Annotated in this window: 60 protein-coding genes and 1 tRNA gene (1 of these 61 running past the window's edge); 24 read left to right on the top strand and 37 right to left on the bottom strand. The window is 42.0% G+C overall.

Annotated features, from left to right (window positions below):
* Positions 1-266 precede the first annotated feature (266 nt).
* Together pyrE and rph are read right to left on the bottom strand one after the other, a co-directional pair.
* Positions 267-911, bottom strand: coding sequence for an orotate phosphoribosyltransferase (gene pyrE, locus PASHI_RS12860; RefSeq protein WP_054554229.1), 645 nt, complete (start codon positions 909-911; stop codon positions 267-269).
* Between the two features lie 22 nt (positions 912-933).
* Positions 934-1,647 carry a ribonuclease PH gene (gene rph, locus PASHI_RS12865; protein ID WP_054554228.1) on the bottom strand — a complete coding sequence of 238 codons (714 nt, stop codon included), beginning with the start codon at positions 1,645-1,647 and terminating at the stop codon, positions 934-936.
* 181 nt (positions 1,648-1,828) lie between these two features.
* On the opposite strand from rph, the gene PASHI_RS12870 reads away from it, so the two are divergent.
* The 6 genes from PASHI_RS12870 (at position 1,829) to PASHI_RS12895 (ending at position 8,255) form a co-directional block, all read left to right on the top strand.
* The gene (locus PASHI_RS12870; protein ID WP_054563424.1) at positions 1,829-2,689 is read left to right on the top strand and encodes a YicC/YloC family endoribonuclease; all 861 of its coding nucleotides are present in this window, start codon (positions 1,829-1,831) and stop codon (positions 2,687-2,689) included.
* Between the two features lie 169 nt (positions 2,690-2,858).
* The gene (gmk, locus tag PASHI_RS12875) at positions 2,859-3,479 is read left to right on the top strand and encodes a guanylate kinase (protein ID WP_054563423.1); all 621 of its coding nucleotides are present in this window, start codon (positions 2,859-2,861) and stop codon (positions 3,477-3,479) included.
* 102 nt (positions 3,480-3,581) lie between these two features.
* Positions 3,582-3,857 carry a DNA-directed RNA polymerase subunit omega gene (rpoZ, locus tag PASHI_RS12880; protein WP_054554225.1) on the top strand — a complete coding sequence of 92 codons (276 nt, stop codon included), beginning with the start codon at positions 3,582-3,584 and terminating at the stop codon, positions 3,855-3,857.
* Between the two features lie 130 nt (positions 3,858-3,987).
* Positions 3,988-6,093, top strand: a complete 2,106-nt coding sequence (gene spoT, locus PASHI_RS12885; RefSeq protein WP_054563422.1) for a bifunctional GTP diphosphokinase/guanosine-3',5'-bis pyrophosphate 3'-pyrophosphohydrolase — start codon at positions 3,988-3,990, stop codon at positions 6,091-6,093.
* Between the two features lie 11 nt (positions 6,094-6,104).
* A complete protein-coding gene (locus tag PASHI_RS12890) occupies positions 6,105-6,497 on the top strand; it encodes a RidA family protein (protein ID WP_054554223.1) in 393 nt (130 codons plus the stop codon).
* A 153-nt stretch (positions 6,498-6,650) separates the two neighbouring features.
* Positions 6,651-8,255 carry a DUF342 domain-containing protein gene (locus PASHI_RS12895; RefSeq protein WP_058583784.1) on the top strand — a complete coding sequence of 535 codons (1,605 nt, stop codon included), beginning with the start codon at positions 6,651-6,653 and terminating at the stop codon, positions 8,253-8,255.
* 44 nt (positions 8,256-8,299) lie between these two features.
* Here the strand turns inward: PASHI_RS12895 and asnA are convergent, their stop codons facing one another.
* A complete protein-coding gene (gene asnA / locus PASHI_RS12900) occupies positions 8,300-9,295 on the bottom strand; it encodes an aspartate--ammonia ligase (RefSeq protein ID WP_054563419.1) in 996 nt (331 codons plus the stop codon).
* A 197-nt stretch (positions 9,296-9,492) separates the two neighbouring features.
* Here asnA and asnC point away from each other — a divergent pair, with 197 nt between their 5' ends.
* The 3 genes from asnC to recG are packed head-to-tail and all read left to right on the top strand — an operon-like array spanning position 9,493 to position 12,833.
* The gene (gene asnC, locus PASHI_RS12905; RefSeq protein WP_054554220.1) at positions 9,493-9,951 is read left to right on the top strand and encodes a transcriptional regulator AsnC; all 459 of its coding nucleotides are present in this window, start codon (positions 9,493-9,495) and stop codon (positions 9,949-9,951) included.
* Positions 9,952-9,995: 44 nt separating this feature from the next.
* On the top strand, positions 9,996-10,712 hold the full coding sequence (trmH, locus tag PASHI_RS12910; RefSeq protein WP_062565951.1) for a tRNA (guanosine(18)-2'-O)-methyltransferase TrmH: 717 nt from the start codon (positions 9,996-9,998) through the stop codon (positions 10,710-10,712).
* Positions 10,713-10,751: 39 nt separating this feature from the next.
* On the top strand, positions 10,752-12,833 hold the full coding sequence (gene recG, locus PASHI_RS12915; protein ID WP_062565952.1) for an ATP-dependent DNA helicase RecG: 2,082 nt from the start codon (positions 10,752-10,754) through the stop codon (positions 12,831-12,833).
* Positions 12,834-12,928: 95 nt separating this feature from the next.
* Here the strand turns inward: recG and PASHI_RS12920 are convergent, their stop codons facing one another.
* A complete protein-coding gene (locus tag PASHI_RS12920) occupies positions 12,929-13,861 on the bottom strand; it encodes a porin (RefSeq protein WP_054563416.1) in 933 nt (310 codons plus the stop codon).
* A gap of 195 nt (positions 13,862-14,056) precedes the next feature.
* Positions 14,057-14,911, bottom strand: coding sequence for a LysR family transcriptional regulator (locus PASHI_RS12925; RefSeq protein ID WP_054554216.1), 855 nt, complete (start codon positions 14,909-14,911; stop codon positions 14,057-14,059).
* A 90-nt stretch (positions 14,912-15,001) separates the two neighbouring features.
* Between PASHI_RS12925 and PASHI_RS12930 the strand changes: the two genes are divergently transcribed.
* Positions 15,002-15,376: a MaoP family protein gene (locus tag PASHI_RS12930; RefSeq protein WP_054563414.1), complete on the top strand. Its 375-nt coding sequence runs from the start codon at positions 15,002-15,004 to the stop codon at positions 15,374-15,376.
* Between the two features lie 78 nt (positions 15,377-15,454).
* Entirely contained in the window at positions 15,455-16,690 is a 1,236-nt protein-coding gene (locus PASHI_RS12935; RefSeq protein WP_062565953.1) for a GGDEF domain-containing response regulator, read from the top strand.
* A gap of 2 nt (positions 16,691-16,692) precedes the next feature.
* On the opposite strand, the gene rarD is transcribed toward PASHI_RS12935, so the two are convergent.
* On the bottom strand, positions 16,693-17,616 hold the full coding sequence (gene rarD / locus PASHI_RS12940; RefSeq protein WP_062565954.1) for an EamA family transporter RarD: 924 nt from the start codon (positions 17,614-17,616) through the stop codon (positions 16,693-16,695).
* Between the two features lie 225 nt (positions 17,617-17,841).
* Here rarD and recQ point away from each other — a divergent pair, with 225 nt between their 5' ends.
* From recQ to PASHI_RS12960, 4 genes are all read left to right on the top strand, one after another.
* Positions 17,842-19,665 carry a DNA helicase RecQ gene (gene recQ / locus PASHI_RS12945; protein WP_055021899.1) on the top strand — a complete coding sequence of 608 codons (1,824 nt, stop codon included), beginning with the start codon at positions 17,842-17,844 and terminating at the stop codon, positions 19,663-19,665.
* 7 nt (positions 19,666-19,672) lie between these two features.
* The gene (locus tag PASHI_RS12950; protein WP_062565955.1) at positions 19,673-19,969 is read left to right on the top strand and encodes a DUF3630 family protein; all 297 of its coding nucleotides are present in this window, start codon (positions 19,673-19,675) and stop codon (positions 19,967-19,969) included.
* 67 nt (positions 19,970-20,036) lie between these two features.
* Positions 20,037-21,752 (top strand): BamA/TamA family outer membrane protein, encoded by a 1,716-nt coding sequence (locus tag PASHI_RS12955; protein ID WP_082710940.1) that lies wholly within the window; start codon positions 20,037-20,039, stop codon positions 21,750-21,752.
* 64 nt (positions 21,753-21,816) lie between these two features.
* On the top strand, positions 21,817-22,377 hold the full coding sequence (locus PASHI_RS12960) for a mechanosensitive ion channel domain-containing protein (protein ID WP_063529308.1): 561 nt from the start codon (positions 21,817-21,819) through the stop codon (positions 22,375-22,377).
* A 341-nt stretch (positions 22,378-22,718) separates the two neighbouring features.
* On the opposite strand, the gene PASHI_RS12965 is transcribed toward PASHI_RS12960, so the two are convergent.
* From PASHI_RS12965 to PASHI_RS12975, 3 genes are read right to left on the bottom strand one after another with little or no spacing between them, the layout of a single operon-like run.
* Positions 22,719-23,777, bottom strand: a complete 1,059-nt coding sequence (locus PASHI_RS12965) for a succinylglutamate desuccinylase/aspartoacylase family protein (protein ID WP_062565957.1) — start codon at positions 23,775-23,777, stop codon at positions 22,719-22,721.
* A 32-nt stretch (positions 23,778-23,809) separates the two neighbouring features.
* Positions 23,810-24,715, bottom strand: a complete 906-nt coding sequence (gene rimK, locus PASHI_RS12970) for a 30S ribosomal protein S6--L-glutamate ligase (RefSeq protein WP_054563407.1) — start codon at positions 24,713-24,715, stop codon at positions 23,810-23,812.
* Between the two features lie 59 nt (positions 24,716-24,774).
* The gene (locus PASHI_RS12975; protein ID WP_054554208.1) at positions 24,775-25,197 is read right to left on the bottom strand and encodes an ATP-dependent zinc protease family protein; all 423 of its coding nucleotides are present in this window, start codon (positions 25,195-25,197) and stop codon (positions 24,775-24,777) included.
* A 160-nt stretch (positions 25,198-25,357) separates the two neighbouring features.
* Here PASHI_RS12975 and zntB point away from each other — a divergent pair, with 160 nt between their 5' ends.
* A complete protein-coding gene (zntB, locus tag PASHI_RS12980; protein WP_062565958.1) occupies positions 25,358-26,329 on the top strand; it encodes a zinc transporter ZntB in 972 nt (323 codons plus the stop codon).
* Here the strand turns inward: zntB and PASHI_RS12985 are convergent.
* Positions 26,324-26,545, bottom strand: a complete 222-nt coding sequence (locus PASHI_RS12985; protein ID WP_058583795.1) for a Rho-binding antiterminator — start codon at positions 26,543-26,545, stop codon at positions 26,324-26,326. The genes zntB and PASHI_RS12985 overlap by 6 nt on opposite strands.
* Before the next feature lie 62 nt (positions 26,546-26,607).
* Positions 26,608-26,682: transfer RNA gene (locus PASHI_RS12990), tRNA-Arg, on the bottom strand.
* A gap of 219 nt (positions 26,683-26,901) precedes the next feature.
* Here PASHI_RS12990 and PASHI_RS12995 point away from each other — a divergent pair.
* Positions 26,902-27,084: a helix-turn-helix domain-containing protein gene (locus tag PASHI_RS12995; protein WP_062565959.1), complete on the top strand. Its 183-nt coding sequence runs from the start codon at positions 26,902-26,904 to the stop codon at positions 27,082-27,084.
* Here PASHI_RS12995 and PASHI_RS13000 read toward each other — a convergent pair.
* From PASHI_RS13000 to PASHI_RS13010, 3 genes are read right to left on the bottom strand one after another with little or no spacing between them, the layout of a single operon-like run.
* A complete protein-coding gene (locus PASHI_RS13000) occupies positions 27,081-27,887 on the bottom strand; it encodes a phosphotransferase family protein (RefSeq protein ID WP_062565960.1) in 807 nt (268 codons plus the stop codon). The genes PASHI_RS12995 and PASHI_RS13000 overlap by 4 nt on opposite strands.
* The gene (gene pnuC / locus PASHI_RS13005) at positions 27,888-28,511 is read right to left on the bottom strand and encodes a nicotinamide riboside transporter PnuC (RefSeq protein WP_058583797.1); all 624 of its coding nucleotides are present in this window, start codon (positions 28,509-28,511) and stop codon (positions 27,888-27,890) included. It abuts the gene before it with no gap.
* Between the two features lie 20 nt (positions 28,512-28,531).
* Complete coding sequence (locus PASHI_RS13010; protein WP_054563401.1) at positions 28,532-28,789, bottom strand: YkoF family thiamine/hydroxymethylpyrimidine-binding protein; 258 nt, start codon at positions 28,787-28,789, stop codon at positions 28,532-28,534.
* Positions 28,790-28,904: 115 nt separating this feature from the next.
* On the opposite strand from PASHI_RS13010, the gene PASHI_RS13015 reads away from it, so the two are divergent.
* Positions 28,905-29,144, top strand: coding sequence for a DUF2960 domain-containing protein (locus PASHI_RS13015; RefSeq protein ID WP_054554201.1), 240 nt, complete (start codon positions 28,905-28,907; stop codon positions 29,142-29,144).
* A 5-nt stretch (positions 29,145-29,149) separates the two neighbouring features.
* Here PASHI_RS13015 and alr read toward each other — a convergent pair whose 3' ends face one another.
* The 17 genes from alr to radC all read right to left on the bottom strand — a co-directional run bounded on the left by alr (position 29,150) and on the right by radC (position 40,890).
* Positions 29,150-30,229 carry an alanine racemase gene (gene alr / locus PASHI_RS13020; protein ID WP_062565961.1) on the bottom strand — a complete coding sequence of 360 codons (1,080 nt, stop codon included), beginning with the start codon at positions 30,227-30,229 and terminating at the stop codon, positions 29,150-29,152.
* Entirely contained in the window at positions 30,229-31,608 is a 1,380-nt protein-coding gene (dnaB, locus tag PASHI_RS13025) for a replicative DNA helicase (RefSeq protein WP_054563398.1), read from the bottom strand. The genes alr and dnaB overlap by 1 nt, the downstream gene beginning before the upstream one ends.
* 292 nt (positions 31,609-31,900) lie before the next feature.
* Entirely contained in the window at positions 31,901-32,842 is a 942-nt protein-coding gene (locus PASHI_RS13030; RefSeq protein ID WP_062565962.1) for a DUF4097 family beta strand repeat-containing protein, read from the bottom strand.
* An 11-nt stretch (positions 32,843-32,853) separates the two neighbouring features.
* Positions 32,854-33,339: a hypothetical protein gene (locus PASHI_RS13035; RefSeq protein WP_082710941.1), complete on the bottom strand. Its 486-nt coding sequence runs from the start codon at positions 33,337-33,339 to the stop codon at positions 32,854-32,856.
* Positions 33,326-33,877, bottom strand: coding sequence for an RNA polymerase sigma factor (locus tag PASHI_RS13040; RefSeq protein WP_054554197.1), 552 nt, complete (start codon positions 33,875-33,877; stop codon positions 33,326-33,328). Before PASHI_RS13040 ends, PASHI_RS13035 begins: the two co-directional genes overlap by 14 nt.
* Before the next feature lie 142 nt (positions 33,878-34,019).
* Entirely contained in the window at positions 34,020-35,768 is a 1,749-nt protein-coding gene (locus tag PASHI_RS13045) for a DUF7305 domain-containing protein (protein WP_240701507.1), read from the bottom strand.
* The gene (locus PASHI_RS13050) at positions 35,761-36,285 is read right to left on the bottom strand and encodes a prepilin-type N-terminal cleavage/methylation domain-containing protein (RefSeq protein ID WP_062565963.1); all 525 of its coding nucleotides are present in this window, start codon (positions 36,283-36,285) and stop codon (positions 35,761-35,763) included. The genes PASHI_RS13045 and PASHI_RS13050 overlap by 8 nt, the downstream gene beginning before the upstream one ends.
* Positions 36,282-36,683 carry a type IV pilus modification PilV family protein gene (locus PASHI_RS13055; RefSeq protein WP_054563395.1) on the bottom strand — a complete coding sequence of 134 codons (402 nt, stop codon included), beginning with the start codon at positions 36,681-36,683 and terminating at the stop codon, positions 36,282-36,284. Before PASHI_RS13055 ends, PASHI_RS13050 begins: the two co-directional genes overlap by 4 nt.
* Positions 36,680-37,132 carry a GspH/FimT family pseudopilin gene (locus PASHI_RS13060; RefSeq protein WP_058583802.1) on the bottom strand — a complete coding sequence of 151 codons (453 nt, stop codon included), beginning with the start codon at positions 37,130-37,132 and terminating at the stop codon, positions 36,680-36,682. Before PASHI_RS13060 ends, PASHI_RS13055 begins: the two co-directional genes overlap by 4 nt.
* A gap of 5 nt (positions 37,133-37,137) precedes the next feature.
* A complete protein-coding gene (locus PASHI_RS13065) occupies positions 37,138-37,569 on the bottom strand; it encodes a type IV pilin protein (RefSeq protein WP_306464842.1) in 432 nt (143 codons plus the stop codon).
* A 302-nt stretch (positions 37,570-37,871) separates the two neighbouring features.
* Entirely contained in the window at positions 37,872-38,324 is a 453-nt protein-coding gene (gene rplI / locus PASHI_RS13070) for a 50S ribosomal protein L9 (protein WP_054554192.1), read from the bottom strand.
* Positions 38,325-38,359: 35 nt separating this feature from the next.
* A complete protein-coding gene (gene rpsR / locus PASHI_RS13075) occupies positions 38,360-38,587 on the bottom strand; it encodes a 30S ribosomal protein S18 (protein ID WP_002962753.1) in 228 nt (75 codons plus the stop codon).
* Positions 38,588-38,599: 12 nt separating this feature from the next.
* Complete coding sequence (priB, locus tag PASHI_RS13080) at positions 38,600-38,902, bottom strand: primosomal replication protein N (RefSeq protein ID WP_036973732.1); 303 nt, start codon at positions 38,900-38,902, stop codon at positions 38,600-38,602.
* A 67-nt stretch (positions 38,903-38,969) separates the two neighbouring features.
* Positions 38,970-39,311 (bottom strand): 30S ribosomal protein S6, encoded by a 342-nt coding sequence (rpsF, locus tag PASHI_RS13085; protein WP_036973113.1) that lies wholly within the window; start codon positions 39,309-39,311, stop codon positions 38,970-38,972.
* A 227-nt stretch (positions 39,312-39,538) separates the two neighbouring features.
* Positions 39,539-39,694 carry a 50S ribosomal protein L33 gene (gene rpmG / locus PASHI_RS13090; protein WP_022946036.1) on the bottom strand — a complete coding sequence of 52 codons (156 nt, stop codon included), beginning with the start codon at positions 39,692-39,694 and terminating at the stop codon, positions 39,539-39,541.
* 11 nt (positions 39,695-39,705) lie between these two features.
* On the bottom strand, positions 39,706-39,942 hold the full coding sequence (gene rpmB / locus PASHI_RS13095) for a 50S ribosomal protein L28 (protein WP_036973115.1): 237 nt from the start codon (positions 39,940-39,942) through the stop codon (positions 39,706-39,708).
* Between the two features lie 273 nt (positions 39,943-40,215).
* Positions 40,216-40,890, bottom strand: coding sequence for a RadC family protein (gene radC, locus PASHI_RS13100; RefSeq protein WP_062565965.1), 675 nt, complete (start codon positions 40,888-40,890; stop codon positions 40,216-40,218).
* 144 nt (positions 40,891-41,034) lie between these two features.
* Here radC and coaBC point away from each other — a divergent pair, with 144 nt between their 5' ends.
* From coaBC to PASHI_RS13125, 5 genes are all read left to right on the top strand, one after another.
* Positions 41,035-42,228 carry a bifunctional phosphopantothenoylcysteine decarboxylase/phosphopantothenate--cysteine ligase CoaBC gene (gene coaBC, locus PASHI_RS13105; RefSeq protein ID WP_062565966.1) on the top strand — a complete coding sequence of 398 codons (1,194 nt, stop codon included), beginning with the start codon at positions 41,035-41,037 and terminating at the stop codon, positions 42,226-42,228.
* Positions 42,229-42,340: 112 nt separating this feature from the next.
* Positions 42,341-42,928 carry a nucleoid occlusion factor SlmA gene (gene slmA / locus PASHI_RS13110; protein WP_054554189.1) on the top strand — a complete coding sequence of 196 codons (588 nt, stop codon included), beginning with the start codon at positions 42,341-42,343 and terminating at the stop codon, positions 42,926-42,928.
* 373 nt (positions 42,929-43,301) lie between these two features.
* Entirely contained in the window at positions 43,302-46,055 is a 2,754-nt protein-coding gene (locus PASHI_RS13115; protein ID WP_062565967.1) for a S9 family peptidase, read from the top strand.
* 189 nt (positions 46,056-46,244) lie between these two features.
* On the top strand, positions 46,245-48,458 hold the full coding sequence (gene katG, locus PASHI_RS13120) for a catalase/peroxidase HPI (RefSeq protein WP_062565968.1): 2,214 nt from the start codon (positions 46,245-46,247) through the stop codon (positions 48,456-48,458).
* A gap of 136 nt (positions 48,459-48,594) precedes the next feature.
* Positions 48,595-50,292, top strand: coding sequence for a diguanylate cyclase (locus tag PASHI_RS13125; RefSeq protein ID WP_062565969.1), 1,698 nt, complete (start codon positions 48,595-48,597; stop codon positions 50,290-50,292).
* A gap of 44 nt (positions 50,293-50,336) precedes the next feature.
* On the opposite strand, the gene PASHI_RS13130 is transcribed toward PASHI_RS13125, so the two are convergent.
* From PASHI_RS13130 to PASHI_RS13155, 6 genes are all read right to left on the bottom strand, one after another.
* Positions 50,337-51,602: a sensor domain-containing protein gene (locus PASHI_RS13130; protein WP_062565970.1), complete on the bottom strand. Its 1,266-nt coding sequence runs from the start codon at positions 51,600-51,602 to the stop codon at positions 50,337-50,339.
* 325 nt (positions 51,603-51,927) lie between these two features.
* Positions 51,928-52,275, bottom strand: coding sequence for an immunity protein Imm33 domain-containing protein (locus tag PASHI_RS13135; RefSeq protein ID WP_062565971.1), 348 nt, complete (start codon positions 52,273-52,275; stop codon positions 51,928-51,930).
* A 213-nt stretch (positions 52,276-52,488) separates the two neighbouring features.
* Positions 52,489-53,136, bottom strand: coding sequence for a HEAT repeat domain-containing protein (locus tag PASHI_RS13140; protein WP_062565972.1), 648 nt, complete (start codon positions 53,134-53,136; stop codon positions 52,489-52,491).
* A gap of 276 nt (positions 53,137-53,412) precedes the next feature.
* Positions 53,413-54,099, bottom strand: a complete 687-nt coding sequence (locus PASHI_RS13145; protein ID WP_156426491.1) for a hypothetical protein — start codon at positions 54,097-54,099, stop codon at positions 53,413-53,415.
* 28 nt (positions 54,100-54,127) lie between these two features.
* Complete coding sequence (locus PASHI_RS13150) at positions 54,128-54,655, bottom strand: hypothetical protein (protein WP_062565974.1); 528 nt, start codon at positions 54,653-54,655, stop codon at positions 54,128-54,130.
* Between the two features lie 134 nt (positions 54,656-54,789).
* Positions 54,790-55,974, bottom strand: a complete 1,185-nt coding sequence (locus PASHI_RS13155) for a BaiN/RdsA family NAD(P)/FAD-dependent oxidoreductase (protein ID WP_062565975.1) — start codon at positions 55,972-55,974, stop codon at positions 54,790-54,792.
* 323 nt (positions 55,975-56,297) lie between these two features.
* On the opposite strand from PASHI_RS13155, the gene PASHI_RS13160 reads away from it, so the two are divergent.
* On the top strand, positions 56,298-57,671 hold the 5' portion of the coding sequence (locus PASHI_RS13160) for a S8 family peptidase (protein WP_062565976.1). 762 nt of this gene lie beyond the right edge of the window; only the first 1,374 of its 2,136 coding nucleotides appear in the window; it begins with the start codon at positions 56,298-56,300; the stop codon falls past the right edge of the window.

Here is a 57,671-nt window from a genome sequence, read left to right on the forward strand (position 1 = left end):
TCGTCGTTTTGCTTTTTTGTAAGCAGTCCGCCGTGTCGGTGGATGCGCATTATAGGGATGCAGCGAATTAACGCAAGAACTTTTTTGAGAAAACTTTAAAAAAACTGCCTTTTGTGTCCTTTTTAGTCTAAACACCACAAAAGAGAAACTTTATTAACGCTTCAGTAACTTTTTAACCGTATTTAAGGCCATAAAAGTACAAGACTCTAAAAACAAAAAGGCCCAGCAATATAGCTGGGCCTTTAAATTGTTCGCGTTTTTAGGTGTTAAGCAATGCCGTATTGATCACGGTATGCTTTTACTGCAGCTAAATGCTCATCCATTGTACCTTTGGCTTCTAGGTAACTAATTAAGTCAGCTAGTTTTACAATAGAGATAACTTTAGTGCCAAAGTCACGCTCGACTTCTTGAATAGCAGATAACTCAGCTTTACCTTTCTCTTGGCGGTCAAGTGCAATTAAAACACCACTTAAGTCTGCACCATTATCTGCAATGATTTCCATAGACTCACGAATAGCTGTGCCTGCAGTGATCACGTCATCAACTAACATGATCTTACCTTTAAGTTCAGAACCTACTAATGTACCACCTTCACCGTGTGCTTTTTTCTCTTTACGGTTAAAACAATAAGGTACATCTTTGTCGTGATGATCAGCTAAAGCAACCGCTGTAGTCGTTGCGATTGGAATACCTTTATAAGCAGGGCCGAATAATACATCGTAATCAATGCCCGCATCTTCAAGTGCTGCAGCGTAAAAGCGACCCAAGCGTGCAAGGTCACGACCGGTATTGAATAAACCAGCGTTGAAGAAATAAGGGCTAGTGCGACCAGACTTTAAAGTAAACTCACCAAATTTAAGCACCTGCTTTTCAAGTGCGAATTCAATAAACTCTTTTTGATAATCTTTCATAACTAATAAACCTACTTCTTTATTAAGCTAATGCTTGCTTTTGAACGTCGATAATCTCACGAATTGAGTGCTTAGCTAATGTAAGTAGCTCATCAAGTTCGTCGAATGAGAAAGGTTCGCCTTCAGCAGTACCTTGGATTTCGATGATTTTGCCAGTTTCGGTCAAGATCACGTTCATATCTGTTTCGGCTTCAGAATCTTCTAGATACTCAAGGTCACTAATTGGTTGACCTTTATATACACCAACTGAAATTGCCGCAATCATATGCTTAAGTGGGTTTGAATTGATCATACCTTTACTACGCATGTAAGTAAGCGCATCAACTAATGCAACGCACGCGCCACTGATTGATGCTGTACGTGTACCGCCATCAGCTTGAATAACATCACAATCGATAGTAATGGTGTTTTCACCTAACGCCTTTAAATCAACCGCGGCACGAAGTGCACGTGCGATTAAGCGTTGAATTTCCATTGTACGACCGCCCTGCTTACCGCGCGATGCTTCACGACCATTACGAGTATGTGTTGAACGAGGTAACATACCGTATTCAGCCGTAACCCAACCTTTACCTTGGCCTTTCATAAAGCGTGGTACACCTGCTTCAACAGTTGCTGTACACAAAACTTTAGTATTTCCAAACTCTACTAATACTGAACCTTCAGCATGCATAGTGTAATTACGTGTGAATGTAACCGGTCTAATTTGGTTAGGTGTTCTTTCGCTTGGACGCATTAACGATCCCCTTAATTCTGAATTTGCCACATTATAAGTCGATGTGGTGCCAGATGCCATGTTCATTTACATAATTAACTGCATCAGAAAAGCACATTTCAGAAAATTTACGCTAGAGGTTAAAAGCTGATTCGGTATAATCAGTCAACTTTGTAAATTTAATAACACTAGGAAATCATCCATGATCCACAGCATGACAGCTTATGCGCGCCGCGAAATTAAAGGCGAATGGGGCACTGGCACTTGGGAAATTCGTTCAGTAAACCAACGTTACCTTGAAACTTTTATCCGCGCACCTGAGCAATTTCGTGGCATGGAACCAGTTATTCGTGAGCGTTTACGTAAACATTTACAGCGCGGTAAGGTTGAAGTTTTCTTAAAGTTTGCTGCAAATCCAGCGCATGTTGGTGAGTTAACGATTAATGAATCACTCGCTGAGCAATTAATCAAAAGCGCACAATGGGTGCAAAACCAAAGCAATGGTGACATCAACCCTGTTGATATTTTACGTTGGCCTGGCGTTATGGAAGCCGAAGAGCTCGATATGGATAGTGTAAACACTGCGCTAATTGCAGGGTTTGACCAAGTAATTGAAGATTTTAAACAAGCTCGCGGCGATGAAGGCGCAAACTTACAAGAAATGATAGCAACTCGCCTTGATGCTATTTTAGAGCAAGTAACTATTGTTGAAGGCCACTTACCAGAAATTGCTAAATGGCAGCGCGAAAAACTAAACCAAAAGCTAGAAGAACTAAAAACAGATATTGATGAGTCTCGCCTTGAGCAAGAACTTATTTACCTTGCGCAAAAGCAAGATGTTGCTGAAGAACTTGACCGCTTAAAGTCGCATGTTAAAGAAACCAAAAAAATCTTAACTAAAGGCGGCGCATGTGGCCGACGCCTAGACTTTATGATGCAAGAGTTTAACCGTGAAGCAAACACATTAGCATCAAAGTCTATCAACAGTGATATCACAAACGCTGCTGTAGAACTGAAAGTGTTAATCGAGCAAATGCGTGAACAGATCCAGAATATTGAATAAGCACGCTTTACAGTTTTTTATAAGACCCAGCACCTGCTGGGTCTTTTGTTTTAAAAAGTCTAAAAGCAGGCAAACTTGAGCACTTTTAGCGAAATAAAGTACAATAGTTCAATTAAAGGCTTGGATTAGCGATAGTCCGAGCCTGTTTATTTTTTATTAGAGACAGATCATGGCGCAAACTCGCGGAAATTTATTTATCTTGTCAGCTCCATCAGGGGCTGGTAAATCAAGCTTAATTGGTGCTTTACTAAAGAAACACAGCGATATGAAAGTATCGGTTTCGCACACCACTCGCTCACCTCGTCCGGGTGAAGAAAACGGTGTGCACTATCACTTTGTTTCTGTGGATGAGTTCAAAGCGCTAATTGAGAAAAATGACTTTTTTGAATGGGCGCAAGTGTTTGATAACTACTATGGTACGTCTAAGCAAGCAATCGAAAGCCAACTTGCAGCAGGTATTGACGTATTTTTAGATATCGATTGGCAAGGTGCTCAGCAAATCCGCAAATTAGTTGATGATGTTGAGACTATCTTTATTCTTCCACCATCAAAAGAAGAACTTGAATCACGCTTAAATAACCGTGGTCAAGACTCTGCAGAGGTAATCGCAGGAAGAATGGCAAAAGCACAATCAGAAACATCGCACTATAATGAGTATGATTATGTTGTTGTTAACGATGACTTTGATACTGCACTTACAGAAATCGAAACTATCGTTATGGCTAAACGTTTATCGTTAAAAAGCCAAACTGTGCGCCATCAGGCGTTATTAGAGAACTTACTTAAGTAATACTTTTTAAGAATAAGATAAAAATTAACCACAAGCTATTGGCGAATTTAACTTGGTACAGTAAACTACGCCTTTGCTTAAGAATTTATTTGGAGTGCTGAGATGGCTCGCGTAACTGTTGAAGATGCAGTAGATGCAATTGGTAATCGTTTTGACTTAATTTTAGTTGCGGCTCGTCGTGCCCGCCAAATCGCGGTTGGTGGTAAAGATCCACTCGTTGATGCTGAAAATGACAAACCAACGGTTATTGCTTTACGTGAAATTGAGAAAGGGTTAGTAGATAGCTCTTCTATGGACTTAATTGATCGTGAAGAACAACAACATCAAGAAGCAGCAGAAATGGCTGCTGTGGCTGCTATCGTAGGTGGCAACCAGTAATCAAGCTCCCCGCTTTGATTTAGCTATACGGCTAGTATTTCTACACTAGCCGTTGGCAAGCCCTTCTTTTCATCGTATATTCTATTCATACCGTTACCGATTTACTTCATTTGCGCATTGGAGTGTGACTTTGTATCTATTCGAAGGCCTCAAAAAGAAAATATCCGAATACTTACCACCTGCTGATATTGAGCTGGTACAAAAAGCATACGTGGTCGCTCGCGAAGCCCACGAAGGCCAAACACGCTCAAGTGGCGAGCCTTATATCACCCACCCTGTCGAAGTGACACAAATACTTGCCGGCATGCACTTAGACCACGAAACGCTGATGGCTGCCCTGATGCATGACGTGATTGAAGACACTGACTTTAGCCAACAAGACTTAGCTGAAATTTTTGGCGACACGGTTGCCGAGCTTGTTGAAGGGGTGAGTAAGCTAGATAAACTCAGCTTTAAAGATAAAAAAGAATTCCAAGCAGAAAACTACCGCAAAATGATCATGGCGATGACTCAAGATATTCGCGTGATCTTAATCAAACTGGCTGACCGTACTCACAACATGCGTACTTTAGGCGCACTGCGCCCTGACAAACGCCGTCGTATTGCCCGTGAAACCCTAGAGATTTATGCGCCAATTGCGAACCGCCTTGGTATTCATGATATTAAAAATGAATTAGAAGATTTAGGCTTTCAAGCGTTATACCCGATGCGCCATCGCGCATTAAGATCAGAAGTAGTCAAAGCACGTGGTAACCGTAAAGAAGTTATCAGTAATATTAAGACTGAAATTGAAGCGCGTTTAGAAGAGTCTGGCATCGAAGCAACTATATCAGGCCGCGAAAAACACCTTTATAGCATTTACAAAAAAATGCTCAATAAAGAGCTGTCGTTTAACGAAGTGATGGATATCTACGCGTTCCGTATCAATGTTGATAATATGGATACCTGTTACCGCGTATTAGGTGTTGCTCATAACCTTTACAAACCAATCGAAACCCGTTTTAAAGATTACATTGCTGTACCAAAAACCAATGGTTATCAATCACTTCATACCTCATTAGTTGGCCCTCATGGTATTCCTGTTGAGATTCAAATTCGTACCCACGACATGGATCATATGGCAGATAAAGGGGTGGCTGCTCACTGGATGTATAAAAAAGCCGGTGATAGCGCAGGCCACACAGCACAGCAGCGTGCTCGCCAATGGATGCAAAGCTTACTGGAGCTTCAGCAAAGTGCGGGCTCATCATTTGAGTTTGTTGAAAACGTTAAAACAGAGCTATTCCCTGAAGAGATCTATGTTTTCACGCCAGATGGTCGTATCGTTGAACTACCTATGGGTGCGACAGCAGTCGACTTTGCTTATGCAGTTCACACTGATGTAGGTAATACCTGTGTAGGTGCACGCGTTAACCGTAAACCTCACCCACTAAGTAAAGCACTTGATACAGGGCAAACGGTCGAAGTCATCACCAGCTCAGGGGCGCACCCTAATGCAACTTGGCTAAATTTTGTTGTAACAGGTAAAGCACGTTTAGGTATCCGCAATTACCTGAAGAGCCAACAGCATGAAGAAGCCATGCTGCTCGGTCGACGTTTACTAGACTCAGCACTTGGTGAAACCAAACTGGATGATATTCCAGATGAAAACATTCGCCGTGTACTTCAAGAGCATGAACTAAATACCGTACTTGAGCTATTAGTCGAAATAGGCTCAGGTAATCTTATGAGTGTGCTTATTGCAAAACGCTTGATGCAAGTTGATGCTGACGACCTAGATGACCTTGCACAAAAAGCAAAAGCAACCATCATAGGTACTGAAGGCATGTTAGTTAATTACTCTAAATGCTGCCGACCTGTACCTGGCGATGCTATTACTGCTTATATAAGCCAAGGTAAAGGCCTTACAGTTCACCGCCAAGAATGTAAAAACATTCGTGGTTGGGAAAAAGAGCGCTCAAAATACTTAGTTGTAAAATGGGACGATAACCCAGAGAAAGAATATATTGCAGCCCTTCGTATTGAGATTATCAATCACCAAGGTGCGCTGGCTAAATTAACCAATGTTGTTGCCTCAACCCAAGCCAACATTGTTGAAATAGCGACTGACGAAAAAGAAAGTAATTTATACATGATAGATTTAGGCATCACGGTTAAAAACCGCGTTCATGTTGCTAACATTATGCGCCGCATTCGCGTTATGCCTGATGTGCAAAGAGTCTATCGTAAAAAGTAACAAGGATAATCATGAACAAATCTTTTATTTCTACTGATAATGCACCAGCAGCAATCGGTACTTACAGCCAAGCAGTTAAAGTAGGCACGGCTGTTTATTTATCAGGTCAAATTCCACTTGTGCCAGAAACAATGGAAGTGATCTCTGAAGACTTTACTGAGCAAACTCACCAAGTATTCAAAAACCTAACAGCTGTTTGCCAAGCTGCGGGTGGTCAAATTCAAGACATGGTAAAAGTGAATATCTTTTTAACTGACCTATCTAACTTTGCGATTGTTAACGAAGTGATGAGCCAGTACTTTAAGCAACCATACCCTGCACGTGCCGCAATTGGCGTACGTGCGCTACCAAAAGGCGTGCAAGTTGAGATTGACGGTATCATGGAGCTACCTTCAACAAACTAATCAGCCCTGCCAGCAACGCAAAGTTGCTGGCACTTTTTTAGAAAAAGTTCTTACTTCCCTCACCCGAAATTCTTGACTCATTAGCAAATCTCTAGCACTCTGTTGTTATAACAAGTAAAACCTTTAGCTAATGTAGTAAAAAAGGATCTCCAGGTGTTTAAGCTCGCTCACAACGGCAACGTTTTATTAGATGTTCATGAAAACTCGCCTCCTAGTGCTGCGTTTATTATCGAAGCATTAGAAAAGTCACCATTTTGCGAATGCAGAGTGGATCATGAAGCTATCAATAATTTCTTCAAAAGCGATTCAAATGAGCGCATGCTTGTTGTTGCCTCTAAACATGATGCGAGCCTAGTTGTTACCCTGAGTGATGACAAAATGCTGGCTACAGGCGAGCTGACTTTAGCTGAAGGTGGCAAAGTCATGACGCTTGACGATGCTAAAAAAGAGCTTATCAAAGCAGGTGTTGCCCGCGGTTATAAGCAAGCTTTCTTAGAAAAGTTATTACAACAACAGTTTGAGCTACCTGCAGGTGAAGTTGCTAAAGGAGTGCTCGCAAAAGGCCGTTTACCGATTGATGGCCAACCGTCTAAGTTTGTACCACAGGTTGAGACCTTAAAAGACCGCTTAAAAACACCTAAGCTACGTGAAGACGGCACAGCCGATATGCGTGACTTTGGCAAGCTCGCAAGTGTCGAACCTGGTGTATTACTTATAAAACAAATTCCTGCTACTCCTGGCAAAGAAGGATTTACTGTTACTGGTGATGTACTTCCTGCAAAACCGGGGGAAAACACCAAGCTAGTCGCAGGTGAAGGCACCGAAATATCAAAAAACAACCCGCTCGAGCTAATTTCTGTGATCGCTGGTGTACCAGTGGATATTGCCAACGGTATGCGTGTCGATGATATCTTTACTATTGCCGATGTAAACGTAAAAAGTGGTCACGTAGACTTTGAAGGTAGCGTCATTGTTACTCACAACGTTGAACCGGGCATGCGTATTAACGCCAAAGGCGATATCACAGTGATGGGCACAGTGGAATCTGGTCATTTATCAGCGGCTGGCGATATCACTATAAAACAAGGTGTAATTGGTCACCAGCTCGAAGATAAAAAGCTGTCATGTAATATTATCAGCCAAGGTGACATTCACTTATCACATGGTCAATACTGCTACCTTGAAGCCAATAATATCCTCATTGAACGCCAAGCCAGCCATTGCACAATGAAAGCTACTAAGCTGTTGCAGATAGGCCAAGAAGATAATCCGCAAGGTAAGCTATTCGGCGGAGAGATCCTAGACGCACAAATGTTAATTGCCGGCGAAATTGGCAATGAATCTGGCGCTAAAATGGTTATTCACTTAGCAGCTTCGGGTGCTGATGTCACCGCACAAACAGATCAGTGTTTAAAAGATTTAGCACAAACAGATTCACAACTTGATACTTTGCAAGAAGCTATCGAAAAAGCAGATCAAGTAAAAGACGCCGAAAAGAAAAAACAGTTACTCGCAAAAATTGGTGCCACACAAATGCACTATTGCGAGCAAGCTGAAATGCTTGAGAAAAAGCTATCAAGCTTAGAGCATCACCTGCATGATTTACTGGAAGATGCGCAATTAGTCGTTAATAAAAAACTGCATTCTGGCGTCGAAATTCATATTTTCGAAAAAGTTCTACTCACTAACCGCCAATACCCACCATGTAAGGTAAAACTTGAAGAAAACAAGGTTGAGGTAGAGTTTAAGACCAGTTAATAAAAAAGAGGCTTAAAGCCTCTTTTTACCAGGGTCATTACTCTTTAAAGAATTCCTTCCACTTGCTGTTTTAGCTGTTCAGGCCAAACACCAACTTGTACTTGCCCGATATGCTGTTTTTGTAACAACAACATAGCGAGTCGTGATTGACCAATACCACCACCAATTGTTTGCGGAAACTTCTTCGCCAGTAGCTGTTTATGCCAATCAAACTCTAACCGAGCTTGGTCGCCTGTAATCGCTAATTGAGTAGCTAATGCATCAGGGCTTACACGAATGCCCATTGAAGAGATTTCAAATGCATCTTCAAGCACAGGGTTCCAAACTAAAATATCACCGTTTAAGCCTGCAAATTTACTACAGGTTTGTGTTGACCAATCGTCATAATCCGGTGCTCGTACGTCATGAATTTTGCCATCTGCAAGTGTGCCGCCTATACCAATTAAAAATACCGCACCGTACTCTTGTGCTACCGCTTTTTCACGTTGTTTCGCAGTAAAGTCTGGATACATCTGACGTAGCTGTTCACTGTGTACAAAGGTGATTTGCTCGGGCAAAAACGGCGTTAAATCAAACTCGCTTGCGACAAAGCGTTCGGTTGCTTTAATCGCCTGATAAAGTGATGTCACGGTTTCTTTTAGCTTGTCTAAAGTACGCTCTGTACTCTCGCAAATTACTTTTTCCCAGTCCCATTGGTCAACATACACCGAGTGAATTGGGCTTAAAGATTCTTCATCAGGACGAAGCGCCTTCATGTGCGTATAAAGTCCTTCACCTACCGAAAAATCGTAATCAGCCAAGGTTTTGCGTTTCCACTTAGCTAATGAGTGGACTACTTCAAATTGGCTACCCGGAATTGTTTTCACTGCTACCGATACAGCATTTTCAGTACCGCTTAAGTTATCTTGAATACCATCGCCTACTTTTGCCAAGATTGGTGCTTGTACTTCAACTAACCCTAATTGTTGTTCTAATTGGCTTGAAAAAAACTGTTTTACTTTACTAATTTGCTGCTGTTGCTGCAGGTAGTGTGAACTCATAATAATTGGCCTCATTCCCAGTTATTGTTACTTGCTTAATTAGAGAAACCCGCTGCTTGGCCCCTCCTGTTAAAACAATCCTCAACTAAACAAAGATAATTTTCAATAACCCACAATAAAAAGAACTTAACATTGAAATTTTCATAAAAATAATGCTATAAAATTTATTGATTCAATAATTAACACTAATAAATACCATGGAAAATTATCAAATCGATAATCTCGATAAAAACATCCTTAATGCTTTAATGGAAAATGCGCGAACAGCCTATGCAGAACTCGCTAAACGCTTTGCAGTCAGTGCCGGGACTATTCATGTACGGGTCGAAAAGATGAAACAAGCGGGAATTATTACAGGCACCCAAGTCAGTATTGATGCCAAACAGCTTGGTTACGATGTTTGCTGTTTTATTGGTATTAACCTCAACAATGCCCGTGATTACCCACAAACTTTACTGCATTTAAAAGAACTAGAAGAAGTTGTCGAAGCCTATTACACCACAGGTAATTACAGTATATTTATCAAAGTGATGGCGCGCTCAATTGATCATCTACAAGATGTGTTAATTAACAAAATACAAGCCATCGAAGCTATTCAATCAACAGAAACGCTGATCTCATTACAAAACCCAATTAGCCGTGCTGTTGTTCCCTAGGGTATAATCAGCGCCAATTAGAATCCGTCAACGAGCACACAACTATGGATACAACTCGCTTTGAGCGTGTTAAGCGCGTGTTAGACCGCCGCCAAACGGACCTAACGGTTTGTTTAGAAGAAGTACATAAGCATCATAATTTATCGGCCATTGCCCGCACAGCTGACGCGACTGGCTGCCATCACGTACATGCAGTATGGCCAGAGAATCAAAAATGGTTAACTAACAATACCTCAGGTGGTAGTAAAAACTGGCTAGAAACTCACTTGCATCGTAATATCGATGAAGCGGTTGCCATGATGCGTGCGCAAAATCCTGAAGTACAAATTTTAGCAACTCATCTCAGCGACGATGCAGTCGACTTTCGTGAAATTGATTACACCAAACCGACGGCTGTTATTGTTGGCCAAGAACGTGATGGTATTTCGCCGCGTGCCCTTGCCCATGCAGATAAAAACATCATTATCCCTATGCAAGGAATGGTGCAATCTCTTAATGTATCTGTTGCTGCTGCACTTATTCTATTTGAAGCACAACGCCAACGTGAAGAAGCCGGACTTTACAACCGCGATATGCTTGATGCGAAAATAAAGCACCGTATCTTATTTGAAGGCTGCCACCCTATCATTGCTGAACAATGCCGTGAAAAAGAGCTACCGTACCCTGAGCTTGATGAAAGTGGTGAAATTGTTGCTGATGAAACGTTCTGGAACATTTTAAAACACACGCAACCGCTTGAAGCCACTAACGAGAGCAAGTAAACTGAAAAACAGTCTACTAATTAATAATTTGAGTCACCTTTGAGTCATCCTAGCTTAGCGTTATACCCAATTACAGAATTAAAAGGCGTCGGCCCGAAAATGGCCGAGCGCCTTGCTAAGCTAAATATTCATACGGTGCAAGACATGCTGTTTCATTTACCTCATCGCTATGAAGACCGGACCCGCATTCACCCAATTTGCGAACTCCAACCGCATAGCCATGTTAGTGTTGAAGCCACCATTGAAACCAGCCAGATTACCTTTGGTAAAAGACGCATGCTGGTTTGCCAAGTAAATGATGGCACGGGCCGTTTAACGCTGAGGTTTTTTAACTTTAGCGCAGCTCAAAAAAATGCCTTAAGTACAGGTAAAATCATTCGCTGCTTTGGTGAGATCCGCCGTGGTCGTGTTGGCTTTGAAATGACACATCCGGAATACAGCTTATCGGATACCCCTTCTGAGCAACCAACGAACACCACGCTTACGCCGGTTTATCCTGTTACCGAAGGGCTGAAACAGTTATCTATTCGTGCACTTAGCGATCAAGCTCTTGCACTATTAACTAAGTACCCTGTCGAAGAGTTACTGCCAGAGCAGTTTCAACCGACCGGAATGTGTTTAGCCGATGCACTTATGACCTTACATCGCCCACAAAACGATGTTGATTTAACTGCCCTTGAACAAGGTATGCACCCTGCCCAGCAACGGCTAGTGTTTGAAGAGCTGCTTGCGCAAAACTTAAGTCTTTTAAAGCTACGTCAAAAAGGGCAAACGGTAAAAGCAGTATCATTAAAGCCTCATAATCAACTTGAGCAGCAGTTTTTAGCTAATTTAGCCTTTAGCCCAACTAACGCGCAAAGTCGTGTGGTGGCAGAAATCAAAGGTGACTTACAACACCCATTTCCGATGATGCGTCTAGTGCAAGGCGATGTAGGCTCCGGTAAAACCTTAGTTGCAGCACTCAGTGCGCTCACCGCGATAAGCGAAGGCTATCAAGTAGCGCTAATGGCACCAACAGAGATTTTATCAGAGCAACATGGCATCAACTTTAGCCAATGGTTTAATCAACTCGGTGTTGAAGTCGCTTGGTTAGGTGGCAAAAGTAAAGGTAAAGAGCGTGCAGCAACTTTAGAAAAAATCGCCTCTGGGGAAGCACAAATGATTGTTGGCACCCATGCGTTATTCCAAGAGCAGGTTGAGTTTAACAATCTCGTATTAATTATTATTGATGAGCAACACCGCTTTGGTGTTCATCAGCGCTTATCACTGCGCGAAAAAGGCCGCTTTGGTGACTGTTACCCGCACCAATTAGTGATGACAGCAACACCTATCCCGCGAACGCTAGCAATGACAGCCTACGCTGACTTAGAAACCTCAGTGATTGATGAGTTACCACCCGGTAGAACGCCTATTACAACGGTGGCTATTCCAGATGCACGCCGAGACGAAATAATTCAACGTGTGAGAACAGCGTGTACAGAGCAAGGTCGTCAAGTGTATTGGGTTTGCACTCTGATTGATGAATCTGAAGTACTGCAATGCCAAGCCGCGGAAGATAGCGCAGAGCAATTAAAAGCAGCACTGCCAGAGCTAAACGTTGGCTTAGTGCATGGCCGGATGAAAGCCGCCGAAAAGCAAGCCATTATGAGTGAGTTTAAAGCGGGCAATATTCATGTACTCGTTGCCACAACGGTGATAGAAGTAGGTGTTGATGTGCCTAATGCCAGCCTTATCATTATTGAAAACCCTGAACGGTTAGGGCTTGCACAACTCCACCAGCTGCGCGGCCGTGTTGGTCGTGGGGCTACGGCATCACACTGTGTTTTACTCTATCACGCGCCATTATCAGCTACAGCGCAAAAACGCTTAGGTGTGCTGCGTGAAAGTAATGATGGCTTTGTTATTGCTGAGCGAGATCTCGAAATCCGTGGCCCAGGTGAAGTACTTGGTACCAAACAAACAGGCCTAGCCGAATTTAAAATTGCCGACTTAAACCGCGATAAACAAACACTCGATCATGTAAGACCCATTGCCTTCAAAATTTTGAACGACTATCCAGAGCTTACCGATAAATTGATTCAACGTTGGCTTGCTGGCAAATCAAACTACGCACAAGCTTAATCGCAAGTCTAACTAGGCTACAAATTCTCGGCTAGAACAAAAAAGCCCAGCTAATTAGCTGGGCTGACAAGTTAGGGAGTTATCCAAAGGTTGGATTAGAACTTGTATTCAATACCAACACCTAGGTAGTCTTGGTCAACTTGATTGTCTGTATCAAACGTTGAGTAGAAACCAAATACTTTGGTGTTTTTGCTAAGCTTGTGATCAACACCTGCAGAAATAGCTGTTTTCTTATCGCCTTCATCAAAGTCAATTACTTGGTACTGCACTTTGAAAGTATTACTATTCATTTGGTAAGCAGCATTTACTAAGTAGCCATCAGCTTCTGCACTACCATCCACTTTTTCTTGTGTTTGGTACATAGCACCTAGTTTAAAGTCACCTAGTTTACCTTGTACTGTTGCACGAACAATGTCGTAACCTTTTACTTCGCTGTCAGCTGCAACTGATGCATAGAGTTTGCTTTCTTTAAGTTTTGCATCGCCGTAAGTTAACGCTACTGAGTAACCGTTATCAGCGTCTACATCATCTTCAGCCACATAAGTTGCTAATACTTTGAAGCCACTGAAGTCTTTAGAAGCATAAGAAATTGTGTCGCCTAAACGGTTTTCACCTTTAAATGCGTTCTTGATATCACCTTCAAGGTCATTGAATAAATCAACTTTACCTTGAGACTGCTTCATTGCTGTATCGTTACGACCGATAACAACTTGACCAAAGCTACCTTTAACACCCACGTATTGGTTACGTGCAGTGATGTTATCGTCATTGTCGCCTTTTGAATCAGCGTCAGATACGTCTACACCAAACTCAAATTTATAAACAGCTTCTAAGCCTTCAGAAATTTTTTCTGAACCTTTTAAGCCAAAACGTGAGTTATTGCTTTTAATTTCAGTGAAAGACCCTTCGCCATCATCTGATGATTGAACAGTCACGTTTGCTTTACCATATACATCTACATCAGCTAATGCAGAAAAAGATAAACCACCAAATAAAGCTAGGAATAAGCTAGACTTTGCAAATTTCATGTCGTTTCCTCAATAATCGCAACAAAAAACACATGTGTGTTTCGATGCGCGCAGTGTGACAGCGAAAAATGACAGAAAGATGACAATTGAAATAAAAGCGTCAATTTAGCTTCATAAAATGTAATTATTTTTGAAATAAAAACGTAACCTTCTGTTGCAGCATTAATTTTTTATGAAAGCTAAATTAAATTAATTTTAAGCTTTTATTTGTAGTTCAGTTAATAAGGTCACTAACTTCTCTAATAAAGGAGTTTGTTCGTTATCTCTGTGGTAAGCAACAAACACATCGCGCGAGGTATGCGCAACATCTTCAACATGATAAAGCTCACCAGATTTAAGCTGCTCTTCAACTAGTAACTGAGGAATAAACGCACTGCCGCCACACTTCAAAATTAAATCAAGCGCAATACGACCCGTGCTGGTTCTAAAATAAGGAGGAGCGTGACCGTTAAACTCACGAGCATGCCATAAAGAAAAGGTGGTTCCCCAATCAACATAAACATATTGATTATCGAAAAAGTTTTCACTATTTGCTGTTTCAAACGCGCTCACTGGAATAATAGGTAGCTCACAAATTCGCTGTACAACTAGTTCATCTACTTTAGGGGGATCGAACAACACAGCTAAATCTAGAGTACGTTCCAGTAATAAGCGAGTACTCTCTTGTTGTGCTTTGACTTCAGCAACTAACGACACACCCGGCATAGCAGAAACAATATTAGTAATACCAAACTGTAAAAATGCATCCCATATATTAGGTGTTCCCGCTAAGCTAATTTGCTTATGCATATTATCTGCAAGTGCCACATCAACTTTTGCGCGCTGCATACCCGTAATGATCATTTGTGCGTGTGGCAGTAGTCGCTCACCCGGCGCCGTTAACTGTATGTTGTTTCGTTGACGAATAAATAAGTTAACGCCTAAACCTTGCTCTAATTGTCGGATCCGAAAACTCACCGCAGACTGTGTAATATATAAATTTTCAGCTGCTTTACCGAAATGGCGTGTACGAACCACTTCAACAAAAGTCTTCAATAAATCGATATCCATTTTTTACCCTTACGATAAAAATAATTTGTTTAATAAAATCGACAACTTGATCCATACTCCAGCAAGAAATTAGGGCATGAGGATAAAGCCATGAGCAATGACATTTCATCACTTCGTCAGGCATTTGCAAGCCAACGTCAATTCTATGATGATCAAAATTTCCCACGCGGTTTTGGTCGTAGTGGTCACTTCACTTTGCTAGAAGCCGACATTCTCGAGCAGCATGGTGTTGTTCTAAAGGGTTTATACAACAAAACCCTAGAACCACAAAATGAATTTCAAACTCAATTTGTACAAGTTGTTACCGGTAATCTTGAAGCGACCAATCCGATTGAGCGCGCTTGGATAAAATACCTTAAGCAAACAACCTGTAAAACCAAGTTTCACACATTATTTGGGCGCTCTCGCATTGCGACCTCAACACCACAAAGTGTTGAATATTATTCTGAGTCAGACAGCCTATAACAATTTGCTTTTTTACCCTTTTAGGGTTAAAACTTGTAATAACTTTTGTTTCGCCAATAAGTTATTACAAGGCAAGCTGTGACTCGAAGAATATTAATAATTGAAGATACGCCAACCATTGCGCGGGTGCAAAAGCACATCGCGCAAAAAGTTGGATATGAAGCCGACATAGCCGGTAGCTTAGCTGAGGCAAAAGAGCTTATTAGCAAGCACAGTTACTTTTGTGCCGTAGTAGATTTTATTCTACCTGATGCGCCAAACGGTGAAGCAGTTCCTTGCACCATCGAAGCCGATATCCCGACCATTGTAATGACTGGCAACCTTGACGAAACAACACGTAGTATCGTTGAAAAACACCCCATCATTGACTACATCACCAAAGAAAATAAACAAGCCTATCAATACCTAGAAAAACAACTGGCTCGCTTGCCTCGTAATGAGCAAATATTGGTATTAGTAGTCGATGATTCAGCGGCAACACGCCACCATATTTGTAACTTATTAACCCGTCATAAATACCAAACAATCGAAGCGGTTGATGGTGTTGATGCTTTAAAAGTACTGGCTGAAAACCCAAAAATATCGGTGATCATTACCGATAATGAAATGCCTAACATGAATGGGGATGAGCTCTGTGTTGAAATTCGCCGTTTATACTCCAACGATGAAAAGGCCATAATCGGCATTTCTGCACTCGATACTCTGCATTTATCAACGCGCTTTTTGAAATCTGGCGCAGACGATTACCTTCGTAAGCCATTCAACAATGAAGAGTTTTATTGTCGGCTCAGCCAAAACGTCGACATGCTTGAAAACATTAAAACGATTCGTTTACAAGCAAACACTGATTATCTCACTAAGCTGCCTAATCGCCGCTATTTCTTTGGTGAAGCAAACAGTCATCTAAAAGCTGCAAAAGTGTCAGATACCTCAGTCTCTTTAGCCATGATTGATATTGACCACTTTAAATCAATTAACGATAACTACGGTCATGATGCCGGCGATGAAGTTCTTAAGGGGTTATCGCAATGTATGGCAAAGTATTTTGAAGATAACTTAGTAGGCCGCTTTGGTGGTGAAGAGTTTGCAGTCTATTTTGCTGATCAAGACAAACAAGAATCGTTGCAACGCTTAGAGAAGTTCCGCTTATTTGTCGAAAAGCACAGCCCTGAGTTCAGTAAAGACCATATCAAGTTTACACTGTCGATTGGTTTTCATAATGGGCCTGTTTATAGTTTGGATGAACTAATAAAACAGGCCGATTTAAAGCTTTATCAAGCTAAAGACACTGGCCGCAACAAGCTAGTAAGCTAAGCCTACACAGGCTTAGTTACCGCCTCTAATTGCGCTTTGCGTTGCTTACGGCTCTGACGATACGAATCCCAGCTGAATAATGCCAAAGCGCTCCAAATACATGCAAATGTCACCACTCGCTCAGCATCAAATACCTCACCATAAAAAGCCACCGCAAGCATAAACATTAAACTTGGACCAATGTACTGAAAAAAGCCAAGCGTACTGTATTGCAGGCGCTTTGCTGCACCGGTAAAACATAACAGCGGTAAGGTTGTCACCACACCAGCACTAATAAGTAACAAGTTAATGTGCCAATCGTTTGCAGTTAAATCAGAGCTTGCTGATGGCATCATCAACCACCAGTAAATTAGCGCAACCGGTAATAAAATAAGTGCTTCAAGCAGTAACCCTGGCAATGATTCAATCGGCAGCTTTTTACGAAGTAGCCCATAAATAGCAAACGATCCTGCTAATGAGAAAGCAACCACAGGGAATGAACCAAAGCTCACAAGCTGAAGCAACACACCACAAAGCGCTAGACCTACCGCAACGCCTTGCCACTTGCGTAGTCGCTCACCTAAAAATAACATACCCAATAACACATTCAGTAATGGATTTATGTAATAACCTAAACTGGCATCGAGCATATGATTATTGTTCACTGCCCAAATAAATAACCCCCAGTTAAAGCCAAGTAAACTTGCTGTTATTACCAACATCAAAAGTAATTTAGGTTGTCCGAGTACAACACGAATACGCTGCCATTGATGACGAGCAGCAATAATAAGAAGTAAAAATAACACCGACCAAATAACACGGTGCATTAAGATTTCAAACGCAGAAATCTGCTGTAGAAACTTAAAGTAAATGGGCGCAAGACCCCACATAAAAAAGGCTAAACAAGCGAAAATAACGCCTTTTCGCTGCTCAATGTTGGTAGGCATAAGTTTGGCTTTATAGTTTAAAAACGCTATTTTACGCCCCCTTAGCAGTGACGCAACCAAAACACGCTAAATAAACCCATGTATTTACTTCTTAAAAGGGACTGTCATTATTGCAAAGTAACGCCTTGATATTAAGCACCTGTGAAACGCTGAATTCTGCATCTTGAGGTCGTTTGGGTATATTTCTACAGACATCGCCATAAAAAACCACTAAAATGCTTGGCGATGAATACCAATACCGCAATGTCCAACACACCCGTTCGATCACCACAAGCCGTACTCAAACAAGTGTTTGGTTACAAGGACTTTCGTGATGGCCAAGAAGCGATTATAGCCGCAGCGCTAGACGGACAAGACTCGCTTGTACTCCTACCAACGGGTGGAGGCAAATCATTATGCTATCAAGTACCTGCTTTGATCCTTGATGGTGTGACTGTGGTTATCTCGCCGCTTATTTCCTTGATGCAAGACCAAGTTGCCCAACTAAGAGCACTCGGCGTGCAAGCGGCCTACATCAACAACAGCCTGCCTTTTGAAGAGCAGCAAGCTGTCTATCAGCAATTGCACTATGGGCAAATTAAGCTGTTATATGTTGCACCAGAAAAAGTACTGCAACACGAATTTTTAGAACGCTTGAGTCATCTAAAACTCGCACTTTTTGCAATTGATGAAGCTCACTGTGTGTCGCATTGGGGTCATGACTTTAGGCCGCATTACTGTCGGCTCAACGAGTTAAAGCAACGCTTTATGCATGTGCCCATGATGGCCCTTACAGCAACGGCAGATAAAGCAACTCGTTACGATATTATTGAACAGCTTCAGCTTAACCACCCTTACGTGCACACTGGTAGCTTCGATAGACCGAACATTCGTTACACCATAGAAGAAAAATTCAAACCTATGGTGCAACTGCTTCGATATTTAAAAGAGCAGCAAAATCAAAGTGGCATTATTTATTGCACCAGCCGCAAACGGGTTGATGATGTAGCCGAAAAACTTGCAGACGCCGGGTTCAATGCCGCCGCCTACCATGCGGGAATGAGTAACGAGCAACGCCAATTTGTGCAATCGGGCTTTGCCCGTGACGATATTCAAATTGTGGTTGCGACCGTTGCCTTTGGCATGGGAATTAATAAACCAAACGTACGTTTTGTGGTGCATTACGATATTCCAAAAAGCATCGAGGCTTACTATCAAGAAACCGGTCGTGCAGGTCGTGATGGCCTGGCTGCAGAAGCGATTATGTATTTTGATCCGGCAGACATAGGCCGCGTACGCCGCTTTTTTGAAGATATTGAAGACGAGCAACGTCGTCGTGTTGAAGAGCAGCGCTTTAATGCCATGGCAAGCTTCGCCGAAGCACAAACATGCCGCAGACAAATCTTGCTCAATTATTTTAGTGAATATAAGCGCGAAACCTGTGGTAACTGTGATATTTGCTTAAACCCACCCACCAGCTTTGATGGCACCCTTGTAGCGCAACAAGCCTTGTCGTGTGTATATCGTGCTGAGCAACGTTTTGGGATTGGTTATATTGTTGAGTTACTGCGCGGTGCAAACACTAGCCGCATTCGAGATAACAATCACCATCAGCTAAGCACCTATGGCATAGGTAAAGAACACAGCGTGGAATTCTGGCTAAGTATTTTAAGGCAGCTTATCCATCAAGGGTTATTAAGCCAAGATATTACCCAAGGTTCGTCATTACGCTTAACCGAAGCCGCCCGTGCAGTACTTAAAAGTGAATATGCATTGCAACTTGCTGAGCCTCGCTTACAAGCTAAGCACGTTTACCAAGATAAACTCGCTCAGTTTAATTACGATAAAAAGTTATTTGCGAAATTACGCGCTTTACGTAAAGAACTGGCCGATGCCGATGATGTACCACCTTATGTGGTATTCAATGATAAAACCCTCGCTGAAATGGCGCAGTTAATGCCAACCAACGACAGTGAGTTTTTGAAGGTGTCAGGTGTTGGTTTCACTAAACTCAATAAGTACGGCGCACCGTTTTTAAATACCATTCGCGACTATCTTGCCACCAATTAGGACTGCTATGACTGAACTAACTTATGATGCCGAGCATGAGATTATTCTCATAACGTCGAGTGAGCTTCCACACGATGAAGACTTTGAACTTTGGGCAACCCTTTTCTTGCACGCGCCAGCCATAACAACCGCCGACTTTGATGCCGGTGCTGATCGTCATCAATTACGCTTTCACTTTACAGATCATAGTTTTAATCTAAACTTTGAACATTACAGTGAAAGTATTTGGATCAATGCTGAGGGCATAGAAGCCAGTGCTGCATTGCCACAACTTCATCAGTATTTAGTAGCGCAATTACAATAATAAGCTAGACATTTTCCCACGCTTAGTATGTAGTAGTTGCACAGGAGATACTCAACTAAGGGTGTAAATGGGATTTAAGCAGTCGCACTTTGTTGCTAGGTTAATAACACTATTACCAATCTGCATAGCAGCCAATGTTCATGCAGAGCAGTTCTTTACTGACGATAGTAATTATTGTCAAAACCAACGTACGCTTAAATCACAAGATAATAACTTACGCCGCCAGCTCGATGCGGATAACCCCCTACCCGATGCCGCTAATAACCGTAAAATAGTCTCTATTGAACTTGAACAGCTGAACGTATTTAACACTGAGCTTGAAGAAGAAAATAACTTTTTATTTCGCTTTGCCAATCGCGCTCACATGACTACAGAGCCTAATGTAATACACAGCGTTTTATTGTTTCAAGAAGGTGATGTTTACAATCCACGTAAACTGCTTGAGTCAGAGCGATTACTGCGTAAACAAGGCTACTTATATGATGCGCGTATCAACGCAAAGCTCGATTGTGATGGCAACGTACATGTAAAAGTAATTACGCGCGATCTGTGGACCCTACTGCCCGAAATAAGCTTTAGCCGCAGTGGTGGTAAGAATGAGTCGAGCATTGGCTTTCGCGAATCTAACTTTTTAGGCTGGGGTAAACGAGTGTCGTTTAGTCGTACCCGTGATGCTGATCGCACTGGTTATCTGTTTGTGTATGATGATCCGCATATTTTCTCTAGCCGTTATCAAGGCCGTTTAGAATATTCAGATAACGATGACGGTAAACGTCATTATCTCGATGTAAGCTATCCTTTTTTCTCGATTGATACGCCCTACAGCTACGGTGTTACAAGTTACTCTGATCAACGCCGAGAGTCACTTTACTATCGCGGTGACGTAGTTAGTGAGTTTGAACAAAAAACCTTATTAAACCGCGCTTACTTTGGTCATTCATCACAACTTGGTAATAGTTGGACTCAGCGCATTAAGCTTGGCATCGAAAACCGAGAAGAAACCTTTAGAGAAACGCCATTCACGCGCTTTCCTATCGCTGAAGATAGAACGCTGAGTTACCCTTACGTTAGTGGCCAATGGTTTGAAGATCACTACGTTAAGGTTAGAAACTTCGATAGCATCTACCGCACTGAAGATTTAAACCTTGGTTGGAATATCCATGCCTTACTCGGTTATTCGAGTGATGATTTTAGCGACGATGCCAGCCGTACTATTTATTCGTTATCTTTATCAAAAGCGCATTACTCTGGAGACAATCAGTTATGGCGCTTTAAAGCAGACCTTGATGGCTACTGGAATGAAGAAACCGATGATGTCGAAAACCTATTCGCTAGCACGCAGCTACAGTATTATCTCAATACCACACTAAGGCAAAGCTGGTATGCCAAAGTACGCTTACAATATGCTGAAAACCTCACTGCTGATAAACAACTCACTATTGGTGGTGAAAATGGTCTACGCGGTTACCCGCTTGACTACCAAGTAGGCGACCGCAGCTTCTTAGTGAATCTAGAAAAACGCTACTACTGGGAATATGACTTACTACAATTGTTTAAAGTGGGTGGTGCCGCGTTTTATGATATTGGTAGAGCTTGGTATAACGACAAAGATAATGGTGCCAATGGTAACGTGCTACAAAATGTGGGTGTGGGCCTGCGCTTAGCGCCAAGCCGTGCCAATGCCGGTACGGTTATTCACCTAGATATTGCCGCACCTATTAACAAGCAAGATGACGACATAGACTCTGTGCAATGGCTAGTAACGGTTAAAAATACCTTTTAAAGTAGTGTTATTGTTAAGCTAAAAAGCTAAAATCGAAGCGTAAAATATTAACTTAGGAACCCTTTTGGACTTCGTCGAATTCTTTAACGAGCAATATCATTTAATCGTGACTATTATCGCGGTTTTGCTCTATCCATTACTGCGTAAAACCACCAAAAAGCTGCTGTTAAAAGCAATTAAAGGCAAGGCTGATCCGCATCGTGAATACCGTGCGGAGCTGTTGCTGAATATTATTCTTGCCATTGTTATGCTGTGCTTAGTGTTAGTTTTTTGGGGGATAGAGCTACGGGGCTTATTAGTACTTGGCTCATCAATTTTTGCCATGCTAGGTGTCGCGCTTTTTGCCGCCTGGTCTTTACTAAGTAACCTAACAGCGTTCTTGTTGATGTTTATTCAAAACGACTGCCGTGTTGGCTTTTGGGTAAGAGTAATTGACGGTGCAAACTTCTTAGAAGGCCGCATTATCGAAATGGGCTTAATGAATGTTGTACTTGAGCATGTTGATGGTCACAAAGTGATTTACCCAAACAACATCTTTGTCACCCGCCCTGTAATGGTGTTAAAGAACCCACCTACAGCGACTAAAGCGCCAACCATAAAACGTATTTTAGGCCCAAAAAAGTAACGGCTTAAAGTTAACGAGACCTTGCTAAATAGGTGTTATTTTTCTGCTTCCGTAGGCGATTAATATAAAACAAAATAGAATGACTAAAGGGTGAAATAACACGATATGAGCAACACTTAGCTCTGTAAAAAAGCCGTGCGTAAGTGAAATAGCAAGCGTAAATAAGCCTGTGTAAAATAGAAACATTTTCATCTTTGATCCTTTAGTCATTTTTACGACAATTAAGTAAGTAAAAAAACTATAAACCTTGCACTTGCTCTAAGGTCAAGTAATAGATGGGGACAGGCGGATACAAAAAAGCCAAACATATAGTTTGGCTTTTTGAATTACAGAATAGGTTATTAGTTATTTAAATCTGCGGTTTTTAACTCGTCTTCAATATCACTTATTTCATCAATAAAGTTTTCGAGCTGTTGTTCAACTAGGCTGTTTGCGTGAGCAAAGTAAGCAAGATGGAATACTGCATCCCCCTCGTTTACCAGCGGCATAGTTTGCTGACCAATGACAATACCACTGCGTGGCGCCAGTAGTTCAAGTTCAGCATCACCTAGTGGGCTACTTATATAAGCTAGAACCTGCCCTTTCATTACTCGCTCACCCAGTGATACCTGTGCACGAACAATACCGTCAACTTCGGCACGTATCCAACTCGTCGAGCTTGCAATAACCGGCTCTGGCAGTTTCTTAGCACGCTTACCACGCACCATTTTTAAATGACGCATCACATAATCAACACCTTGCACGCCTGCAGCAATGGCAATTGGGTCAAAGCGAAGCGCTTCACCAGCTTCATAAGTAATAACGGGTATGCCTAAATTGGCCGCTTCACTGCGCAATGAACCATTACGAAGTGACGCATCAATCACTGCTGGGGTGCCAAACGCTTTTGCCATGGCTGCTGTTGCAGGGTCGCTCAAATTAGCACGAATTTGCGGCAAGTTCGTACGATGAATTGCACCTGTGTGTAAATCAATAATATGCGTACAATGCATTGCCACTTGAGTAAAAAACGCATTCGCCATTCGCCCAGCTAACGAGCCACGCGTTGAGCCCGGAAAACTGCGGTTCATGTCACGGCGGTCTGGTAAGTAGCGTGACTTGTGAATAAAGCCAAACACATTCACAATCGGTACCGCAATAATAGTACCGCGCAATTGCTCTGGATCGATTTTAGCAAGCAACTGCCTAACAACCTCAACACCATTGAGCTCATCACCGTGAATAGCAGCACATACCATTAATACAGGCCCTTGCTGCACACCATTGACGACTTCAATTGGAATATTTAACGGCGAATGGGTGTAAAGCTTGGCAGCTTCAATTGCAAATGTTTTACGTTCGCCAACACCCACCGTATCGCCTAAAATTGAAAACGGTGTATTTTTCTTAACCTTAGCCACGCACTTTTCCTTTTAATAGAGCGCTTATTTTCTTAACCTTTACCACGAGTTGCAGTTTTCTTTGATGCCGCTGTTTTTTCAATAAACTCGACAATCATGCCTGCAATGTCTTTACCGGTTGCAACTTCAATACCTTCAAGACCAGGTGATGAGTTAACCTCCATCACCAATGGACCACGAGCAGAGCGAAGTAAATCAACACCTGCTACGTTTAAACCCATCGCTTTAGCTGCAGCAACAGCTGTTTTTCTTTCTTCTGGAGTAATACGAACCAACGTCGCACTACCACCACGGTGTAAGTTAGAACGGAATTCACCTTCTTGCGCTTGACGCTTCATCGCGGCAATTACTTTATCGCCTAATACAAAGCAGCGAATATCAGCACCGCCCGCTTCTTTGATATACTCTTGCACCATGATGTTGGCTTTTAAGCCCATAAACGCTTCAATTACACTTTCTGCGGCTTTGCGTGTTTCAGCTAATACCACACCGATACCTTGGGTACCTTCAAGTAGCTTAATAACGACTGGCGTGCCACCCACCATGCTTAATAAATCTTTTACGTCATCTGGTTTACTTGCAAAGCCTGTCACTGGCATACCCACACCTTTACGAGAGAGTAGCTGAAGTGAACGTAACTTGTCGCGCGAGCGAGTGATCGCCACAGATTCATTGACAGGGTATACACCCATCATTTCAAACTGACGTAATACCGCACAGCCATAGAAAGTTACTGACGAACCAATACGCGGCACGATAGCATCAAAATCTTTTAAATTTTCACCACGGTAATGGATTTCAGGCTGCTCTGAATTGATGTTCATATAACAACGAAGTGCATCAATTACTTTCACTTCGTGGCCACGCTGCTCTGCGGCTTCAATTAAGCGACGTGTTGAATACAAATTTTGGTTGCGAGATAAAATACCAAGTTTCATAAGTTAAAAACCTTAACTGATAAACTCATACACGTAGCAACGTGTGATAAGTCCTTTTCCTATAATAAATGAGATAAAGCCGGATCAACGACTATGCGATTTTCCATTGCTGTACGCCCTAACAACATTCTAAACTTCATTGTTGAACGGTTACTTAAAGTCACCCTTACAGGCCAGCTTTGGGTTCCTGCGACTAATTTTGTTTCAATAAAGTAGCGTAGCTCACGCTGACCGCTTGAACTGGTCACATACTTACGCTCAACTACTTTGGCGCGACACTCTACCGTTGTTTCTACATCGTCTTGTAGAGGATGGGTAGTAAATTTCACCCATGCTTCGCCATTTTCTGAAAATTCCTCAATGTCAAAAGCATGAATACATGAAGTTCTCGCTCCGGTATCAACTTTTGCTTTGATTTTTTCTATTCCCAGTTCAGGCAGGCCAAGCCATTCTCGCCAGCCAACAATAATTTTTGCGCTCATTAATGTGCCCTCTATAAAAAAGTGTCTTATACGCTACAGAGCTAGAAACACCAACGAAATATATTTATCCACTCGATAAGTCGATTTCATTAATATAGTCTTGACTATACTAATGTATATACTCAACCATATCCCACTATTTGTAAAACGAGAGTTCAATATGATCAATGGGTTACTTCATGTCTTAATTTTAGACGAACAAGGCGGTGCACGTGCTATTGAAAATAGTACTGAGCTGCAAAATTGGCAACCCGAACACGGAAAACTTTGGGTGCACATGGACTACAGCCAAGCTGAAGCCGTTGACTGGCTTGAGCAAAGTAATTTATTAACTGATTTCGAGCTTGAGTCCCTTATTGCCGATGAAACACGTCCGCGTTTAAGCAAAGTCACTAATGGTAATATGCTGTTTTTACGTGGCGTTAATCTAAACCCTGCGCAAAGCCCAGAAGACATGGTCTCGTTACGCTTATTTATTAACGAAAATATTGTGATCACAACCCGTAAGCGCCGTTTATTATCGGTGCAGGATGTTGTTGAATCGTTTGATGGCGGCAATGGCCCTTGCTCAATCTCTGAGTTAGTTTGCCAATTGGCGCAAAACTTAACGTCGCGTATGCAAGCTGTTATCGACAGTTTAGATGACACACTCGATGGCTTTGAAGATGAAATTGATGAACCAAACAAAGGCTTTGATCATCAATCATTAGCACAAATACGCCGCCAAACAATCGCGTTAAAACGTTATTTAAGGCCACAAAAAGAAGCGCTTATTACTTTGTTAAACAACAAATATAAGTGGTTAGATGAAGACGATAAGGCACGCTTAAACGAAACAACCAATATGTTGATCCGTTATTTAGAAGAGCTAGATAGCTCAATTGAACGCGCGCAAATTATTCAACAAGCAATAACAAGCCAAGTATCTGAGCAACTAAACCAACGCATGTATGTGATGTCGGTGGTTGCAGCGCTGTTTTTACCACTTGGCTTTTTAACTGGCTTACTAGGTGTAAACGTAGGCGGTATTCCGGGCACTGAAAGCCCTTACGCATTTAGCTTATTTATTATTTTTTTGGTGGTGCTAACTGTTGGGATTGGCATTTACTTTAAAAATAAGAAGTGGCTATAACGCGACAACCTTTTTAATTAAATCAAGGCGGACGGCATGTTCGCCTTTTTTTGTTGCCAAAATCAGGTGCTCACCATCGGAGTTGAGTATTTTGAGGGTCTCTGCTTTTCCTTCTAACTGCTCACCAGATACTAAGGTAATGCGTAATAGAGATTTATGCATGCACCATAATTCATATTTATCGTAGTCGCCACAAGCGATAGGTTGATAAGTCATTAGCTTTTTGGAATTGTTTGAGGAGTTAATCGAGCTTAGAAGATATTAAAGTGAAGAGCAAATGGCGCTCTCGGCAGGGATCGAACCTGCAACTTAGCCTCCGGAGGGCCACGTGATATCCATTTCACCACGAGAGCACATTTGTCGTCGTCAATACTGACTCGCGATATCAGCATGACAACCCGGCAATGATAATGGCATCTTGTGCTAAATGCTAGCATCGAGGCCTTTATATGCACATAAATTCAGCAATTTGCATTAAAACACTTCACTTTCGTGCAGAACCAAGGTATTAACGTATACTTAATAAAATTAATAACAAGGTGGCAGTATTGCCATGTAAGGGGAATTTGATCATGAGTTTAATGTCTACAGAGCAAGTCGCGGAGTTTTTAGGTGTAAAAGTCGAACGCGTAAAACGTCTTGCTCGCGAGCATTTACTGATCTCGAAATCACAAGATGACAAAGGTGAACCTTTGTTTAATCCAGAAGACGTAAAAAAATATAAAGAACTTGCCGAGCGAATTGGCGGTCTTTAATTTTTAGCTTTTTCTATGAAGTGGTTAAGCTGTATTAGCAGTGGCGCCACTTTATCCATCGCACCACGTTGTTCGTACCAACAAATACATAAAAGCAAAAACAGCGCATGAAATGCCTCGAGCTTTTCAACTGATAAGTAAAACTCATGATGTTCGCACACTAACGCTTGATAGCGTTTAAGTAACGCCAGTTGCTGCTCGTCATTTAACGCAAAGCTCACTACCAGCGCAGCTAAGTCGAAGTAAACATCGTTGCTTTTGGCATACTCAAAGTCGATTAAAAACATACCCGACTCATTCACAATGATATTTTCTTTCACTAAATCATTATGACAAAAACCCATGTCTTTAGGCACTGAAGCAATATAAGCCAGTGACTGTTTAATTAGCTCTGCATGTTGCTGGTACCGCGCTGTTTGTTGGTAGTAGTTAATTTCGTAGGCAATATCCATAGGTTCAGTAAGCACAGGGTAACGGTGTAAATTAACTAAGTCGGGCAATAAGCTACTACAAAATTCACCGCTGGCAATACTACCTGCCACGTATTCGAAAATAGCCGTATCGGTTGCTTGCTCTAACCAAAGTGGGGCTGGGCAGCAGCTTTGCTTTGCAAAGTGCGCTTGCGCTGCAAGGCCAATCGCCGGCCAATGGTCGCGATAGTGCTTAACCAAGAAATCTTGGCTTGCTGTTTTAACCAGGTAGTTATCATTGCTTAGCCCCTCAACCAGCGGGCTGATTGAGGTGATAACTAAACGTGAGTTGAAGCGCGTAAAAAGCGCGTGAATTTGTTGCTCAGTTTTCATCTATAGCTGTGCAAGCGGCTTAGCCTGATGCTGCTCGTATTCTTCATACCAGGTTTTAAAGCCCCACGCGGCCATAATGGTGTAAAACACGAAAAGTACTAAGGTTGGGTAATACCCTTTTTCAAAGTATAGATACATAGATGCTGCATCAATCACAATCCAGTACAACCAGTTTTCCAGTACCTTCTTGGCAACAAGGTAGGTTGTCACCACCGCAAAACAGGTGGTAAAGCTGTCTAAATAAGCAAAATCAGCGTGAGTGTAATTGGTCATCACAAAACCAATGGCAACTGAGGCCAGTGAGGTGGCAAGCAAAATCACCGCATGACGCTTTAACGACCATGAAATAATGGGCAAATGATCTTTATTATTCATGCCCCTGCGCCAAACCACCCAACCATATACCGCCATATACATGTAGTAAAAATTAAGGAGCGACTCCATCAACAGTGCGCCATTCCAGTACATTACGGTATAAATAAAGGTGCTCACAAACGCGGCTGGCCAGCACCATAAGCTTTCTTTAATCGCTAACAGTAAATACGCCATCGATAGGGCAACGGCAATATATTCCCAATGCGACATGGCAGTAAAGCCAGAGAAGGTTTCGCTTAAAAATTCCATAACTCGCGCTACTTTAGGGTTTAGTCTTCGCTAGGCGACAAGTCACCATGTAAGAATTTACAGACGAAAATAGCTTTACCAAACTCTTCATAAGAACGTTTGATTTCAGTATTAAGTACAGACATCACTAAATCATAGTCACCGAAAATCTGAGTAGATAAGGTGTTGGTGATCACTTTAAGACCTTCGTAACTGTTTACACGGTCAATAAAACCTTTGATAAACGGAATGTAGTCTTGATGTAGTGGGTACTTACTGATCTCTACTGAAAGTTTCATTATGATTTACCGAGTCTTTGAAAAGTATTGCATTGTAACCCGCTTATACTAACAAGTCATGGCTATGGTTATTTTTTAGTGTAAAATCAGCCCCGATAAACATTGAGGATTCATTATGGCACGCCGCATCACTTACAAATTTAAAAACCAGCCTCGCGAAATCAATTTTGCAAAAGATAAATACCGCGATATGTACCATGCCATTGCTGCGGCTGAAGGCATTGATTTAACCAATTATTTAAAGATGGAACAGCAAGTCGAAATGACTTCAAAAGGCTCTGCAGCAGTACGTAACTTTCGTGACCAAGAATTCGCACGAATGGGTTTCAGTGACGTGTATTTTATTAAAGAGTAACAAAGTTACTCTTGATACTCGTAGCTCACACGTGGGGTGATATTACAGAGTAACTCGTAAGGAATAGTTGTTGCGCACTGGGCAATCTCTTCAACGGGTAGCTCAGGCCCCCACATAATCACCTCATCACCCACTTTGATGTTGTCGCGGTTATCACCAATATCCACCGTGATCATGTCCATCGCTACACTGCCAACAATACCATAGCGTTGTGATTTAATAACCACAGGTGTGCCCTGCTCAGCATGACGTGGATAACCATCACCATAGCCCATCGCAACCACCGCAAGCTTAGTCGGTTTATCGCTATGCCAGCGTCCGCCATAGCCAACACACTGATCGGCATCGACATCGCGTATCGCGATAACTCGCGTTGTTAAACGCATAACAGGCTCTAGTCCGTGCTGTTGCCCTACGCCATTGAGCATTGGCGATACACCATAAAGCATCAAGCCAGGGCGCACCCACTCGCCATGACCTTTTGGCCAAGCAATAATGCCAGCAGAGTTTGCAAGGCAATGCTGCTCACTTTTGCCATCTGCCAGTGAGTCAAATAAGGCAATTTGCTGAGCGGTTTTTTCATCATTGATGTCGTCGGCGCATGAAAAATGCGTCATTAACTTAATGTCATCGCGGGCATTCGGGCTTGCTTTTAAGCGACTGTAGAAAGACTCAAATTGCGATGGCGCAATACCCAGTCGATGCATACCCGTATTCACCTTTAACCAGCACGCAATTGGTGCATCAAGGCTTGTATTTTCAAGCGTTGCGAGCTGATTTTCATCATGAATAATGGTTTGAAAGTTATTGGCAAGCAAGATAGGTAAATCATCTTTATGAAAAAAACCTTCAAGCAATACAATAGGTTTTGTCAGTCCACCTGCACGTAGCGCTAGCGCTTCGTCTATTCGAGCAACCGCAAATGCATCGGCATCATTTAAGTATTGAGCAATTTTAACTAAGCCATGGCCATAGGCATTGGCTTTAAGCACTGCCATTACTTTGCAACCAGGCGCAAAGCGCTTCACTTGTGCTAAATTATGAGCAAGTGCTTTTAGGTTGATTTCGGCAATGGCTAAGCGCATTAGTATTCGTCGTCCATAGCTGGACCCGCGTAGTTATCAAAACGCGAAAATTGACCTTGGAAGGTTAAACGTACTTTACCGATTGGACCGTTACGTTGCTTACCTATGATGATTTCGGCCACGCCTTTTTCAGTACTGTCTTCGTTATACACTTCATCACGGTAAATAAACATGATTAAGTCGGCATCCTGCTCGATTGAGCCTGATTCACGTAAGTCGGAGTTGATCGGGCGTTTATCGGCACGTTGCTCTAGGGTACGGTTAAGCTGCGATAGTGCAATAACCGGACACTGCAGTTCTTTTGCCAGTGCTTTTAATGAACGAGAGATTTCAGCAATCTCTAAGGTACGGTTATCCGATAAGCTTGGCACACGCATTAACTGCAAGTAGTCGACCATGATCATACTAATACCGCCATGGTCGCGGGCAATACGGCGTGCACGCGAACGCACATCTGTTGGTGTTAGGCCCGATGCATCATCAACATACATCTTACCTTTTTCCATCAACAAGCCCATGGTTGACGACAGACGCGCCCAATCGTCATCATCTAGCTGACCGGTACGAACTTTAGTTTGGTTAATACGACCTAGCGATGCCAGCATCCTCATCATGATTTGCTCTGAAGGCATCTCTAGTGAGTAAATAAGTACAGGCTTATCTTGTGTCATGGCTGCGTGTTCGGCTAAGTTCATCGCAAAGGTTGTTTTACCCATCGATGGACGTGCCGCCACAATGATAAGGTCAGAAGGCTGCATACCCGCTGTCATTTTATCTAGGTCAGCATAGCCGGTACTTACACCCGTCACACCATCTTGTGGCGACTGATAAAGCTCTTCAATCTTATCAACAGTTTTTTCTAAGATACTGTGTAAGTTTTGTGGGCCTTCGGTGCTTTTACTACGCTGCTCAGCAATTTTGAATACTTTACTTTCAGCAAAATCGAGCAGGTCATGACTGGTACGCCCTTCTGGGCTAAAACCAGCTTCTGCTATTTCGTTCGCAACACCAATCATTTCACGAATAACAGCGCGCTCTCGCACGATATTCGCGTAGGCATCAATGTTCGCCGCACTTGGTGTGTTCTTAGCAATTTCAGCGAGGTAGGCGAAACCACCAACACTACTTAACTGATTATTTTTCTCTAAGCTCTCAGAAATAGTGATCAAATCGATTGGATCACCGCCTTCAGCAAGACTAACCATAGCCTCAAAAATCAGCTTATGGGTTCGGGTATAAAAATCCTGCGCAACCACTAACTCAGCAACACGGTCAAACGCTTGATTATCAAGCATTAAACCACCTAAAACAGATTGCTCAGCTTCTATTGAATGGGGAGGGACTTTTAACGTATCGACTTGCTTATCTGGTTTGGCCATAACATCACAAAACTAAAATTGAATGGCTCTATTCTATCTACTTGCTAAGGCTGTGCAAATAGTTAATACCAATCGACTTAAATATTTGGTCATTCTAGCGTGCTAAATAAAGCGCTAACTGCGTTAGAAATGTCTAAAGTAGAGTAACTACATGTCAAAATTTCAGCCTTGTTATCACTTCATTTATCTGTCGCTATTTAAGACCAACAACTTAACACGATTGGTATAAGCGGGAAGTCCTCCCGCTTTATTGTAATTGAGTGAAATATTGTAATTGAGTGAACTCTAATCGTTATTTCTGTTTACGAAGTTCAATACGTCCACTAATCGTATCCATTTCGATATCAGCATCCCCACCGTTAATACTAAATTCTAAGTCGCTAGATGGGCCATATTTCGCCTTCGTTGCTTTGTCATCGCTGAGCTCATTAACAATTTTACCGTTAGCGTGAGCTTCAATTTCAAACTTTGCCGATACATCAGCTGGGAAGTAAAACTCGGCGTCACCACTGACTGATTCAAAACGAATATTGGCATCTGCTAGTAACTTGTTGATGTGAACTTCTGCTTCACCATTTACGGTATTGATGCGCAGCTTTTTAATTGCATCAAAAGCAAAGTCGATATCACCGTTTACATTTTCAAGGCGAACATCTTGTGCTTTGGTTTTTGATTTAATGTCGCCATTCACCGCGGTAAAGCGTAAAGCACCTTGCGAGTTTTTATCGTTAATTTCACCATTGACTGTTTCAAAGCGAATATCACCGTTTAAGTCGTGGGCATTTACATCACCATTGACCGTTTCAAAGCTCATGTTGCCGCTAATATCTTGCACTGTGATATCACCGTTGACGGTATCAATCTCTGCACCTGCTTCAAGCTCTTTAGCACTAACTGTGACATTCACCCCAGCAAACTCAAGCTCACTACTTTTTGGCATGTAAATGGTCAATCGAGAGCCGTCACCGCTATTCCAGCCACCTAAGTTACGCGGCATTTTTACGATAAATTCAACACGGCTGCCTTCAACCTCTAAACGATAGCCTTGTGCTTTATCGTCAAGCTCACCTTCGATTTTAAGTTGTGGTTTATCCCACCCTTCAATGCGTACATCACCACGTTGGTTTTCAATAAAAATACGTTTATTTGCAGGTACATCAATTTGTTCATTAATAGTTTGTCCTGCCATTGCCATCAGTGGCAGTAATCCTAAAGTTAAGGCTAGTAATTTCATAATTGTCACTCCTAAATCGTTTGCCACTTCGGTGCATGCACCTTGTTAATTAAGTCCAATTGTTGCTGATAAACCTGCGACAGCATTTGTAATAAAGCTGGGTTTTCAGGTTCCTTCTCAAGTGCTTGCTTAATGGCACTTTCGGCTTCTTCTAACTCTTTTAGTTGTTGCTGCCAGTTATCGGTTAATGCAGGTTGATTTTGATACTGCACCAACAAACCTTGCTTTTGCTTGGTAAAATAATCGCTCATTGCCATCATGCTATTTGGCTCACCTTGGCCAACAAAAAGCTGTACGGTCAATAGTGCGGCAATACAACAAGCGGCAACTGCAGCGAGTTTATTCCAGCCATGGGTTGGCTTATCAGTTTGCTCTGATTGCCCTGTTGCAATTGCTCGCTCAACACCGGGCCAGAGATCTTTGTCTGGGCTAATATCTTGCTTATGGTTAAGCGAGTCATTTAAAAATTGTTCAAATTCTGGCTTACTCATTTTCATACCACTCTTTTAATAACTGCCTTGCACGGTGAAATTGCGATTTACTTGAACCGACCGCCATATCAAGCATGCTTGCTATCTCTTCATGGCGATAACCTTCAATTGCATGGAGTACAAACACCATACGTGCTCGCTCAGGTAGTCTCAGTACTAATTTATCGAGGCCGTTAAAGCCGTCGCAATCTGCTGCGCTTTGCTCATCCATACCGCTTTGTTCAAAACTCACTACTTTTTGAAACCAGCTTTTATGTTTGCGAATGTAGCTAATCGCAATATTGCTGGTAACACTGTGTAACCAAGTCGAAAATTGTGAGCGTCCATCAAAGTTCGCGATTTTGTGCCACAACTGTACAAACACTTCTTGTGTTGCATCTTCGGCGTGCTCTTTGTCAGCAAGTAATCGCAAACATAGGCTATAAACCCGCTTCACATGCAACTCATAAAGTGTTGCGTAGGCTGCTTGATCACCGCTTTTTACGCGCTCAATCAAGGCATGCTCACTTTGCTGGGCGAACGCTTGTTCTGCATCTATCAACATCCTGGATGTTGTCCTTTATGATTATTGTTGTGAATTTAGTGTATTAGACGTAAGGAGGGATTCAAAAGGTTTAAATGAAATTAATTTTTTTTGTGTAAGCTACAAATAATTGAGCTTACACAATTTTATTTGAGGCTTTGCGTTATTCTCCAGGTGATGCTTCGCTTTCTTCTTCAGTTGTTTCTGCGGTTTTGTAGCTCCAACCTAAAAATACGATACGTGCCGAAGAAGCAGGCGTACCGCCATTTTGTACTTGTAATAAACCCGCATCATAGTGAGCACCACTGCCCCCTGTTGCGGTAATTGTTGAGCCACGCACACTACCAAACAGCTCACCACTGCCCGATAGCTTCACTGTTGTCAAAGGGGCATAAATAGCCGCATATAAATTCGCAGCACCACTAAATTGCACACCATTTACACCATTAAATGATGAATAAAATGATAACGACGGATGGCCACTGGTGGTTAATCCTTCTTGCTCAGTAATGACTTTTGCGCCTGCACCAATATTTACTTTTCCGGTTAATAACACTGTTAAGCTACTGTCTTTTTTAATTGTTAGGCTGGTATCCCCTTCCATCGAAAAGTCGCCATCAATCAGTAAAATAACATCACCACCAGAAACTTCCATTTTGCCGTCACTGGTCATCTTGAGTCTATCAAGTGCAAAAATGTACTCTTTGCTATTACTGCCATTGGCTTGGTTTTGCGCTTTAGAGTTAAACAAGAAAATATCGGCAAGGCTCGGCAAAATTACTTGGCTACCACCGCTACTAAAAAAGCCCTTTTCAGTATTAAGTTTAAATTGTTGCGTAGGACCAATCGAAACAGAACTATAACTGCTCACTTGGTCTGTGATGTCTGTCATTTTCTCTGGCAAAATTAACGGGTCGCAACTGGTGTCTGGATTTGTTGGGTCATAATCGGGGGCTGTTGGGTCAGCAACGGTTATCGGTTCTACATTCGGGTTTACGTTAAACTTGCTATCACTGTAGTGCACACCATCTTGTTGATTATTGTAGGTGTCTTTAAAATCGCCTGAGCCGCCATACATAATATCCAGAGCTTCGCCTTGGCTATTCGTAATGAATGTTGACCACTGCATTTTCGCATCACCATTGGCTCGCACAACCCCCGAAACAGTCCCACCACGGTGGGTATAATAACCTCGGGTATAGACATTACCGTCAACACGTAAACCACTGCCAGGAGAGATATAAACGCCGGTATTTGAATGGATATTACCAATAATTGGTGATGAACCATTTAAGTAGATAACCCCGGTTGCTTTTACATCGCCTTTTATCGGTGAATGGCCCGATAGCACCACATCTGAATCACCAGCAATCGTTGAAACATCACCATCATTAGATTTGGTTTCTTCATAGGTGCCTTTGCTCGAATCGTAACTATCGATACTGCCACTTCCCGACAAGTTAACCCCTTTACAGCCCACCATCGCATTAGTGAAAATCGAGCTTCCCTTCGCGCCTTGTACAGCAAAACGGGCGACTAAATTACTTTGCGCATCACCATCAAATCGTTGCCCTAAGCTTGCAATTTCAAGCTCACCGGCAGCGTTTTGACTTAAACTGGCATTAAAAATGGCATCATCAGCGATAACACCAGAGCCCGATGCATTACTGGTTTTACTGATCAAATCTTCAACCGCTAATACACCTTCCTCATTCAAGGTTTGTTGCAATAACTTAGCTTGTTCAAACACACCTTTTTCAGCCATTAAGCGACTGTTTAATTTCTTTTGAAAGTTACCACTTAAGCGCTCTTGAACAATGTTTTCACGCAGCGAACTAAGCACCACGATGCTGGCCATACTGGTTAAGATCAACACTGTTATTAGGGTAAAACCATTTTGCTTGTTATACACTGCCAGCTCCGTATGCTTTGACTAATATTGCATTGGTTAAGGCAATATCAATATTAATGCCATTGCCAAATTGAGCAGGTAAATCATTTGGCTTTACAGTAACGGTAACAAGCTCCCCGGCGATATCAAATGACAAAGCTTCGATACCTGTCAGTAATCGCTCTGAGGCAGCACCATCGAGTGAACACATTAAGTTACTACCATTTAAGCTATATACTTCAACCACCTGCGCAGTTGTTGCAGAGCCATCACAGGCAATGACACCACTTGGCTGAGTAATAGTAATTGTGCTTTTATCTGCACTTATGGTGGGTGTTAGTTGTGTTTGCTTTATGCTGCGGTTGAATACTTTACTGGTATAGCGAATCACTTCTTGAGCGTTTTCAAGCTCTTTACTCACTTCAATCGTGCTTTTAATCGCCGAGTAAGACAAGCTCACCCCAGCTAATAAAAAAGCACCTGCTGCCAATGCCACCATCAGTTCAACTAAGGTAAAACCCTGAACGTGTTTATTCATGAGCACACCGCCGTTAAATCAGGGAAACTGGCATTTAGGCTAATTTGATTTTCTGCATTGTCTGTCATGCGCTTATCAACCCAAGCCACATTAACTTGCATATCATCACTGTAAGTAGCTGGAATAGTCAGCTGATAATCACTAACTTGTGGCGCGAGCGAAGCTCTAAATGTCGCGTCTTGAAAAAGTGCGGTATTGGTTTTTTGAATTTCACAAATACGCGGCCACAAACGCTCTATGGTGTTTTGCCCTTGAATAAGTGACACGGTGTAATTAAAGCTATTGGTTGCATATTGTAGCGATTTTAGCTGCGCTGCCGCCAAGCCTAATAATGCGATGCCAGCGATCACCACTGAAATCATCACTTCTAATAATGAAAAGCCTGCCTGCTTATTCATGCACATCCTCGCTGTGAATTTTCTACTAACCAGTTTTGGCCACTTTTAAGCACACACATCACGTAATCTGTGGTGTTTGTGTGTTCATCTTTCACTAAAATTTCAGCTTGTTTATCAACTTCACCACTGGCACTAATGGCCAATGCGACTAAGTTGACGGTAACTCCGCTTTTTGTGACCGAAAATTCTTTTAAAACTGTGTCTACCCCGCCCTCGTTGAGGGTCACTTGCCAGCTATTATTACTGACAACTAGGTTAATAGGTTTGTCGCGTTTGACCGCTTCACTGCGTGCAAATTTATAGGCGCTATTTAATTGATTTGCAGTTGTTACCACGCGATCTTGCAAAATTTGTTGGCTAAAAGACGGAAAAGCAAGAGCTGCCATAATGCCAATAACACTCAGCACAACCATTAACTCAATTAAGGTAAACCCTGCAATTCGACGCAATTGTGTTACTCCCAGCAATCACTAAATGAAGCGCTATAACTACCATCATGTTTAACGGTTAAGTCACCACAGCGATCACTTGCTTGCGCCGAACCCGATTTAGGAGCGGCTTTTAAACTGTAGCCACGATTTTTAAAGTCGCTTACAGCACCTGATACTTTATCTGTTGCTGTGTAGGTAAAGGTGTAATAGTCGGTATTTTGGGTTACGAATGCATTAGGGTAGCCGCCATTTCGTGAATAAATACGTTCAAGGCTGGCGCTGTATTGCAGTAACTCTTGTTGAATATCAGCACGGCGACTACGTTGCATGTGCTCAGTGTAAGCAGGCAATGCTACGCTATATAAAATCCCTAAAATAGCGATCACGATAAGAATTTCTACTAATGTAAAGCCTGTTTGTTTACCCATTCCATGTGGTACTAATGCACTTTTCAACCTCAACCCCTTAATACTTTTTAACCAGCACAATATAAATGACAGCGTTGTCAGTGTCAATTTTAACCAATTTACTTTTACTCATTCGATTATACTGATAAGAACAAGAAAATTAAGAAAAAAGAATGTATGTTTGTAAAATAGGTAATCTTATAGGATGGTATTTATATGTTTAAAATATAGAAACCAATACTATTGGATGATCAACGAAGAAGCAATAGCGGCACAAAATGCTACAATTTATAAATTTCGGGCACAAAAAAGCCGCACCTAAGTGCGGCTTTTTTTACTTAATATTGCTATTAAGCTTCAGCGATAACGATTACTTTGATAGTAGCCGATACGTCTGAGTGTACTGCGATTGCTACGTCAAATTCGCCAGTCTCACGGATAGTACCTAGAGGTAAACGAACTTCTGATTTAGCAACTTCAACGCCAACAGCTGAAATAGCTTCAGCGATGTCGCGAGTACCGATAGAACCGAATAACTTGCCTTCGTCACCAGCTTTAGAAACTAGTGTAACTTCAGCTAATGCTTCTAACTTGTCAGCGCGAGCTTGAGCAGCAGCTAGATCTTCAGCGATCTTAGCTTCTAAATCAGCACGACGTGCTTCGAAAGTTTCGATGTTAGCTTTAGTTGCAGGAACTGCCTTACCTTGTGGGAAAAGGAAGTTACGTGCGAAGCCAGATTTAACTACAACCTGGTCACCTAGGCCACCTAGGTTTGCGATCTTGTCTAGTAGAATAACTTGCATGTCTCTACACCTTTTAAAAACTGTTAATCCGCTGCTTACTTATGTAAGTCAGTGTATGGAAGAAGGGCTAAGTAGCGAGCACGCTTGATAGCAGTTGCTAGCTGACGCTGATATTTAGCGCTAGTACCTGTGATACGGCTAGGTACGATTTTGCCACTTTCTGTAACATAGTTTCTAAGAGTAGCTAGATCTTTATAATCGATTTGTTGTACGCCTTCCGCTTTAAAGCGGCAGAACTTACGACGTCTGAAATAACGTGCCATGAGTAAAATTCCTCAAAAAATTCTTTCTATATGTTGAGCATGCAAGACCAATTGGCTTAAGCCGTTTCGGCCTTCGTGACGGTTTAAAAACCCCGTCACTTGCACTTGTTGCCCAACGTGCAATTGTTGAGTTTGTTGTTGCATTGGCGTGCCGCTGGCAACAACTTGAAGCCTGACATAACTATTACGGTTAAGGTCTGCTTCAACTTGCATCGATTTATGTTCAAGAACAAAAATACAATGCGGTATACCAGCAGGGCTTTGACTATATTTAGGTGTTTTACAAACAACCCCAGATAATGTCAGCTGATTCATATAAGGATTAAGCGGTTGGCTCATCTTTTTGTCTCAACTGCAAGCGCCATGCTTGAACTCAAAACGATTAAGCAGCTGGTGCTTCTTTCTTCTCTTCTTTCGCAAGAGGAGATGCTTCAGTTACAGCGTCTTTAGTACGCATAACTAAGTTACGAAGCACTGCATCGTTGTAGCGGAAAGTAGTTTCTAGCTCGCTGATTACTTCAGTAGGTGCTTCAACGTTCATAAGAACATAATGAGCTTTGTGAAGCTTGTCGATTGGGTAAGCCAATTGACGACGGCCCCAGTCTTCAAGACGGTGGATAGTACCACCAGCTTCAGTGATAGAACCAGTATAACGTTCGATCATACCAGGTACTTGCTCACTCTGATCAGGGTGAACCATGAATACGATTTCGTAATGACGCATGGATATTCCTTACGGTTAATAGAGCCTTCTACCGTTTCGGCCAGTCGGTTTAAGGCAAGGAATTAAATTTAATAAGCCGAAATGAGCGCGCATTTTACGCTTAGATTGATAATTAAGCAAGATAAAACAGCAAGCCAAGCTAGATTATTGTGCTCTATTAAGATTTTCTAAACGCTAAAAACAAAAAACCCAGCCGAGGCTGGGTTTTTGAATTCTGAAAACTAAAATTACTTGATTTTAGCTTCTTTGAAAATCACGTGTTTACGAGCTTTAGGATCGTATTTTTTGATTTCCATTTTTTCAGGCATGTTACGCTTGTTCTTGTCGGTAGTGTAGAAAAAACCAGTACCAGCAGTTGAAACTAAACGGATCTTATCGCGCATGATTCAGTTCCTTAAACTTTTTCGCCACGAGCACGGATTTCTGTAAGAACCGCGTCGATGCCTTTTTTATCGATAATACGCATACCTTTAGTAGTAGTGCGTAGTGTTACAAAACGTTTTTCACTTTCAACCCAAAAACGGTGAGTTTGTAGGTTAGGTAGGAAACGACGTTTAGTCGCGTTTCTCGCGTGTGAACGGTGGTTACCAACCGCTGGACGCTTACCTGTAACTTGACATACTTTAGACATGTCTATATATCTCCAATAACTTCGCTCGAGCTTAATTTTCCCTTAGGCCAGTATTTGTGCCCCGGGATAAATCGAAGGGCGCTCTTTATACAGCTTATACAGGCAAAGATCAAGTAACAGATCTTATCCAATCAGCTCATGTGTAAATTTGATAGCGGCTAATTATAAAGATCGAATGCCCTTAGGGAAAGTAAAAACTGCATTTAAATTAAACTAATTTCTAAAATCGCCCTAAACTGCTCATTTTTAACACACTCTCTAATACAGTTGGCTCTATATAAGCCCTCTTTCAGCAAACGAAACACAATTTTCACCACCCACTATGATGTGATCCAGCACATTTATGTCAATTAAGGCTAAGGCTTGCTGTAATTTTGTGGTGATTAATTTATCGGCCTGACTAGGTTCAGCAACCCCACTTGGGTGGTTATGAGCAAGTATCAGAGCCGCCGCATTATTACGCAGTGCAGCTTTAACAACTTCGCGTGGGTAAACAGAAGCGGCATTAATAGTGCCGTAAAAAAGTATTTCGTCTTTAATTAGCTGGTTTTGACTATCTAAGTACAGCACCATAAATACTTCTTGCTGTAAGCCTCGCAGCTGAATAGTTAAATAGTCATACACTGCTTGCGGCGAAGTAAATAGCGCCTCGCGCTTACATTGCTCAAGCATATAGCGCCGGCTTAGCTCAAGTACCGCTTGAAGCTGCACATACTTAGCAGCTCCTAAACCCTTTTGGGCACAAAACTCTTGTTCAGATGCATTAAATAAGTTGTGCAAAGTGCTGTTTATATCGAGCAGGTGCTCAGCCAGCTCAATGGCATTCATGCCCGGCACACCGGTACGTAAGAAGATTGCTAATAACTCTGCATCTGAGAGTGCTTTGGCGCCTTGGGCAAGTAACTTCTCCCGCGGCCTTGCTGATAAAGGTAGATCGGTTAATGGCATTGCTTCATCCTTAAAACAACTATTCCACTTATTAAACTGTACTATAAAATCCAATTTTTTCCTGTCTGTATAAAAGAAAACTTCATGCTATCGGTAAAGATTTGCTATCGTTAGCCCATATCGACAAAGGTTAAATTTCACGTAATGACAAAATCAGTAAATAAAAAAATCCTGCTAGGTATGAGTGGTGGTATTGCAGCCTATAAATGCGCAGAACTTGTTCGCCGTTTAAAAGATCAAGGCTGTGAAGTAAAAGTCGTCATGACCGACTCAGCAAAACACTTTATTACTCCTTTAACTATGCAAGCGGTTAGCGGTGAGATTGTTTCTGATTCATTACTCGACCCAGCAGCAGAAGCCGCAATGGGTCATATCGAATTTGCCAAATGGGCAGACCTTATTTTAGTCGCCCCTGCAACCAGTAATATTTTAGCGAAAATGGCGATGGGTATTGCGGATGACTTACTAACAACCCTACTACTGGCTACCCCTGCAAAGGTAGCGGTTGCGCCTGCAATGAACCAACAAATGTATGCCCACCCTGCTACACAAGCAAATCTTGCCACACTAAGTGAGCGCGGCGTGGCTATTTGGGGCCCTGGTAAAGGCGAGCAAGCTTGTGGTGATGTAGGCGCAGGCCGTATGTTAGAGCCTCATGAGTTAGTCGCGCTTTGTACACAACCTGAAGTAGAGCCATTACTTAAAGGCAAAACCATCACGATTACTGCAGGACCAACCCGAGAAGCCCTCGACCCAGTTCGTTATATCTCTAACCACAGCTCAGGCAAAATGGGTTATGCCCTTGCAGAAGCTGCACTTGCGCTAGGTGCAAAGGTAAATCTGATTTCAGGCCCCGTAACAATTAAAGCACCTGCCAATGCCCTGCTTACTAATATAGAAAGTGCTGAGCAATTACTCGCTGCCTCAATGAAGCTAGCCGCGCAATCGGATGCTTTTATTGGCTGTGCAGCAGTGGCTGATTACCGTGCAGCTGCAATTCATGAGCAAAAGATGAAAAAGCAAGGTGATGAACTGACCCTTACCTTAGTTAAAAACCCAGATGTTATCGCTAACGTCGCTGCGCTTAGCGAAAACCGCCCTTATACCGTTGGCTTTGCGGCAGAGACTCAAGATGTTGCAAGCTATGCTCAAGGTAAATTAAAGAACAAAAACCTCGATATGATCTGCGCAAATGACGTATCAAAAGAAGGCCTTGGCTTTAATTCTGATCATAATGCTTTAACACTCTTCTGGCACAATGAGCAGCTAGATTTAGCAATGGGAAGTAAAAAAGATTTAGCCATGAGCGTAATGACTGAGCTTGCCAAGCGTTTGTAAAAATGCTGGAAAGAAACTGAATAAAACATTAACATAAGCCACTCATTTGCACAAAAAATGGCTTGTCTGACTCCCAACAGCGCAAGTAATAAATTATAAGAAAGGAATGGTCATGCCTGCGACAAAAAGAAGTAATCGCAAAGAGCAGATTCTGCAAGCACTCGCACAAATGTTAGAAACCAGCCCAGGTCAACGTATCACCACCGCAAAACTCGCGGCTGAGGTAGGTGTGTCTGAAGCTGCGTTATATCGTCATTTTCCGAGTAAAGCACGGATGTTTGAGGGCCTAATCGAGTTTATTGAAGATACCCTGTTATCACGCATTAACCTCATTTTAGAAAATGAGAAAGAAAGCCAAACACGTGTATACAATATTTTGCTGTTATTGCTAGCCTTCGCCGAGAAAAACCCGGGCATTACCCGCATTTTGACCGGTGATGCCTTACAAGGTGAACAAGAGCGTTTACGTGAACGTGTACAAGGCTTATTTGAAAAGCTAGAAACTCAGTTCAAGCAAGTGCTACGCGAACGCAAACTTCGCGAAGGTAAAGCATTCCAGTCAGACGAAAGCACCCTAGCCAACTTCTTACTCGCCTATGTAGAAGGTAAGATGAACCAATTCGTGCGCAGCGACTTCAAAGCAAAACCAAGTGCACAATTTGAAAAACAATGGCCAGAACTACAAAAGATTTGGTTGTAGTGAGTTGCTAGGGGAAAGAGTAAAGTTGGAGCTGTCAGCCTTCAGCCGTCAGCTATCAGATTGAATTCCAAACAGTTAGCGAGCTTCTAGGGGAAAGAGTAAAGTTAGCAAGCTGCTTTCTAACTTTCCTCATTCTTTTCTCATTCACTTCTCTTTGTGCAATTTTTTCTCGTGAAATAAATTTCACGCCTACAAGCTTTAATCTCGCTAACTTTCCCCTAGCAACTTTCCCCTAGCAACTTTCCCCTAGCAACTTTCCCCTCGTAACTTCCCCCTTCCACCTCCCCAAACACGCCACTTATCGTATCTACTCGAATTGTTTATTAAAAACGCTACACTGGGTGCATCAATTTAAAAACAACGAGAAAGATGAATGAAAGCGCAATTATCACTTTTGAGCTTAGCCTTGGTGACAAGCCTTGGTAGTGCACAGGTTGGTGCGAAAGAAGCTCTGCAATTTAAAGACGTGTTTGATTTTAAATACGCAAAAGGCACCCAACTTTCTGAAGATGGCCAAATTCTTAGCTTTAGTGCCGACCCTTATCGCGGTAATGCACAAGGTCAGGTTTATACATTAAACAACAACACCCTGCTAACTAGCGTTGAGCGTGGTACTCGCCCAACTATTAATAAAGCAGCAAACTGGGTCGCTTTTACTCAGGTACCTACCCTACTTGAAAAAGAAACTACCAAGAAAAAAGACCAGCTAAAAAACAACCTTGTTTTAGTGAATACTAAAAATGGTGAGCAACAAACCTTTAACGATGTAAAAGACTATGCGTTATCAGATGATGGTGTATGGCTTGCTTACCGACTCGATAAGAAAGCTGATAAAAAAGACAGCGAAGAAAAAGACGAAAACAGCAGCGAAATCAAGCCAGACAAAAAAGACAAAAGCTTTGATTTAGTGCTTGTTAACCTACAAGACAAAACCACTCACACTGTAAATAATGTATTTAGCTATGCGATGAGCAGCACTGGCGAGCAATTACTAGCAAGCCAAAGCTACAGTGATGGGGCCGACAACCAAGTAGTGTTAGTTGACCTTAATAATGGCTTTGCAACGAGTGTACTGATTGATGAGCCAGGTGTGGTTGCAAATAAAATTGCATGGCAACCAAACAGTAATACCGCAGCGCTGTTAGTTGGTAATTACGTTAATGATGATACACGCCGTCGCGACCACAGCTTACAGCTTTTACAAAACGGCACACTTTCAACCATTAACTCTACAGATAGCAGCTGGACTATCGGCAAAACAGCATCGCTAAAATGGTCTGAAAATGGTGCTCGTTTGTACTTTGAAAACCACCCTAAACTCGCTGCAAAAGTTGCCCTAAAAGAATACAAAGATGAAGCCTCTTTATATGATTTCGATACCATTCGCGACCAAAAGGGCCTAAACGTTTGGCACAATAAAGACGCTGAAATTAAGCCACGCGAAGAGCAGCAATGGAACAAAGCGAATAAGCTTCGTCATTACCAAGCGGTATATCATGTAAATGGTCAGCAAGTTGTGCAGTTAAGCACGCCTAACATGCCTGAGGTTTCGCTAAATACTCATCGCGAAGCGCTATTAGGTTATTCAGACCGACCGTACCTAGAACGTGTTATGTATGGCGGTTTTTACGCAGATTACTTCAGTGTTGATGTTAAAACCGGTAAACAAACCGCTATCGTCAGCGACTACCCGTTTAGACCAAGCCTTGCGCCAAATGGTCAATTTGCGGCATTTTTCCAAGACAACCAAGTACAGCTCAAAGATTTAGGTAACAACAAGGTTTCAACCTTATCTAAAGCAATTAATGCTATTTTTGCTGATGATAAACATGACTACCCATCACCTCAGCCGGGTTATGGTTTTGCTGGCTGGTTAAACGACAGCAGCCAAGTACTGGTTTACAGTAAATTTGATATTTGGGCTTTTGATGTCGCAACACAAAAGGCAACGCGCCTAACTCAAGGTAAAGAAAGCAATACCCAATATCGTGTTATTAAACTAGATAAAGACCAAGTGGGCTTTGCCAAAGACGAAACATTATTACTAAGCGCAACCAACCTGCAAGATAAGCAAACTGAAATTGCAAAACTTGATTTAACAAGCAATAAAGTAAGCAAAGTACTTTCGGGTAAAAAGCGCTATGATGTAGTTAAAAAGGCGAAAAATGCCGACAAATACCTCTTTACTGCACAAACATATCAGCAATTCCCTGATTACTACCAAGCTGATTTTAGCTTCAAAAAGCCACAGCGTGTTACCAACCTAAACCCACAAATTAGCAACTTTGCATGGGGCGAAAAACCTGAGCTTATTAGCTATAAAGGGTTTGATGGTGAAGATTTACAAGGCGTATTAATTAAGCCTGCGGGCTACAAAAAAGGCGATAAGGTGCCAGTGGTTGTGTACTTCTACCGCTATATGAGCCAACGCATGTATGACTTCCCGAAAATGGAATTAAATCATCGTCCTAACTTCCCGATGTTTACTTCAAATGGCTATGCGATTTTCTTACCTGATATCCGTTTTGAAATTGGCCATCCGGGTAAATCGTCAACCCAAACGATGATCAACGCCACTCAAAAGTTGATTGATTTAGGCATTGCTGATCCAGATAAAATTGGTTTACAAGGTCACTCATGGGCAGGCTACCAAAGTGCCTTTATGATCACCCAAACAGATATGTTTAAGGCTGTTGTATCGGGTGCGCCAGTATCTAACATGACCAGTGCATACAGCGGTATTCGCTTAAAATCAGGCCTTGCGCGTCAGTTCCAATACGAAACAGGGCAAAGCCGCATTGGTAAAACGTTATTCGAAGCCCCAGAGCTATACATCGAAAACTCACCGGTGTTCTTCGCCGATAAAGTGAATACCCCAATTCTGATTATGTTTGGCGACAAAGATGACGCTGTGCCGTGGCACGAAGGGGTTCAATACTACCTCGCGCTTCGTCGTGCGGGTAAAGATGCCACCTTCTTACAATACGAAGGTGAACCACATCACCTGAAGAAATTCCCTAACCAAGTGGATTTCTCAGTACGCATGATGGAATATTTTGATCATTACTTAAAAGGCAAACCAGCCGCTGAGTGGATCAAAAACGGTGTACCCTTTATTGAAGAATAAGCAATAAGCTGAATTTAAGCTTACTGCACACCTCCCCCAGAGCCAGCATTTTTGCTGGCTTTGTTCTATAAAATCAATCACACCATCTATTTTTTCGATTTTATCAATCGATTTAAACCCCAGTTTGTAAGTGGAAAGTTAACCAGAACATAACTATATTTCACCCAACTTCTAACTGGAGACAACACAATGTTTAAGAAATCAACTTCAGCTTTGTCTAAAGTAGCTGTTGCGGTATCACTGTTGGTGGCAACAGGCGTACAAGCTACAAACGACATCAAATCAAACCAATTCTGGTGGCCAGAGCAATTAGATCTTAGCCAACTTCGTGCCCATGGCGCAGAGTCAGATCCTATGGGTCCTTACTTTGATTACAAAAAAGAATTCTTAAAGTTAGACCTAAATGCAGTGAAAGCTGATATTGAGAAAGTATTAACTGATTCTCAAGATTGGTGGCCTGCTGACTACGGTCACTATGGTCCATTCTTCATCCGTATGGCGTGGCACGCATCAGGTACGTACCGTACTTTTGATGGTCGTGGTGGCGCAGGCGGTGGTCAACAACGTTTCGACCCATTAAACAGCTGGCCTGATAACGCGAACCTTGATAAGGCGCGTCGTTTACTTTGGCCTGTAAAACAAAAATACGGTCGCAGCATTTCTTGGGCTGACTTAATGGCGTTAACAGGTAACGTTGCGCTTGAATCAATGGGCTTCAATACCTTCGGTTATGCCGGTGGTCGTGAAGACGATTGGGAACCAGATTACGTATACTGGGGTCCTGAAGGCAAAATGTTAACTGACGAACGTCGTGACAAAAAAGGCAAACTTAAAGGCCCATTAGCGGCAGTTGAGATGGGCTTGATTTATGTAAACCCAGAAGGCCCGCACGGTAACCCTGATCCACTTCTAGCAGCAGAAGACATTCGTTTATCATTCGGCCGCATGGCAATGAACGATGAAGAAATCGTTGCGCTAATCGCCGGTGGTCACAGCTTTGGTAAAGCACACGGTGCGAAAAAAGCAACGTGTTTAGACAAAGAGCCAGCAGCTGCAGGTATCGAAGAGCAAGGCTTAGGTTGGAAAAACAAATGTGGTAAAGGTCACTCAGAAGATACCATCACATCAGGTCTTGAAGGTGCATGGACAGTGACACCAACACGTTGGTCAATCAACTACCTACAAAACTTATTCAGCTTTGAGTGGGTTAAAACTAAGAGCCCTGCAGGTGCGACTCAGTGGATCCCTGAAAATGGACAAGCGTCTAATCTAGTGCCAGATGCACACATTAAAGGTAAGCGTCATGCGCCTATCATGTTCACAACTGATATCGCGTTAAAAGCAGATCCTGAGTTCCGTAAGATTTCAGAGCGTTTCTTAAACGACCCGAAAGAGTTCGAACTGGCATTTGCTAAAGCATGGTTCAAACTAAACCACCGTGATATGGGCCCACGTGCTCGTTACCTAGGTGACTTAGTGCCAGAAGAAGTATTAATTTGGCAAGACTACATCCCTGCGGTTGACCACAAACTAGTAGACAGCAAAGATATCGCGTCACTTAAAGCTAGCATCTTAGATTCAGGTTTATCTGTATCTGAACTAGTGCGTGTTGCTTGGGCATCAGCAGCAAGCTACCGCGACACAGATATGCGTGGTGGTGCAAACGGTGCACGTATTCGTTTTGCTCCGCAAAAAGATTGGCCAGTAAACAACCCGAAAGAAGTGGCTAAAGTACTGAGCAAACTTGAGAAAATCCAAACTAAGTTCAACAAAAAAGCATCTGGTGGTAAAGAAATTTCACTAGCAGATATGATTGTTCTTGGTGGTGCGGCTGCAATCGAAAAAGCAGCAAGCGATGCGGGTTTCTCTATCTCAGTACCATTTAAGCCAGGTCGTATGGACGCGTCATTAGAAATGACTGACGTTGAATCATTCGAAGTACTTGAGCCAACAGCAGATGCGTTCCGTAACTACTACAGCTCAGCATGGAAGTCACCGGCTGAAATGTTAGTTGAACGTGCTGATTTACTAAGCTTATCAGTACCAGAAATGACTGCACTACTAGGTGGTATGCGTGCCCTTAACGCGAATACTGACCAAACTAAACACGGTGTATTCACGAAAAAACCTGGCACATTAAGCAACGATTTCTTCGTTAACCTATTAGATATGTCAACGAAGTGGTCTAAGTCTTCTGAGGAAGGTGTTTACGAAGGCCGTGACCGTAAGTCAGGCAAACTTAAGTGGACAGCAACACCAGTAGATTTAATCTTCGGTTCAAACTCAGAGCTACGTTCAATTGCTGAAGTGTATGCCTCTGACGATGCTAAACAGAAGTTCGTTGATGACTTCGTAGCAGCGTGGACTAAAGTAATGACGCTAGATCGTTTCGACCTACGTTAACCCATATTTTCGCAACCAACAAAGCCGCTAAGTTAGCGGCTTTTTTTATTTTCGTTGATAATTTACTCGACAAGGCAGCGGTTTACGTTAAAAATAAAACTTTATTATTATATTTATTTGGACACAGGCATTAGGGATGATTGCGCGCTTTTTACTGCTTTTTGTTATCTACTCATTATGCCTAAGCATGACGACCCAAAGCCGTGCAGATAACTCCCCTATTGTTAATATCGATCAACGTAGCGTTGACCTCACTCAATTTGCTATGAGCTATTTTATTGATAGCACAGGCGCCATGTCTCTTTCGCAAGTTCAGCAGCAAAATTTTACCAACAGTCAAAACGAGCTTACTTTGGGCACTAACGCTAAAACTACGTGGTCAAAAATAGTTATAAAAAATAGCTACAGCGATACCCTACGCTTATTTGTACATAACCCTGATGCCTATCATTTAGAAGAAGTCAGCTTTTACGAAACACAATCAGCACAACTGATAAACCAATCGGTTATCCAACTTGATAAAACAGGCCCTAAAGCCAATATGTTTGGTGGCAGTGCCGTGTTTTCGTTTTATATTGCTCCTAACCAGCAAAAAACAATTTACGTAAAAAGCGTCACTTTTTCTCATCAGTGGTTTGCACTAACGATTTATGATGAAGAGCATTCAAAGCGAGCCCTTGTCGGGAATGGTAATTACATTGCGCTGCTTGTCGGGATGATGTTAGCGCTGATGATTTATAACTTCTTCTTGTATTTATCGGCCCGTAAAATCGAGAACATTGTTTACGCCCTGTATCTTATCTCTGGCACGGTGTGGGTGGCGCTGTCTTATGGTGTTGCTGCTAACTTCTTTGGTATTTTTAGTGCTGAGCTATTACAGCTCAATTCTAACTTACTGAGCATGCCAAGCTTTTTAGTAATTTTTGTAATGCTCATTTTCGAAACCAAAAAGCATTACCCTAAAGAGCATATCGCGCTGTCGATTATTTTGTTCTTACTGGTTGCTGATTTTATCTATAGCTTGTTCGATATTGTGGGGGCATTAAAACCTGCCAGTAGCTTAGCAGCTTTAATGATGACGGTGACATTTGGAGTATCTATTTCGCTGTGGCGAAAAGGTAACACACTGGCAAAATACTTTTTGCTCGGCCACTCTATGTTCGTTATTTTCAATATGCTGGCGGTGCTTTATTACAAGGGGATCAGCGACGCAAACGTGATAAATAGCCACGGCGTTGGCATAGGTATTTTGCTCGAAGCCTTAATGATGGCGTTTATTCTTTCTTATCGAATTAAGAGCCTCGAAAAAATTAAAGCACAGCAAACTGAGCTCAATCGCTTGGTCGATACAGATCCTATGACAGGCCTTTATAACCGCCGTTACTTTGACAGAAAAAGTGAGGAATTGATTGCCGCTATGGCAAGTAATCAGCAAGAGTTAACCCTCCTAATTGCTGATCTCGACCACTTCAAAAACATCAACGACACATATGGTCACGATGTTGGCGATAAAGTCATTATCGCATTTGCCAACATACTCACCTCAGAGCAAGGCCTTGCTGATATAGCCTGCCGTTACGGCGGCGAAGAGTTTGTGTTATTACTCAATTGTAACCTACTTGATGCAAAACAAGTTGCCGAGCGAATTCGCCAAAAAGCTCAAGAAACCTACATCACCATTGATGAAGTACAAACCGTGCAATTTACCGTGAGTATTGGTGTACACAGCGTAGCTCATGCTTCAACAACCGTGAAAGAAACCCTCACCATTGCCGACAAAGCATTGTATAAAGCGAAAAGTAACGGCCGTAATTGTGTTGAAGTGGCTGCTTGAGGGGAAAGTTTCAAGTTTCAGAGCAACATAAGGCGTTAAAACCATTAGCTGAAATGAATGATGGTTGTTCCGGGTTGCTTTTTAGCTTGGTACATAGCCGCATCCGCTTCTTCAATTAGCTGGTTTGCTGCATACACACCATCGCCGAGAAAATGCGCTGTCACACCAATACTTGCTGTGACTTCAATTGACTTACCTTTACAACTAAAAGGGGCTGAAAATTGATCCGCAATTTTATGTGCCAAGCGATTCAGAATCGTCGTGTTAGTTACGCCTGAAATAGTCACTAAAAACTCATCTCCCCCCATTCTTATCACATAATCGGTACTTCTGACGGCAGCTTTAAGTTGCTTTGCAACCCATACCAAAACTTCATCGCCTAGTGCATGACCATGCTGATCGTTGATTTGTTTAAAATCATCTAAGTCGATATAAATAAAGCCCATTCCCTCAGCTACATCACCATTTTCACTAAATACATCATTTAATAATTGCTCTAGATAACGACGGTTCGGTAATTGAGTAAGCGGGTCAAGATTCGCAAGCTCAATCAAAGCCTGCTCTTTATTTTTTCGAGCTGAAATGTCACGCACAATCGCAAGAAGATAGCTTTTCCCTTGATGGTCGATATGACACACACTCACTTCTGTAGGAAAAACCTGACCATCTTTTTGTTTTAAGCACGACTCAAAAATAGTGGTTTCTTGAGCTTTTATACGCTCCACCCTTTCTTGCCATTTAGCCTTGGTATCGTAGTCAGGGTTAATGTCTGGAATGGTTAGTTTTAAAAGCTCCTCCTTTTCATAACCTAAGCACCTATAAGCAAATTGATTACAATTAAGGATTTGACCAAACTGAGGGTTTGCAACAAAGATGGCATCATTCGATTTATCAACCAAATGGGTCAGCAAAATATCCGCGGCCGCCTCTTTATTGACTGTTGTTAAGTCAATAATTTGCGAAATATAACGCACAACATTACCGTCATTATCCATCTCGGCAACAATATTTAGCTGACAATAAATTGCATGACCCAACTTATGCATGTAACGCTTTTCGATTTGTAATGGCTGCTCAGGAAACTGATTAAGCTTGGCACGAATAGCTTTATTTAACTCTCTGTCATCAGCATGAGTTATAACAACATCATCTGCGTACACCTCATCGCCTTCGTAACCTAATAGTTGTTTTAGTGCCGGGTTTGCATATTCGAGTTTACCGCTAGGCGAGGAAACAATGACAGGGATAGGTGTAATTTCTATTAACCGATAAATAGGATTAACAAACATCTGTACGTCATTAAGTTTCATGGGCAACTCGAGTCCAATACATTATTACTACTCAGTAAAATGAAATAATAGACTATAAATTAGCTATCAGCTATCAGCTATCAGCTATCAGCTATCAGCTATCAGCTATCAGCTATCAGCTATCAGCTATCAGCTATCAGCTATCAGCTATCAGCTATCAGCTATCAGCTATCAGCTATCAAAATTATGTAGGGCGTCATTTGGGGTGGCAAGAATTGATTCTAGGTTTTGGGTGCTAGGTGCTAGGTGCTAGGTGCTAGGTGCTAGGCGCAAATAAAAGACATCGAGTTTCTTCTGTGTGAAGCTTAGAATTCAAACTATGTCGTCAAATATTTAATAAAGACTCATCAAACCAAACATCAACATAATCTCCAGCGATTAAAAACCTATAGCCTGGAGGTAGCGCAAGAAATTTTTTGATATCAGGACACCACTCACCTAAATGAGCAACATGAAGAGGAACGAAAAAATCAGGTTCTTCAGAAAACTCTTCTCCACCCCAAATGTACCAACCTGTTGTATCTCCTTCAGGGGAGTGTCTTAGTCCATTAATAGGAATAACCCCTTGCTTGACGTTACGAGAAATACCAACTTTCATATCTTCGGGAGATGATACAAAGTCAGCATTAAATTCATTACATACCAATCTTTGAATTTTTGTAATTTCAGTCATTAAAAATCATGCACCTTTTTCTGCGCTTTAAACACATGGGAGCAGGTTTTGCTTTTTGTCACTACCTCCCCCATGCCAGCAAGCGGTTCTTTTCATTGAGCCGCTTAGCCAGTTTTGAAAACAAAATCCAAGCTACCACAGCTAGAAAAAACAAAGCCCCGCTAGTGCAAACCTTAGGTCTGCGAGTGCGAGGCTTTGGATTTAAATCTCTGATCAACCTAATGAAGCTAAAAGTTCATCATATTTAGATAGAACAGATCTAAAATCATTAGGATTTACAATTTTATCTAGTTTCTCTTTTATCACAGGGATATCCTCTTCTCGGATTCCCTCTGCTAATAAGTTTAAAATAGCGCACCTATCTCGATAATCTCTGGAGTCAGAATAGCAAACTAATAGGTTCCCAATTGAGTATGTTGGATCAAGTTTATATAACGCATAGTGAATACTTAAAACTGTTCCACTCTTAAGCTGCTTATCTTTTAACTTATTAATCAAAAGTTTAATAACTTTTTCATTTTTAGAATTTAGCTCAGCTAGACTAATTACACATGAATCAACGACATAATGGCTTGGGTCATCTAATAATTCGCAAATCTTTTCTAAATTATCAAGTAAATCAAATTCAGCGAGAAATTCTATACAATCAGAGCGAATAAGTTCATCGCTATCTAATAATCCTCTGTTAAAAATATTTTTAATTTCTTCGGTATACTCAAAGCATGCCAATTTAGAAAATGATCTTTCTCTTATTTCACTGTCATCAGATAATACACCTTTTTTAAGCTTATCAAATGATTGTGGGGTTTCATCACTAATAACTTCTATATCATCCATATAAACGTTCAGCATATTAGTCATATCATTTTACTCCAGAGCTCATAGTGTCAGGTCTTTCTTTTGCCACTACCTCGCCCATAGCGTCAGAAAATAATTTAGCTTAACTCTAATGGTTTTATTTAACTACTTATCACCAATCATATGCATGTAAAATAAATGGGTAACCTTATAGTTGTCTAGTTTAGGGGCTAGGTGCTAGGTGCTAGGTGCTAGGTGCTAGGTGCTAGGTGCTAGGTGCTAGGTGCTAGGTGCTAGGTGCTACCAGCATAGTTTGACTTTTTATGAATGCGATAGATTTTATTCAGCGCACTTATCATCACTGACTCGTATGAAACTAAGCTCTTCCTTAATCTGCTGCTTTAGAGAATCATTGGAGACTTTTTGTATATTAGTCCTAAGCATTTCTAGCGCGTAATCACCTTCAACAAGCAAAAGAGAACTGAATGCAGAAGAGCCGACAAAGGTATTTTGATTGTTAATCAATAGCTCAATCAACATATCAACATCTTCACGTTCGCCTAATAACCCGAGCCCACTGATTGCAGAATCCTTTAAAACATTCTCATCCGAGTTAATCATTTCAATGATGTACTTACGAGCACGGCTTTTATTCACGTTAGCATCAAAGCATCTATTCTTAAGGTTTAACCTCCACGTTAGAGAAGATAAGCGAATTAAGTTGTCATTTAGTAAGTGCTTTTGACTAGTATTATTCCAAATATCATTCAAAACCGTGTTGTATATTTCTGGGTTAAACCCTCGACTAGACCAACCGATTGATATTAAGTTTGCAACTGAAAATACAGCAGCCCTATAACGTGTATTCCAGTAAGAACCAAGCTCTATATTTTGCACTGAGGTATCTGCTTTCAATATCGCTTTTTCCAAATCTGATGGCCACTGCCAACTAACATCATCAGCGTGCGAATGAAATGTAATCACCAGTAGAAAAGAAAGTACTAAGTAAGCTTTAAAGCTGTTCATAGAATAATAACCGAATAAAAAAAATAAATTAAAGTAACTTAAATTTAAGCCCAGATATTTCAAACTCTTTTATTTTTTTTACTAAATAGCCTGACATTAATGGATAGTGACCTTTCATATTAGTTATTAGAAAAATAGGATTTTCAGACTCATTAAAGTATTTGAAGCTATAACGCTTAATATCGAGTTTGAAACCATTCAGCTCTACAAAGTCAGAATCATCTTCATTTAGTACATTGATTTCTTTTGTCACAGAAAACAAATATAGAGCTTCACCATCTAGCATTAATTCCGACCAAAACCCGCAACTACTCAATAAATCGTTTAATTTATTATATGCAACTAGGTCACAAACTAAACATTGAGGATGAAGCCAATAGAAGGAGTTTTGCGAAAAGCCTCTTCGTCCTTGAAGCTCAACCTGTAATACCTTCCCACATGGTAATGGATTTTGAACTGATAGAGCCGTCGAAAATAATAAACTCGTTTCTGAGGTATCAACCGGAGTAATAAATTCATCTTCATATTCTGGATAAAATTTATATACTTTATTCATCTATTACTCCATTAATAACAGCCACGCGCTGAAGCACGACCTACAAGCAAGTGCTACCCTAGAACCTAGTTCCTAGGGCCTAGTTCCTAGAGCCTGACCACTAACACTTTTCCCTTTGCAACTCGCAACTCAAATCAACAATACTGCCCTGCTGCAAAGCCGCAGCTCCAGGCGTATTGGAAGTTGTAGCCGCCTAGCCAACCGGTGACGTCGGTGACTTCGCCGATGAAATAGAGGCCCGGTGACTTTTTCGCTTCGAAGGTTTTTGAGCTTAACTCGTCGGTGTCTACACCGCCAAGCGTGACTTCGGCTGTTCTGTAACCCTCTGTGCCGTTTGGTTTAATTTGCCAATTGTGAATGTAGTCATGTAACGCGTCGATTTGCGCATGGCTTAGCTGGTTTACATTACAATCAGGGATCGCTTTAGTATCGTGCAGCATTTCAACAAAACGCTTTGGTAAAATTGTCGCAAGGGTATTTTTTAGTGACTTCTGCCCTTGGCTTTGACGCCACAGCTCAAGCTGCTGTTTTAAATCGAGCTCGGGTAACAAGTTGATGTACACAGTTTGTCCTGCGCGCCAGAAAGAGCTGATTTGTAGAATCGCTGGGCCCGAAAGGCCACGATGAGTAAACAAGATGTTTTCTTTAAACTGGGTGCCATCTTCACTGGTAACCAGACAAGGAATGCTGATCCCCGACAACCCGTCAAAGCGATCTTTATCATGCTGGTGCAACGTAAATGGCACTAATGCCGCCATGGTTGGTAGCACTGTTAAACCAAATTGCTCTGCAATTTTATAACCAATTGGTGATGCACCGAGCTTAGGCATGGTTAATCCGCCCGATGCAACAACTAACGACTCACATTGATAGCTGTCTTGCTCAGTAATAACTTCATAGCCCACATCGGTTTTTGTCACGCTGAGTACTTCGTTACGCAGCGCTATGTTAACACCCGCCCACTCACACTCAGTTAAAAGAATGTCGACGATATCTTGAGCGCTGTTATCACAAAATAACTGGCCCAGCGTTTTATGGTGATACGCCAAGCCGTGACGGTCCACCAGCTCTATAAAGTCATGCTGGGTATAACGACTTAAACACGATTTTACAAAGTGAGGGTTGCCACACAAGTAGTTGTCTGGGCTTGCGTTTTCATTGGTGAAGTTACAACGCCCGCCGCCGCTGATTAATATTTTACGGCCCGGCTTTTTGCCCATATCAAGCACAGTAACATTGCGACCACGGTAGCCTGCTTGTGCAGCACACATCAAACCTGCGGCACCGGCGCCAATCACAATTACATCTACTTGGGTCATTACTCATACTCACTAAAAAAATTTAGCTGATTATAACAAGTTATTGTCGCTGCTGTGTTAACACTGAGGTGTTTTTACAAAAAAGATAAAACCAAAAAACGAAATAAAGCAAAAACTCAAAACCACAAAATTATAACTTTATTATGAGAAAACTACTAAAAAGCACCATAAAAAGACTATTTTAGACGTCTATACATTTAGTTATAACCAAAATAGAGACAACCATAATAAAACGATATTTTAACTAAATTTACATTTATTTTACCTTTGTCCCCCTTCGCGAAAAATATCGTGGAGATTTACATAACAATCTAGGGATCATTATGACAACTAACAACAACTTGAAGAAGTGCGCAATTGCACTGAGCTTGACTGCGTTGTTTGGGACGACGGCAGCAATGGCTACTCCAAACCAACTAATGTCACCATCTATGCAGGAAACTGCAGCGAAATTACAAGGCCAAGAAGGCTTTGGTACACAATTCATCATCAAGTATAAAAACAACAGTGATGAAATGATGACAATGTCGGCAGCAGAACAAACGCCGACTATGATGAACAAAAAAGCAAAAGGCTTTGTTAAAAACTTCACCAGTAAAAAAGGTAAAGTAAAAGCACAATATGTTCGTGCAATGGCGATGAGTAATCACCACGTAATGCGTGCTGATAAAAAACTTTCTGCTCAAGAAGCACAAGAATTCATGCAAGAGATGGTTGCATCAGGTAACGTTGAATACATCGAAATCGACCAAATGTTAAAGCCATTTGCAACGCCTAACGACCCACGTTATGACGACCAATGGCACTACTACGAGCAAGCGGGTGGACTTAACCTTCCTACGGCTTGGGATACAGCAACGGGTAGCGGTGTCGTTGTTGCGGTACTTGATACAGGTTACCGTCCTCATGTTGATTTAAATGCCAACATCCTTCCTGGCTATGACATGATCTCTAATGTGTCTGTAGCTAACGATGGTGGTGGTCGTGATAGCGATGCACGCGATCCAGGTGATGCAATCAGCGCTAACGAATGTGGTTACACACATGGTGCGCAAAGCTCAAGCTGGCACGGTACGCACGTTGCGGGTACTGTTGCGGCAGTAACTAACAACGGTGAAGGTGTTGCCGGTGTTGCTTACAACTCAAAAGTTGTTCCAGTACGTGTACTTGGTAAATGTGGTGGTTTAACTTCTGATATCGCTGACGGTATTATCTGGGCTTCAGGTGGTTCGGTTTCTGGCGTACCAGCAAATGCTAACCCTGCTGATGTTATCAACATGAGTTTAGGTGGTAGCGGTTCATGTAGCTCTACAACACAAAGCGCTATCAACCAAGCACGAAACAACGGCACTGTGATCGTAATCGCTGCGGGTAACGATAACGATAACTCTGCAAACTACAACCCAGGTAACTGTAATGGTGTTGTAAACGTTGCATCTGTTGGTCGTAACGGTGGTCGTGCTTATTACTCAAACTACGGTAGCAACATTGATGTTGCAGCACCGGGTGGCGCACAAAGCTTTGCGAATGACTCTGAAGGTGTTTTATCAACACACAACTCAGGCTCTACAAGCCCAAGCAGCGATTCATATCACTACTCGCAAGGTACATCGATGGCAGCACCACATGTTGCGGGTGTAGCAGCGCTAATCAAGCAAGCTAAACCATCTGCAACGCCAGATGAAATCGAAAGCATC

The organism is Pseudoalteromonas shioyasakiensis (assembly GCF_001550135.1).
Lineage (GTDB): Bacteria > Pseudomonadota > Gammaproteobacteria > Enterobacterales > Alteromonadaceae > Pseudoalteromonas > Pseudoalteromonas shioyasakiensis.

Coding starts and splice junctions, on each gene's coding strand:
- pyrE (WP_054554229.1), bottom strand. CDS start 911: ATGAAAGATTATCAAAAAGAGTTTATTGAATTCGCACTTGAAAAGCAG.
- rph (WP_054554228.1), bottom strand. CDS start 1,647: ATGCGTCCAAGCGAAAGAACACCTAACCAAATTAGACCGGTTACATTC.
- PASHI_RS12870 (WP_054563424.1), top strand. CDS start 1,829: ATGATCCACAGCATGACAGCTTATGCGCGCCGCGAAATTAAAGGCGAA.
- gmk (WP_054563423.1), top strand. CDS start 2,859: ATGGCGCAAACTCGCGGAAATTTATTTATCTTGTCAGCTCCATCAGGG.
- rpoZ (WP_054554225.1), top strand. CDS start 3,582: ATGGCTCGCGTAACTGTTGAAGATGCAGTAGATGCAATTGGTAATCGT.
- PASHI_RS12890 (WP_054554223.1), top strand. CDS start 6,105: ATGAACAAATCTTTTATTTCTACTGATAATGCACCAGCAGCAATCGGT.
- asnA (WP_054563419.1), bottom strand. CDS start 9,295: ATGAGTTCACACTACCTGCAGCAACAGCAGCAAATTAGTAAAGTAAAA.
- asnC (WP_054554220.1), top strand. CDS start 9,493: ATGGAAAATTATCAAATCGATAATCTCGATAAAAACATCCTTAATGCT.
- trmH (WP_062565951.1), top strand. CDS start 9,996: ATGGATACAACTCGCTTTGAGCGTGTTAAGCGCGTGTTAGACCGCCGC.
- PASHI_RS12920 (WP_054563416.1), bottom strand. CDS start 13,861: ATGAAATTTGCAAAGTCTAGCTTATTCCTAGCTTTATTTGGTGGTTTA.
- PASHI_RS12925 (WP_054554216.1), bottom strand. CDS start 14,911: ATGGATATCGATTTATTGAAGACTTTTGTTGAAGTGGTTCGTACACGC.
- PASHI_RS12930 (WP_054563414.1), top strand. CDS start 15,002: ATGAGCAATGACATTTCATCACTTCGTCAGGCATTTGCAAGCCAACGT.
- rarD (WP_062565954.1), bottom strand. CDS start 17,616: ATGCCTACCAACATTGAGCAGCGAAAAGGCGTTATTTTCGCTTGTTTA.
- recQ (WP_055021899.1), top strand. CDS start 17,842: ATGAATACCAATACCGCAATGTCCAACACACCCGTTCGATCACCACAA.
- PASHI_RS12950 (WP_062565955.1), top strand. CDS start 19,673: ATGACTGAACTAACTTATGATGCCGAGCATGAGATTATTCTCATAACG.
- PASHI_RS12955 (WP_082710940.1), top strand. CDS start 20,037: ATGGGATTTAAGCAGTCGCACTTTGTTGCTAGGTTAATAACACTATTA.
- rimK (WP_054563407.1), bottom strand. CDS start 24,715: ATGAAACTTGGTATTTTATCTCGCAACCAAAATTTGTATTCAACACGT.
- PASHI_RS12975 (WP_054554208.1), bottom strand. CDS start 25,197: ATGAGCGCAAAAATTATTGTTGGCTGGCGAGAATGGCTTGGCCTGCCT.
- zntB (WP_062565958.1), top strand. CDS start 25,358: ATGATCAATGGGTTACTTCATGTCTTAATTTTAGACGAACAAGGCGGT.
- PASHI_RS12985 (WP_058583795.1), bottom strand. CDS start 26,545: ATGACTTATCAACCTATCGCTTGTGGCGACTACGATAAATATGAATTA.
- PASHI_RS12995 (WP_062565959.1), top strand. CDS start 26,902: ATGAGTTTAATGTCTACAGAGCAAGTCGCGGAGTTTTTAGGTGTAAAA.
- PASHI_RS13000 (WP_062565960.1), bottom strand. CDS start 27,887: ATGAAAACTGAGCAACAAATTCACGCGCTTTTTACGCGCTTCAACTCA.
- pnuC (WP_058583797.1), bottom strand. CDS start 28,511: ATGGAATTTTTAAGCGAAACCTTCTCTGGCTTTACTGCCATGTCGCAT.
- PASHI_RS13010 (WP_054563401.1), bottom strand. CDS start 28,789: ATGAAACTTTCAGTAGAGATCAGTAAGTACCCACTACATCAAGACTAC.
- PASHI_RS13015 (WP_054554201.1), top strand. CDS start 28,905: ATGGCACGCCGCATCACTTACAAATTTAAAAACCAGCCTCGCGAAATC.
- alr (WP_062565961.1), bottom strand. CDS start 30,229: ATGCGCTTAGCCATTGCCGAAATCAACCTAAAAGCACTTGCTCATAAT.
- dnaB (WP_054563398.1), bottom strand. CDS start 31,608: ATGGCCAAACCAGATAAGCAAGTCGATACGTTAAAAGTCCCTCCCCAT.
- PASHI_RS13030 (WP_062565962.1), bottom strand. CDS start 32,842: ATGAAATTACTAGCCTTAACTTTAGGATTACTGCCACTGATGGCAATG.
- PASHI_RS13035 (WP_082710941.1), bottom strand. CDS start 33,339: ATGAAAATGAGTAAGCCAGAATTTGAACAATTTTTAAATGACTCGCTT.
- PASHI_RS13040 (WP_054554197.1), bottom strand. CDS start 33,877: ATGTTGATAGATGCAGAACAAGCGTTCGCCCAGCAAAGTGAGCATGCC.
- PASHI_RS13050 (WP_062565963.1), bottom strand. CDS start 36,285: ATGAATAAACACGTTCAGGGTTTTACCTTAGTTGAACTGATGGTGGCA.
- PASHI_RS13055 (WP_054563395.1), bottom strand. CDS start 36,683: ATGAATAAGCAGGCAGGCTTTTCATTATTAGAAGTGATGATTTCAGTG.
- rplI (WP_054554192.1), bottom strand. CDS start 38,324: ATGCAAGTTATTCTACTAGACAAGATCGCAAACCTAGGTGGCCTAGGT.
- rpsR (WP_002962753.1), bottom strand. CDS start 38,587: ATGGCACGTTATTTCAGACGTCGTAAGTTCTGCCGCTTTAAAGCGGAA.
- priB (WP_036973732.1), bottom strand. CDS start 38,902: ATGAATCAGCTGACATTATCTGGGGTTGTTTGTAAAACACCTAAATAT.
- rpsF (WP_036973113.1), bottom strand. CDS start 39,311: ATGCGTCATTACGAAATCGTATTCATGGTTCACCCTGATCAGAGTGAG.
- rpmG (WP_022946036.1), bottom strand. CDS start 39,694: ATGCGCGATAAGATCCGTTTAGTTTCAACTGCTGGTACTGGTTTTTTC.
- rpmB (WP_036973115.1), bottom strand. CDS start 39,942: ATGTCTAAAGTATGTCAAGTTACAGGTAAGCGTCCAGCGGTTGGTAAC.
- radC (WP_062565965.1), bottom strand. CDS start 40,890: ATGCCATTAACCGATCTACCTTTATCAGCAAGGCCGCGGGAGAAGTTA.
- coaBC (WP_062565966.1), top strand. CDS start 41,035: ATGACAAAATCAGTAAATAAAAAAATCCTGCTAGGTATGAGTGGTGGT.
- slmA (WP_054554189.1), top strand. CDS start 42,341: ATGCCTGCGACAAAAAGAAGTAATCGCAAAGAGCAGATTCTGCAAGCA.
- PASHI_RS13115 (WP_062565967.1), top strand. CDS start 43,302: ATGAAAGCGCAATTATCACTTTTGAGCTTAGCCTTGGTGACAAGCCTT.
- katG (WP_062565968.1), top strand. CDS start 46,245: ATGTTTAAGAAATCAACTTCAGCTTTGTCTAAAGTAGCTGTTGCGGTA.
- PASHI_RS13125 (WP_062565969.1), top strand. CDS start 48,595: ATGATTGCGCGCTTTTTACTGCTTTTTGTTATCTACTCATTATGCCTA.
- PASHI_RS13130 (WP_062565970.1), bottom strand. CDS start 51,602: ATGAAACTTAATGACGTACAGATGTTTGTTAATCCTATTTATCGGTTA.
- PASHI_RS13135 (WP_062565971.1), bottom strand. CDS start 52,275: ATGACTGAAATTACAAAAATTCAAAGATTGGTATGTAATGAATTTAAT.
- PASHI_RS13140 (WP_062565972.1), bottom strand. CDS start 53,136: ATGACTAATATGCTGAACGTTTATATGGATGATATAGAAGTTATTAGT.
- PASHI_RS13145 (WP_156426491.1), bottom strand. CDS start 54,099: ATGAACAGCTTTAAAGCTTACTTAGTACTTTCTTTTCTACTGGTGATT.
- PASHI_RS13150 (WP_062565974.1), bottom strand. CDS start 54,655: ATGAATAAAGTATATAAATTTTATCCAGAATATGAAGATGAATTTATT.
- PASHI_RS13155 (WP_062565975.1), bottom strand. CDS start 55,974: ATGACCCAAGTAGATGTAATTGTGATTGGCGCCGGTGCCGCAGGTTTG.